The sequence below is a fragment of the Micromonospora eburnea genome, assembly GCF_900090225.1.
Taxonomy (GTDB): Bacteria; Actinomycetota; Actinomycetes; order Mycobacteriales; family Micromonosporaceae; genus Micromonospora; species Micromonospora eburnea.
On the sequence record NZ_FMHY01000002.1, the window covers coordinates 6,287,538 to 6,345,208 of the forward strand.

48 protein-coding genes and 1 pseudogene (2 of these 49 cut by a window edge) are annotated in these 57,671 nt (G+C 72.1%); 21 read left to right on the forward strand and 28 right to left on the reverse strand.

The window, feature by feature from the left end:
- Both GA0070604_RS27285 and valS read left to right on the forward strand, forming a co-directional pair.
- Positions 1-1,188: the 3' portion of an ABC transporter ATP-binding protein gene (locus GA0070604_RS27285; protein WP_244162095.1), read on the forward strand. The gene continues 843 nt to the left of window position 1, outside the view; only the last 1,188 of its 2,031 coding nucleotides appear in the window; the start codon falls outside the window, past its left edge; the stop codon is at positions 1,186-1,188.
- Positions 1,189-1,238: 50 nt separating this feature from the next.
- Positions 1,239-3,908 (forward strand): valine--tRNA ligase, encoded by a 2,670-nt coding sequence (valS, locus tag GA0070604_RS27290; RefSeq protein ID WP_091124786.1) that lies wholly within the window; start codon positions 1,239-1,241, stop codon positions 3,906-3,908.
- Between the two features lie 139 nt (positions 3,909-4,047).
- Here the strand turns inward: valS and GA0070604_RS27295 are convergent, their stop codons facing one another.
- Genes GA0070604_RS27295 through GA0070604_RS27310 form a run of 4 tightly spaced genes read right to left on the reverse strand, consistent with a single transcriptional unit; the run spans position 4,048 to position 7,504 of the window.
- The gene (locus tag GA0070604_RS27295; RefSeq protein WP_091124789.1) at positions 4,048-4,758 is read right to left on the reverse strand and encodes an ABC transporter permease; all 711 of its coding nucleotides are present in this window, start codon (positions 4,756-4,758) and stop codon (positions 4,048-4,050) included.
- Position 4,759: 1 nt separating this feature from the next.
- The gene (locus GA0070604_RS27300) at positions 4,760-5,719 is read right to left on the reverse strand and encodes an ABC transporter ATP-binding protein (protein ID WP_091124793.1); all 960 of its coding nucleotides are present in this window, start codon (positions 5,717-5,719) and stop codon (positions 4,760-4,762) included.
- The gene (locus GA0070604_RS27305; RefSeq protein ID WP_091124797.1) at positions 5,716-6,597 is read right to left on the reverse strand and encodes an ABC transporter permease; all 882 of its coding nucleotides are present in this window, start codon (positions 6,595-6,597) and stop codon (positions 5,716-5,718) included. The genes GA0070604_RS27300 and GA0070604_RS27305 overlap by 4 nt, the downstream gene beginning before the upstream one ends.
- The gene (locus tag GA0070604_RS27310; protein WP_091124801.1) at positions 6,590-7,504 is read right to left on the reverse strand and encodes an ABC transporter ATP-binding protein; all 915 of its coding nucleotides are present in this window, start codon (positions 7,502-7,504) and stop codon (positions 6,590-6,592) included. Before GA0070604_RS27310 ends, GA0070604_RS27305 begins: the two co-directional genes overlap by 8 nt.
- Before the next feature lie 463 nt (positions 7,505-7,967).
- Here GA0070604_RS27310 and cysC point away from each other — a divergent pair, with 463 nt between their 5' ends.
- The 3 genes from cysC to galT all read left to right on the forward strand — a co-directional run bounded on the left by cysC (position 7,968) and on the right by galT (position 11,499).
- Positions 7,968-9,497, forward strand: coding sequence for an adenylyl-sulfate kinase (cysC, locus tag GA0070604_RS27315; RefSeq protein WP_091124805.1), 1,530 nt, complete (start codon positions 7,968-7,970; stop codon positions 9,495-9,497).
- Positions 9,498-9,640: 143 nt separating this feature from the next.
- Entirely contained in the window at positions 9,641-10,429 is a 789-nt protein-coding gene (locus GA0070604_RS27320) for a DeoR/GlpR family DNA-binding transcription regulator (protein ID WP_091124809.1), read from the forward strand.
- The gene (galT, locus tag GA0070604_RS27325) at positions 10,426-11,499 is read left to right on the forward strand and encodes a galactose-1-phosphate uridylyltransferase (RefSeq protein ID WP_091124813.1); all 1,074 of its coding nucleotides are present in this window, start codon (positions 10,426-10,428) and stop codon (positions 11,497-11,499) included. Before GA0070604_RS27320 ends, galT begins: the two co-directional genes overlap by 4 nt.
- A gap of 449 nt (positions 11,500-11,948) precedes the next feature.
- Here galT and GA0070604_RS27330 read toward each other — a convergent pair whose 3' ends face one another.
- Positions 11,949-13,166, reverse strand: a complete 1,218-nt coding sequence (locus GA0070604_RS27330) for an NADP-dependent isocitrate dehydrogenase (RefSeq protein WP_091124818.1) — start codon at positions 13,164-13,166, stop codon at positions 11,949-11,951.
- A 135-nt stretch (positions 13,167-13,301) separates the two neighbouring features.
- Between GA0070604_RS27330 and GA0070604_RS27335 the strand changes: the two genes are divergently transcribed.
- Entirely contained in the window at positions 13,302-14,102 is an 801-nt protein-coding gene (locus GA0070604_RS27335; RefSeq protein WP_091124821.1) for an MBL fold metallo-hydrolase, read from the forward strand.
- Positions 14,103-14,201: 99 nt separating this feature from the next.
- Here GA0070604_RS27335 and mdh read toward each other — a convergent pair whose 3' ends face one another.
- Together mdh and GA0070604_RS27345 are read right to left on the reverse strand one after the other, a co-directional pair.
- Positions 14,202-15,152 carry a malate dehydrogenase gene (gene mdh, locus GA0070604_RS27340; RefSeq protein WP_091124824.1) on the reverse strand — a complete coding sequence of 317 codons (951 nt, stop codon included), beginning with the start codon at positions 15,150-15,152 and terminating at the stop codon, positions 14,202-14,204.
- Positions 15,153-15,252: 100 nt separating this feature from the next.
- Positions 15,253-16,116 (reverse strand): bifunctional methylenetetrahydrofolate dehydrogenase/methenyltetrahydrofolate cyclohydrolase, encoded by an 864-nt coding sequence (locus GA0070604_RS27345; protein ID WP_091124829.1) that lies wholly within the window; start codon positions 16,114-16,116, stop codon positions 15,253-15,255.
- Positions 16,117-16,532: 416 nt separating this feature from the next.
- Between GA0070604_RS27345 and GA0070604_RS27350 the strand changes: the two genes are divergently transcribed.
- The 5 genes from GA0070604_RS27350 (at position 16,533) to GA0070604_RS27370 (ending at position 22,182) form a co-directional block, all read left to right on the forward strand.
- Complete coding sequence (locus GA0070604_RS27350; RefSeq protein WP_091124832.1) at positions 16,533-18,134, forward strand: peptide ABC transporter substrate-binding protein; 1,602 nt, start codon at positions 16,533-16,535, stop codon at positions 18,132-18,134.
- Positions 18,135-18,222: 88 nt separating this feature from the next.
- The gene (locus GA0070604_RS27355; RefSeq protein ID WP_091124836.1) at positions 18,223-19,161 is read left to right on the forward strand and encodes an ABC transporter permease; all 939 of its coding nucleotides are present in this window, start codon (positions 18,223-18,225) and stop codon (positions 19,159-19,161) included.
- 66 nt (positions 19,162-19,227) lie between these two features.
- On the forward strand, positions 19,228-20,127 hold the full coding sequence (locus GA0070604_RS27360) for an ABC transporter permease (protein WP_091124839.1): 900 nt from the start codon (positions 19,228-19,230) through the stop codon (positions 20,125-20,127).
- 5 nt (positions 20,128-20,132) lie between these two features.
- The gene (locus GA0070604_RS27365; protein WP_091127452.1) at positions 20,133-21,170 is read left to right on the forward strand and encodes an ABC transporter ATP-binding protein; all 1,038 of its coding nucleotides are present in this window, start codon (positions 20,133-20,135) and stop codon (positions 21,168-21,170) included.
- Positions 21,154-22,182, forward strand: a complete 1,029-nt coding sequence (locus GA0070604_RS27370) for an ABC transporter ATP-binding protein (protein ID WP_091124846.1) — start codon at positions 21,154-21,156, stop codon at positions 22,180-22,182. Before GA0070604_RS27365 ends, GA0070604_RS27370 begins: the two co-directional genes overlap by 17 nt.
- A 544-nt stretch (positions 22,183-22,726) precedes the next feature.
- Here GA0070604_RS27370 and GA0070604_RS27375 read toward each other — a convergent pair.
- The 3 genes from GA0070604_RS27375 to purN all read right to left on the reverse strand — a co-directional run bounded on the left by GA0070604_RS27375 (position 22,727) and on the right by purN (position 25,702).
- On the reverse strand, positions 22,727-23,257 hold the full coding sequence (locus tag GA0070604_RS27375) for a hypothetical protein (protein WP_091124850.1): 531 nt from the start codon (positions 23,255-23,257) through the stop codon (positions 22,727-22,729).
- A gap of 256 nt (positions 23,258-23,513) precedes the next feature.
- Positions 23,514-25,085, reverse strand: coding sequence for a bifunctional phosphoribosylaminoimidazolecarboxamide formyltransferase/IMP cyclohydrolase (gene purH / locus GA0070604_RS27380; RefSeq protein WP_091124853.1), 1,572 nt, complete (start codon positions 25,083-25,085; stop codon positions 23,514-23,516).
- Positions 25,082-25,702, reverse strand: a complete 621-nt coding sequence (gene purN, locus GA0070604_RS27385; protein ID WP_091124857.1) for a phosphoribosylglycinamide formyltransferase — start codon at positions 25,700-25,702, stop codon at positions 25,082-25,084. The genes purH and purN overlap by 4 nt, the downstream gene beginning before the upstream one ends.
- 232 nt (positions 25,703-25,934) lie before the next feature.
- Between purN and GA0070604_RS27390 the strand changes: the two genes are divergently transcribed.
- Entirely contained in the window at positions 25,935-26,492 is a 558-nt protein-coding gene (locus tag GA0070604_RS27390) for a DUF4190 domain-containing protein (protein ID WP_091124861.1), read from the forward strand.
- Positions 26,493-26,504: 12 nt separating this feature from the next.
- Here the strand turns inward: GA0070604_RS27390 and GA0070604_RS27395 are convergent, their stop codons facing one another.
- Entirely contained in the window at positions 26,505-27,848 is a 1,344-nt protein-coding gene (locus tag GA0070604_RS27395; RefSeq protein WP_244162096.1) for a cell division protein PerM, read from the reverse strand.
- 158 nt (positions 27,849-28,006) lie between these two features.
- On the opposite strand from GA0070604_RS27395, the gene GA0070604_RS27400 reads away from it, so the two are divergent.
- Positions 28,007-28,273 carry a hypothetical protein gene (locus GA0070604_RS27400; protein WP_091124864.1) on the forward strand — a complete coding sequence of 89 codons (267 nt, stop codon included), beginning with the start codon at positions 28,007-28,009 and terminating at the stop codon, positions 28,271-28,273.
- A 57-nt stretch (positions 28,274-28,330) separates the two neighbouring features.
- On the opposite strand, the gene sucD is transcribed toward GA0070604_RS27400, so the two are convergent.
- From sucD to icmB, 4 genes are all read right to left on the reverse strand, one after another.
- The gene (gene sucD / locus GA0070604_RS27405; protein WP_091124868.1) at positions 28,331-29,218 is read right to left on the reverse strand and encodes a succinate--CoA ligase subunit alpha; all 888 of its coding nucleotides are present in this window, start codon (positions 29,216-29,218) and stop codon (positions 28,331-28,333) included.
- 2 nt (positions 29,219-29,220) lie between these two features.
- A complete protein-coding gene (gene sucC / locus GA0070604_RS27410; protein WP_091124872.1) occupies positions 29,221-30,399 on the reverse strand; it encodes an ADP-forming succinate--CoA ligase subunit beta in 1,179 nt (392 codons plus the stop codon).
- Positions 30,400-30,579: 180 nt separating this feature from the next.
- Positions 30,580-31,284 carry a hypothetical protein gene (locus GA0070604_RS34030; RefSeq protein ID WP_167363373.1) on the reverse strand — a complete coding sequence of 235 codons (705 nt, stop codon included), beginning with the start codon at positions 31,282-31,284 and terminating at the stop codon, positions 30,580-30,582.
- Between the two features lie 731 nt (positions 31,285-32,015).
- Positions 32,016-32,420, reverse strand: a complete 405-nt coding sequence (gene icmB / locus GA0070604_RS27420; RefSeq protein ID WP_091124880.1) for a coenzyme B12-dependent isobutyryl CoA mutase small subunit — start codon at positions 32,418-32,420, stop codon at positions 32,016-32,018.
- Positions 32,421-32,914: 494 nt separating this feature from the next.
- On the opposite strand from icmB, the gene GA0070604_RS27425 reads away from it, so the two are divergent.
- Positions 32,915-33,628 carry a M23 family metallopeptidase gene (locus tag GA0070604_RS27425; protein WP_091124883.1) on the forward strand — a complete coding sequence of 238 codons (714 nt, stop codon included), beginning with the start codon at positions 32,915-32,917 and terminating at the stop codon, positions 33,626-33,628.
- A gap of 250 nt (positions 33,629-33,878) precedes the next feature.
- Positions 33,879-34,700: a M23 family metallopeptidase gene (locus tag GA0070604_RS27430; protein ID WP_091124887.1), complete on the forward strand. Its 822-nt coding sequence runs from the start codon at positions 33,879-33,881 to the stop codon at positions 34,698-34,700.
- Between the two features lie 260 nt (positions 34,701-34,960).
- Here the strand turns inward: GA0070604_RS27430 and pcrA are convergent, their stop codons facing one another.
- Entirely contained in the window at positions 34,961-37,459 is a 2,499-nt protein-coding gene (gene pcrA, locus GA0070604_RS27440; protein WP_091124894.1) for a DNA helicase PcrA, read from the reverse strand.
- Between the two features lie 302 nt (positions 37,460-37,761).
- On the opposite strand from pcrA, the gene GA0070604_RS27445 reads away from it, so the two are divergent.
- Positions 37,762-38,115: a chorismate mutase gene (locus GA0070604_RS27445; protein ID WP_091124898.1), complete on the forward strand. Its 354-nt coding sequence runs from the start codon at positions 37,762-37,764 to the stop codon at positions 38,113-38,115.
- 107 nt (positions 38,116-38,222) lie between these two features.
- Here the strand turns inward: GA0070604_RS27445 and GA0070604_RS27450 are convergent, their stop codons facing one another.
- The 5 genes from GA0070604_RS27450 to GA0070604_RS27470 form a co-directional block, all read right to left on the reverse strand.
- Positions 38,223-39,236 (reverse strand): ABC transporter ATP-binding protein, encoded by a 1,014-nt coding sequence (locus GA0070604_RS27450; protein ID WP_091124902.1) that lies wholly within the window; start codon positions 39,234-39,236, stop codon positions 38,223-38,225.
- On the reverse strand, positions 39,229-40,257 hold the full coding sequence (locus GA0070604_RS27455; RefSeq protein WP_091124905.1) for an ABC transporter ATP-binding protein: 1,029 nt from the start codon (positions 40,255-40,257) through the stop codon (positions 39,229-39,231). The genes GA0070604_RS27450 and GA0070604_RS27455 overlap by 8 nt, the downstream gene beginning before the upstream one ends.
- 25 nt (positions 40,258-40,282) lie before the next feature.
- Positions 40,283-41,251, reverse strand: a complete 969-nt coding sequence (locus GA0070604_RS27460) for an ABC transporter permease (RefSeq protein WP_091124909.1) — start codon at positions 41,249-41,251, stop codon at positions 40,283-40,285.
- Positions 41,252-41,332: 81 nt separating this feature from the next.
- On the reverse strand, positions 41,333-42,259 hold the full coding sequence (locus GA0070604_RS27465; protein ID WP_091124912.1) for an ABC transporter permease: 927 nt from the start codon (positions 42,257-42,259) through the stop codon (positions 41,333-41,335).
- A 146-nt stretch (positions 42,260-42,405) separates the two neighbouring features.
- A complete protein-coding gene (locus GA0070604_RS27470; RefSeq protein WP_091124916.1) occupies positions 42,406-44,052 on the reverse strand; it encodes a peptide ABC transporter substrate-binding protein in 1,647 nt (548 codons plus the stop codon).
- A 430-nt stretch (positions 44,053-44,482) separates the two neighbouring features.
- Between GA0070604_RS27470 and GA0070604_RS27475 the strand changes: the two genes are divergently transcribed.
- Positions 44,483-45,217: a PIG-L deacetylase family protein gene (locus GA0070604_RS27475; protein ID WP_244162097.1), complete on the forward strand. Its 735-nt coding sequence runs from the start codon at positions 44,483-44,485 to the stop codon at positions 45,215-45,217.
- A gap of 36 nt (positions 45,218-45,253) precedes the next feature.
- On the opposite strand, the gene GA0070604_RS27480 is transcribed toward GA0070604_RS27475, so the two are convergent.
- Both GA0070604_RS27480 and GA0070604_RS27485 read right to left on the reverse strand, forming a co-directional pair.
- Positions 45,254-45,934: a response regulator gene (locus GA0070604_RS27480; RefSeq protein ID WP_091127454.1), complete on the reverse strand. Its 681-nt coding sequence runs from the start codon at positions 45,932-45,934 to the stop codon at positions 45,254-45,256.
- A 2-nt stretch (positions 45,935-45,936) separates the two neighbouring features.
- Positions 45,937-47,190: an ATP-binding protein gene (locus GA0070604_RS27485; RefSeq protein ID WP_091127455.1), complete on the reverse strand. Its 1,254-nt coding sequence runs from the start codon at positions 47,188-47,190 to the stop codon at positions 45,937-45,939.
- Between the two features lie 192 nt (positions 47,191-47,382).
- Here GA0070604_RS27485 and GA0070604_RS27490 point away from each other — a divergent pair, with 192 nt between their 5' ends.
- The 3 genes and pseudogenes from GA0070604_RS27490 to GA0070604_RS27500 all read left to right on the forward strand — a co-directional run bounded on the left by GA0070604_RS27490 (position 47,383) and on the right by GA0070604_RS27500 (position 51,349).
- A complete protein-coding gene (locus GA0070604_RS27490) occupies positions 47,383-49,251 on the forward strand; it encodes a PspC domain-containing protein (protein WP_091124920.1) in 1,869 nt (622 codons plus the stop codon).
- Positions 49,248-49,478: pseudogene (locus GA0070604_RS27495) on the forward strand (hypothetical protein); the annotation flags it as partial. The gene GA0070604_RS27490 and the pseudogene GA0070604_RS27495, both read left to right, overlap by 4 nt.
- A gap of 623 nt (positions 49,479-50,101) precedes the next feature.
- Positions 50,102-51,349 carry a phosphatidylserine decarboxylase gene (locus GA0070604_RS27500; protein WP_091124924.1) on the forward strand — a complete coding sequence of 416 codons (1,248 nt, stop codon included), beginning with the start codon at positions 50,102-50,104 and terminating at the stop codon, positions 51,347-51,349.
- Between the two features lie 59 nt (positions 51,350-51,408).
- On the opposite strand, the gene GA0070604_RS27505 is transcribed toward GA0070604_RS27500, so the two are convergent.
- The 3 genes from GA0070604_RS27505 to GA0070604_RS27515 all read right to left on the reverse strand — a co-directional run bounded on the left by GA0070604_RS27505 (position 51,409) and on the right by GA0070604_RS27515 (position 54,618).
- Complete coding sequence (locus GA0070604_RS27505; RefSeq protein WP_091124927.1) at positions 51,409-52,320, reverse strand: CDP-alcohol phosphatidyltransferase family protein; 912 nt, start codon at positions 52,318-52,320, stop codon at positions 51,409-51,411.
- A 345-nt stretch (positions 52,321-52,665) separates the two neighbouring features.
- Entirely contained in the window at positions 52,666-53,571 is a 906-nt protein-coding gene (locus GA0070604_RS27510; RefSeq protein WP_091127456.1) for an NUDIX hydrolase, read from the reverse strand.
- A gap of 99 nt (positions 53,572-53,670) precedes the next feature.
- On the reverse strand, positions 53,671-54,618 hold the full coding sequence (locus tag GA0070604_RS27515; RefSeq protein WP_091124930.1) for an NUDIX domain-containing protein: 948 nt from the start codon (positions 54,616-54,618) through the stop codon (positions 53,671-53,673).
- Positions 54,619-54,762: 144 nt separating this feature from the next.
- Here GA0070604_RS27515 and GA0070604_RS27520 point away from each other — a divergent pair, with 144 nt between their 5' ends.
- The gene (locus GA0070604_RS27520; RefSeq protein ID WP_091124933.1) at positions 54,763-55,152 is read left to right on the forward strand and encodes a PspC domain-containing protein; all 390 of its coding nucleotides are present in this window, start codon (positions 54,763-54,765) and stop codon (positions 55,150-55,152) included.
- Positions 55,153-55,159: 7 nt separating this feature from the next.
- On the opposite strand, the gene guaA is transcribed toward GA0070604_RS27520, so the two are convergent.
- The gene (gene guaA / locus GA0070604_RS27525) at positions 55,160-56,713 is read right to left on the reverse strand and encodes a glutamine-hydrolyzing GMP synthase (RefSeq protein WP_091124936.1); all 1,554 of its coding nucleotides are present in this window, start codon (positions 56,711-56,713) and stop codon (positions 55,160-55,162) included.
- Positions 56,714-56,794: 81 nt separating this feature from the next.
- Positions 56,795-57,671: the 3' portion of an FAD-dependent oxidoreductase gene (locus tag GA0070604_RS27530; RefSeq protein WP_091124940.1), read on the reverse strand. It continues 818 nt past the right edge of the window; the window shows 877 of its 1,695 coding nt (coding positions 819-1,695); its start codon lies beyond the right edge, outside the window; its stop codon occupies positions 56,795-56,797.

The following is a 57,671-nucleotide window of genomic DNA, read 5'->3' on the forward strand; positions in this document are numbered from 1 at the left end:
GCCTACCGGCGCACCCGGGAGGCGGTGGCACTGGTCATCGTCCACTTCGTCGAGTCGCTACGCGGCATCCGGGCGGTGCAGGCGTACCGGCGGGAGCCGCGCAACCAGCGCATCTTCGCCGCGGTGAACGACGACTACCGGCAGGCCAGCCTCGACGCGTTCCGGCTGATCGCGGTCTACTCGCCGGGCATCCGGCTGATCGGCAACCTGACCGCCGCCCTGGTGCTCGGCTACGGAGGCTGGCGGGTGCTGGGCGGCCGGACCGAGGTCGGGGTGCTCGCCGCCTTCCTGCTCTACCTGCGCCGGTTCTTCGAGCCGATGGAGGAGCTGAGCCAGTTCTACAACGCGTTGCAGTCGGCCACCGCCGCGCTGGAGAAGCTGGCCGGGGTGCTCGACGAACGGCCGGCGGTGGCCGAGCCGGAGCGTCCGGTGCCGCTGCCCGCCGGCCGGGGGCGGGGCCGGGTCGCCTTCCGGTCGGTACGCTTCGGCTACCGGCCGGAGGCGCCGATCCTGGTGGACCTGGAGCTGACCGTCCCGGCCGGGCAGACCGTGGCGCTGATCGGGCCGACCGGCGCGGGCAAGTCCACCATCGCCAAGCTGCTCGCCCGGTTCCACGACCCGTCCAGCGGCACGGTCAGCCTGGACGGGGTCGACCTGCGGGACCTCGCCGACGCCGAACTGCGCCGGGCGGTCGTCCTGGTGACCCAGGAGAACCACCTGTTCAGCGGCTCGGTGGCGGAGAACATCCGGTTCGGCCGCCCGGACGCCGACGACGCGGCCGTGCAGGCCGCCGCCCGGGCCATCGGCGCGCACGAGTTCATCGCCGCGCTCCCCGACGGGTACGCCACCGACGTGCACCGGCGCGGCGGCCGGCTCTCCGCCGGGCAGCGGCAGCTCGTCGCGTTCGCCCGGGCGTTCCTGGCCGACCCGCGGGTGCTGATCCTGGACGAGGCGACCTCGTCGCTGGACGTGCCCACCGAGCGCCTGGTGCAGCGGGCGCTCGGCAGCATCCTGCGGGACCGCACCGCGCTGGTGATCGCGCACCGGCTCTCCACCGTGGAGATCGCCGACCGGGTGCTGGTGCTCGACGGCGGGCGGATCGTCGAGGACGGCCCACCGGCCGAGCTGGCCGCCGCCGGGGGCCGGTACGCCGCCCTGCACCGCCAGTGGCGCGACTCGCTGATCTGACCACCGCATAACCCGTGGTCGGTGGGGCACCCGGTGCCTACGATCGCGTGATGACCGATACGGCGAGGACGGCCCGCGCCGGCGTCCCCGAGCGTCCGACCCTGGACGGCATCGAGGAGACCTGGGCGCGCCGCTGGCAGGAGGAGGGCACGTACACGTTCGACCGGGCGCAGCCGGCGGTACGGGGCCGCGGCGCGGCGTCAGACGCGCCGAGCCCGGATGGCCGCAGGACGGACGTGTACTCGATCGACACCCCGCCGCCGACCGTATCGGGCGAGCTGCACATGGGGCACGTCTTCTCGTACACCCACACCGACACGGTGGCCCGGTTCCAGCGGATGCGCGGCCGGACGGTGTTCTATCCGATGGGCTGGGACGACAACGGCCTGCCCACCGAACGGCGGGTGCAGAACGTGTACGGGGTGCGCCCGGACCCGGCCCTGCCGTACGACCCGGACTGGCAGCCACCGGCCACGCCGGTGAGCGAGGCGGCCCGGAAGGATCCGGTGCGGATCTCCCGGCTCAACTTCATCGAGCTGTGCGAGCGCCTGACGGCGGAGGACGAGCAGGTCTTCGAGGCGCTGTGGCGGCGGCTCGGGCTGTCGGTGGACTGGTCGCTGACGTACACCACGATCGGGCGGGTGGCCCGGGCGACCAGCCAGCGGGCGTTCCTGCGCAACCTGGCCCGGGGCGAGGCGTACCAGGCGGAGGCGCCGACGCTCTGGGACGTCGGGTTCGCCACCGCGGTGGCGCAGGCCGAGTTGGAGGACCGGGAGCGGCCCGGCGCGTACCACCGGCTGCGGTTCTCCGGGCCGGGCGGGCGCGAGGTGCTGATCGACACCACCCGACCGGAGCTGCTGCCGGCCTGCGTGGCGCTGGTCTGCCACCCCGACGACGAGCGGTACGCGGACCTGGTCGGCGCTTCGGCGCGTACCCCGGTCTTCGGGGTCGAGGTGCCGGTGCGCGCGCACCCGCTGGCGGACCCGGCCAAGGGCACGGGCATCGCGATGGTCTGCACGTTCGGTGACCTGACCGATGTGACCTGGTGGCGGGAGCTGCGACTCGACACCCGCGTGGTGATCGGCCGGGACGGTCGGCTGCTGCCCGAGCCGCCCGCCGGCGTGCCGGCGGAGCCCTACGCCGCGCTGGCCGGGCAGACCGTGAACGGTGCCCGGCGGACGATGGTCGAGCTGCTGGCCGACGCGGGTGACCTGGTCGGCGAGCCGCGGCCGATCACCCACCCGGTGAAGTTCTACGAGCGCGGCGACCGCCCGCTGGAGATCGTCTCGACCCGGCAGTGGTATCTGCGCAACGGCGGCCGGGACGCCGGGCTGCGCGAGGAGCTGCTGGCCCGGGGCCGCGAGCTGCGCTGGGTGCCGGAGCACATGCGGCACCGCTACGAGCACTGGGTGGGCGGCCTGACCGGGGACTGGCTGGTCAGCCGGCAGCGCTTCTTCGGCGTGCCGGTGCCGGTGTGGTACCGGCTCGACGACGCTGGCGAGCCGGACTGGGCCCACCCTCTCACACCGGACGAGTCGATGCTCCCGATCGACCCGTCCGCCGAGCCGCCACCCGGCTACCAGGAGGCGCAGCGCGGGTTGCCGGGCGGCTTCGTCGGCGACCCGGACGTGCTGGACACCTGGGCCACCTCGTCGCTGACCCCGCAGATCGTCGGCGGGTGGGAGACGGACCCGGAGCTGTTCCGCATGGTCTTCCCGATGGACCTGCGCCCGCAGGGGCAGGAGATCATCCGTACCTGGCTGTTCGCCACGGTGGTCCGCTCCCATCTGGAGCACGGGGTGCTGCCCTGGCGGGACACGGTGCTCTCCGGCTGGATCCTCGACCCGGACCGGAAGAAGATGTCCAAGTCCAAGGGGAACGTGGTCACCCCGATGGACCTGCTGGTGCAGCACGGCTCGGACGCGGTCCGCTACTGGGCGGCGAGCGGCAAGCCCGGCATGGACCTGGCATTCGACCCGGCGCAGATCAAGGTGGGGCGGCGGCTCGCCACCAAGCTGCTCAACGCCTCAAGGTTCGCGCTCGGGCTGGGCGCCGCCGACGCGTTGCGCGCCCCGTACGACAACTCCAGCTCGGCGCGTCTGACGCCGCGCCGCGACCTGGAGCTGTCGGCCACCGAGCCACTGGACACCGCGATGCTCGCCGAACTCTCCGGCGTGGTCGGGGTGGCGACGTCCGCGTTCGACGGGTACGACCACACCGCCGCCCTGATGGCGACGGAGGCGTTCTTCTGGCGGTTCTGCGACGACTACATCGAGCTGGTGAAGGAGCGGGCCTACGGCTCCGGGCCGGGCGCCGACTCGGCCCGGGCGGCACTGGCCACCGCGCTCTCGGTGCAGTTGCGGCTGTTCGCCCCGGTGCTGCCCTTCGTCACCGAGGAGGTCTGGTCCTGGTGGCGGTACGGCTCGGTGCACCGCGCGCCGTGGCCCACCACGTACGAGGTGGGCCGGGCGGTGCAGGCCCCCGGGGATCCGGAGCTGCTGCGGCTGGCCGCCGACGCGCTGGGCCAGGTGCGCCGGGCCAAGTCGGAGCGGAAACTGTCGATGAAGGCCGAGGTGCCGCTGGCCGAGGCGCTCGGCCCGGCGGCCGTGCTCGACCGGCTCACCCTGGTCGCCGACGACGTCCGGGCGGCCGGCCGGATCGCCAAGCTCGACCTGCTGCCGGATCGCACGCCGGAACTGGTCGTCGCCTGCGCCTTTTGAGATGTAAGGAGGGGCCCCCTGTTAACGCCTGGCGTATAGCAGGGTTCCCCTCTCACACCCGTACGTTCCGGGCCCGGTGCGTGTTAAGAGGGGGCCCCTGCTCTACCGCAGGCGTTAAGAAGGGGCCCCTCCTTTCAACTCAGCTCGTTTCGCCGGCCACGCTGAAGGAGCGGAGGCGGTCGATCGCGAGGACCGTGAAGCCCACGGCGACGAGCCCGGTGAGAACCGCGGCCACCGGGACCGAGACAGTGGTGCCGAGCAGTTCGGTGGGGGCCATCCGATCGGCGAGGGCGATCACCCACTGCTGGATGGAGAGCACCCGGCTGCCTTCCACGAACCGGCCGAGCAGCCCCTCCCAGATCAGCACGTAGACCAGGCCGAGCAGCACGGGCCGCCGGGTCACCAGGCTGAGCGCCAGAAACAGCGCCGAGTACGCCAGCGCGCCCAGCGCCGACGCGGCGGCGAGCGCCAGCCCGAGGCGTACCGAGTCGGCGAGCACGCCCGCGACATAGAGCGGGACGGCGACGGTGGCCGCGCTCACCCCGGTCGCCACGGCAAGCTTCGGCAGCACGATCTGCCAGCGCGGCAACGGCTTGGTGAGGATGTGCACCACGGTGCCGTCGTCGATCTCGGCGCCGAGCACGCCGGTGCCGACGATCAGCGCGACCACCGGCAGCACCACGGCCAGCCCGAGCCCGACCAGCACCGGCGTCCCCCACTGGCTCGGGTGGACGCCCACGCTCCGGGAGATGATCGCCAGCGCCAGCAGCAGCGCGGGCAGCGGGAGCAGCAGCAGGAACCGGCGTCGGCCGAAGAGCCCACGGGCGGTGATCCAGGTAACGGTCGACATGTCAGCTCCCCACCAGGTAGGAGAAGACGCTCTCCAGCGATTCGTCCTCGGGCGTCAGCGACCGGACCCGGACGCCCCGGGCCAGTGCGATCTTGGGCAGCGCCCGGGTGAAGGCGCCGTAGTCGCCGGCCCGGACGGTGAGCCCGCCCCGGCCCAGCTCCACCCCGGTCACCGACGGCTCGGCGATCAGCGCGACCGCCAGCGCCCGGTCGTCGGTGGAACGCACCGCGAAGACGTGCGGCCGGTTCGTCATCAGCCGGCGGATGGTCCGGTAGTCGCCGGAGGCGGCCAGCCGGCCGGCGACCATCACCTGCACGGTGCCGGAGACCTGCTCGACCTCCTCCAGGATGTGCGAGCTGAACAGGATGGTCCGGCCGGCGTCGCCGAGGCGGTGCAGCAGGGCCATCATGTGCAGCCGCTGCCGCGGGTCCATGCCGTTGAACGGCTCGTCGAGCAGCAGCACCTGCGGGTCGTGGACCAGCGCGGCGGCCACCCGGGTGCGCTGCCGCATGCCCTTGGAGTACGTGCCGATCCGCCGGTCCTGCGCGTCCGCCATCTCGACCAGGTCGATCGCCCGGCGGGCCGCCGCCTCCGGTTCGGGCAGCCGGTGCAGCTTCGCGCTGGCCAGCACGAACTCGTACGCGGAGAGGAAGGTGTGCACCGCCTCCCGCTCGCTGACCAGGCCTAGCCGCCGGTAGACGCCGGGATTGCGCCAGGTCGGCTCCCCGTCGAGGGTGACCGCGCCCCGGGAGGGGGCCAGGAACCCGGCCATCATGTGCAGCAGGGTGGTCTTCCCCGCGCCGTTCGGCCCGAGCAGGCCGGTCACCCCGGGCCCGAGCCGCATGGTGACATCGTTGACCGCCACCACGTTGCCGTACCAGCGGGAGACCCCGGCGAGGTCGAGGGTGGACGCGGGCGTGGTCGGCGCCGCCGCCTGTGGGCCGGCGCTGATCGTGGTCATCGGGCGGCCACCTTCCGGTATCGCAGCAGCAGCAGGGCGACGCAGCCGGCCACCAGCACCCCGGCGGCGACCAGGTAGACCGGGCCGAAGTCGCCGATCATCTGTTCCGCCGACGCGCCGGGCGCGAGCAGGTCGCCGAGGGTGTACAGGCCGACCCCCTGCACCAGGGTGGACGGCGAGGCGAGCATGGCCAGCTCGTTGACCGCCCGGGACGGCATGATCGACAGGGTGCCGACGATCGGGGTGGTCATCAGGAAGGCCGCCACGATGCCGCCGGCCGCGAAGGCGCGCTTGCCGGTGAGCGAGGCGATGAGCAGCGCGACCGAGGAGAAGACCACCGCCCACAGGGCCGCGTAGAGCAGGCCGGGCAGCAGGTCGAGCAGCTCGTCCCAGACCCCGTGCATGCCGGTCTTGGTGGTGAACGCGGCGCCGAGGAACATCACCAGCTGCGGCGCGCCGAGCAGCAGCCAGAGCGCGGAGGCCAGCGCGCCGAGCTTGGCCAGCGCGTAGTCGCCGCGGGGCAGCGGCCGGGAGAAGTAGAGCGGCAGCACCCCGCTACGCAGGTCGCGGGAGACCAGCTCCGGCCCGACCACCGCGACGAAGAAGATGACCAGCCAGCTCATCGCGTCGGCGAACTGGGCGTACGTCATGACGACCTGGCCGGTCTGGGTGCGTACCGCGGTCAGCCCGGCGGCGACCACCACCACGATGCCGACCACCAGCCATGGGAAGATCTTCGCCTTGGCGGACCGGCCGAGGCCGAACGCGGTCCGCAGCCCGTGCAGGTAGAGCGCGCCGAAGACGTGCCGACGGCCCAGCCGGAGGCCGGTGTAACGCTGGTACCCGATGTCGTGGATGACGCCGGTCGGCTCAGGCATGGCTGGGCTCCCTCGTGGCGAAGAGTTCGGCCACCCGGTGCCGCCGCTGGTCCAGCCGGTGCAGCGGCAGGTCCAGCTCGGCGACCGCGCCGAGGATCAGGTCGTAGGTGGCGTCGTCGGCGAGCGGGACGAGCAGTAGCCGCCCCTCCCGGGACACCGGCAGGTCGAGCGCGGCGAGCCGGGCGGCCAGGTCGTCCGTACCCTCGCTGACCTCGACGGCGAGCACGTCGGTGGCGGAGGTCATCGCGGCGACCCGGTCGGCGCGCAGCAGCCGGCCGCCATCGATGGCGACCAGGGTGTCGCAGATCCGCTCCACCTCGCCGAGCAGGTGTGAGCAGACCACCACGGAGATACCGAACTCGTTGCCGATCCGGTGGATCAGCGCGAGCATGGCGTCCCGGCCGGCCGGGTCGAGGCCGTTGGTGGGCTCGTCGAGCAGCAGCAGGTCGGGGTCGTGCACCAGGGCCTGGGCCAGCTTCACCCGCTGCTTCATGCCGGTGGAGTAGCCGCCGACGGCCCGGTGTCGCTCCTCGTGCAGGCCGACGTGGCGTAGCGCCTCCGAGGCCCGCTCCCGGGCGACCGCCCGCGGCAGGCCGCTGATCCGGCCGAGGTGGGTGACCAGCTCGGCGGCGGACAGGTCGGGCGGGAGGGCGTCGTGTTCGGGCATGTAGCCGACCCGGGCGCGGACCGCCGCCGGGTCGGTGGTGGGGTCGAGGCCGAGCACGGAGACCCGGCCGCTGGTCGGGGCGAGCAGGCCCAGCAGGATCTTGATCAGGGTCGACTTGCCGGCGCCGTTGGCGCCGACCAGTCCGATGATCCCCGGCTCGACCGACACCGTGAGGTCGGCCAACGCGGTGACCCGACCTCCGTACGTCTTGGTCAGCGACTCGGTCGCGAGCAGTGTCACGACGCCCAGCGTAGAAAGTGCGTGCCGCCCTGGGTATCAGGAAACGCTCGGGGATGCCCCTGATTCCGCCCCCCGACCGGTCGGCCCGCGCAGGTCGGCCGGGGGCGGACCGTGAATGGTCCAGATCTTCAGGTCCGGCTGACCGACCGGCCGTTTCGAGTCGGCCGTCCGGCTGGCCCGGCGACGACGCGCTCGCGTTCGGCGCGCTCGACGCGCGTCGCAGCGACCGGGGCGAGCCGGCGTACCAGGTCCCGTCCGGGTGTCGACCGAACGGGCTGACCAGCGCCTCCACCGATTGCTTACGCTGGACGGGGTCGTTCGGCACCGCTTCACCGGTCGCCGCCGGCCGGTCGCGATCGGCGACGGCCGCGTCAACGGGCGGTGGCCCTGAGGTGGAGTGGTGCTCTCGACCGGAGCCCGACCGGCTGCGAAACTGTGTGCTGGCCGGCGAGTTGGGGGATAGATGAGCAACGGGTGGGTGCTGCCCGAGGACGTGCTGCGGGACGCGCCGGCGTACGCGCCTCGCACCGGTGAGCTGGCCGATCTGGAGTTGCTGCTGACCGGGGCGTACGCCCCGCTGACCGGCTTCATGACGCGGGCCGACCTGGCCGCGCTGAGCCGGCGCGGCCGGCTGGCCGACGGCACGTCGTGGCCGGTGCCGGTGACCCTGCAGGTGCCGGCGACGCTCGCCGGCGGGCTGGAGCTGGACGAGCCGCTGCGCCGGGCGCTGGTGCTCACCGACGGCGAGGGCGCCCCGGTGGCGGCGATGGACGTGACCGACGTCTGGCCGGTCCGCGAGGGGATGGTGGGTGTCGGCGGCACGGTACGCCGGCTCGGCGACGGCGGCCGCGGGCCGTTCCAGCGGCTGCGGCGCAGCCCGGAGGAGGTCAAGGCGCTGCTGCCGCCGGGCCGGGTGCTCGGTGTCTTCGCCGACCGGCCGCTGCACCGGCCGCAGCTCGCGCAGATCGCGCACGCCGCTCGCACGTTGGGCGCGCACCTGCTCGTGATGATCCCGGTCGGTGACGAGGGGGTCGGCGGGCTGCCGTCCGAGGCGCTGGTCCGCACCGTGTTCGCCGCCCGTGACCGGATGCCCCCGGCGACCCTGGTGGCGGTGCCGCTGGCCAGGCGGCCTGACGAGATCAGCGACGCCCTGCTCCGGGCCCGGGTCGCCGCCGCGTACGGGGTGACCCACCTGCTCTCCACCGAGGGAATGCTCTCCGGGGCGGGCCTGCGGGTGCTGGTCCCCCGGGAGCTGGCATACGACAACCGGGACGGGCAGTGGCGCTGGCGGGAGGACATTCCGCCGCGCAACCGACGGCTGGCGCTGAGCCAGGAGGAGATCGGCGACCTGCTCGACCGGGGCTTCCCGCTGCCCGAGTGGCACACCCCGCCGGCGGTGGCCAAGGAGCTGGCCCGGGCCCGCCCGCCGCGCCGGCACCGGGGCCTGGTGATCTTCCTGACCGGGCTGTCCGGGTCCGGCAAATCGACGATCGCCCGGGGCCTGGCCGACCTGCTGCGCGAGGGCGGCGAACGCAGCATCACCCTGCTCGACGGCGACGTGGTGCGCCGGGAGCTCTCCGCCGGGCTGGGCTTCAGCAAGGCCGACCGGGACGCCAACGTGCGCCGGATCGGTTGGGTGGCCGCCGAGATCGCCCGGCACCGGGGGGTCGGCATCTGCTGCCCGATCGCCCCGTACGCGGCGGCCCGGGCCACCGCCCGGGAGATGGCGCAGGCCGCCGGGGCGGGCTTCCTGCTGATCCATGTCGCGACCCCGCTGGAGGTGTGCGAGCAGCGCGACCGCAAGGGCCTGTACGCGCGGGCCCGCGCGGGTCTGCTCACCGGGATGACCGGCATCGACGACCCGTACGAGGAGCCGACCGACGCCGACCTGGTGGTGGACACCACGGCGCTGACCGTCGACGAGGCGGTCCAGCAGGTGATGGAGCATCTGACCGAGAGCGGCTGGGTGGAGCCCCGCCTCCAGTCCGCCTGATCGTCCCCGCCGCCCGCCGGCCGTTCGTGGTCGGTGCGCCACCTGTCCTTTTGCCGTACCCCGCCTGGGCGCTAGTGTTCGCCTTTGTTGGATCGCGTTCGACCACGTTGGGACGTGGTCGCGAGAGCCGGAGGTGACGGCGGGTGCTCGCGCGACAGCGGCAGGCGGCCATTCTGGAGCGGGTACGCGCCTTCGGGGGCGTACGGGTCACCGAGTTGGCCGCCGAGTTCGGCGTCTCCGACATGACCATCCGGCGCGACCTGGAGACGCTGCACGAGCGGGGCGTACTGGCCAAGGTGCACGGTGGGGCGACCGTCACCGGCCCCGGCTCGACCGACGAGCCCGGGTTCCGCGCCAAGTCGGTCCGGCAGTCCGCCGAGAAGGCGGCGATCGCCGACCACGCCGCGCGGCTCGTCCACCCCGGCGCCGCGATCGCCCTCTCCGCCGGCACGACCACCGCCGAGCTGGCCCGCCGGCTGGTCGACGTGCCGGGGCTGACCGTGGTGACGAACTCGCTGCCGGTGGCCGAGATCCTGCACGTCGGCGGCCGGCCGGACCAGACCGTGGTGCTCACCGGCGGGGTGCGTACCCCGTCGGACGCGCTGGTCGGCCCGCTGGCCGTGGCGGCGCTCGGGACGCTCCATCTCGACCTGCTCTTCCTCGGCGTGCACGGGATCAGCGAACGCGCCGGGTTCACCACCCCGAACCTCATGGAGGCCGACACGAACCGGGCCCTGGTGGCCGCCGCCGACCGGCTGGTGGTGCTCGCCGACCACACCAAGTGGGGCACGGTCGGCATCTCCTCGATCGTCGGGCTGGACGCCGCGGACGTGCTGGTGACCGACGACCGGCTGGCACCGGACGCGCGCCGGACGCTGGCGGACCGGGTGGGCGAGCTGGTGGTCGTGCCGGGCACCGAGGGGACGCCGTGAGACGTACCCGGATAGAGCTGGCCGACGGCCGCGAGTTGATCTACTTCGACGAGCGGGACGACGCGGTCCGTGACCAGCCGGACCGCCGCGAGCTGCCCCCGCCGCCGGCGGCGTCCCAGCTCCGGTACGACCCGCTGACCGACGAGTGGGTGGCGGTGGCGGTGCACCGGCAGACCCGCACCTTCCTGCCCCCGGCCGACCAGTGCCCGCTCTGCCCCTCCCGGGGCGACCGGCTCAGCGAGATCCCCGCCCCCGACTACGACGTGGCCGTCTTCGAGAACCGGTTCCCCTCGCTGAGCCAGCACGTCGCCGAGGAGCCGGCCGAGATCACCCCGTTCACCCCGGTCCGCCCCGGGCGCGGCAAGTGCGAGGTGGTCTGCTTCACCGACGACCACAACGCCTCGTTCGCCAGCCTCTCCCCCGGCCGGGTGCGCACCGTGCTCGACGCCCTGGCCGACCGCACCACCGCGCTGGGCGAGCTGCCCGGGGTGGAGCAGATCTTCCCGTTCGAGAACCGGGGCGTGGAGATCGGGGTGACCCTGCACCATCCGCACGGCCAGATCTACGCGTACCCGTTCGTCACGCCGCGGACCCGGACCATGCTGGCCGCCGCCCGCCGGCACTTCGAGCGCACCGGGGGCAACCTCTACGCCGACGTGCTCACCACCGAACGCGCCGCCGGCGACCGCGTGGTGGCGAGCAACGAGCACTGGACGGCGTACGTGCCGGCGGCGGCCCGCTGGCCGTTCGAGGTGCACGTGGCACCGCACCGCCCGGTGCCGGACATCCCGGCGCTGGACGACGCCGAGCGGGACGCCTTCGGGCCGCTCTACCTCGACGTGCTGCGCCGTTTCGACGGGCTGTTCGACCTGCCGATGCCCTACATCGCCGCCTGGCACCAGGCCCCGGTGCACGTCGACCGGGAGCTGGGGCACCTGCACCTGCAGCTGTTCAGCATCCGGCGCGCCAAGGACAAGCTGAAGTACCTGGCCGGCTCCGAGTCGGGGATGGGCGTGTTCATCAGCGACGTCGCCCCGGAACGCGCCGCCGAACTGCTCCGCACCGCGTGAAAGGAGGGGCCCCTTCTTAACGCCTCCGGTAGAGCAGGGGCCCCCTGTTAACACCCGAGGGCCGATGGGCCGGACAACAGGGCGCGGGGGGCCCGGGACAGGGCCCCCCGCAAGGGAAGGGACGGCTGGCTGTGCGCGACAGCCGGGAAGGCTGGCTGATCGGCACTCATGCCGCGAGGCGACGCGGTCAACCTTCCTGGGCGGGACTCACGCCCCGTCCACCATGCTCAACGAGGCGTGCCACCTGCGGTGACGCGACCGGCGGAGACGAGGGCCCGCCCACCGAAGCGACCGGCCCGCCGGCGAAGACGACGGAGCCCGCCCACCGAAGCGACCGGCCCGCCGGCAGAGACGACGGAGCCCGCCCACCGAGACGACCGGCCCGCCGGCGAAGACGACGGAGCCCGCCGGCGCAGGCTGGCGGGCTCCGTCGTGACGTATGGGCGGAATCAGGCGGCGAGCTTACGGGCCAGGTTCTCGTCGAGCGCGTTCATGAACTCGTCGGTGGTCAGCCACGGAGCGTCGCGCGAGATGAGCAGCGCGAGGTCCTTGGTCATCTGGCCACCCTCGACCGTGGCGACGATGACCTGCTCCAGGGTGTTGGCGAACTCGGTGACCGCCGGGGTGCCGTCCAGCTTGCCCCGGTGGGCCAGGCCCCGGGTCCAGGCGTAGATCGACGCGATCGGGTTGGTCGAGGTCTTCTCGCCCTTCTGGTACTGCCGGTAGTGCCGGGTCACCGTGCCGTGCGCGGCCTCGGCCTCGACGGTGCGGCCGTCCGGGGTCATCAGCACCGAGGTCATCAGGCCGAGCGAGCCGAAGCCCTGGGCGACGGTGTCGGACTGCACGTCACCGTCGTAGTTCTTGCAGGCCCAGACGAAGCCACCCTCCCACTTGAGCGCGGCGGCGACCATGTCGTCGATCAGCCGGTGCTCGTAGGTGATGCCGGCGGCCTCGAACTCCGACTTGAACTCGTTCTCGAACACCTCGGCGAAGATGTCCTTGAATCGGCCGTCGTACGCCTTGAGGATGGTGTTCTTGGTCGACAGGTAGACCGGGTAGCCACGGTCCAGGCCGTAACGCATCGAGGCGCGGGCGAAGTCCCGGATCGACTCGTCGAAGTTGTACATGCCCATGGTGACGCCGCCGCCCGGGAAGTTGGCGACCTCCATCTCCATCGGGGCGCCGCCGTCGGCCGGGGTGTAGGTGATGGTCACCGTGCCCGGGCCGGGGACGACGAAGTCGGTGGCCTTGTACTGGTCGCCGTGCGCGTGCCGGCCGATGATGATCGGCTTGGTCCAGCCCGGGACGAGCCGCGGCACGTTCGACATGATGATCGGCTCACGGAACACGACGCCGCCGAGGATGTTGCGGATGGTGCCGTTCGGCGACCGCCACATCTTCTTCAGGCCGAACTCCTCCACCCGGGCCTCGTCCGGGGTGATGGTGGCGCACTTGACGCCGACGCCGTGCTCCTTGATGGCGTTGGCGGCGTCGATGGTGACCTGGTCGTCGGTGGCGTCGCGGTGCTGGATCGACAGGTCGTAGTAGTGCAGGTCGACGTCGAGGTAGGGCAGGATCAGCTGCTCCCGGATCTGCTTCCAGATGATCCGGGTCATCTCGTCGCCGTCGAGTTCCACGACCGGGTTGTTTACCTTGATCTTCGCCATCGGCCGGCGCTCCTCTCGGGGGACACGTGCTCAAGCAGTACGAGCGTACTGGAAACTGACCGGGGCATCCCAGCCGGCCTCACCCCGTGAGAAACGGGATGGCCCGGAACGGGCCGCGGTTGGCATCCTTCCCGAATGCCAGTCACTCACACGGTCGGGTCTATCACGGTCACCGCCCTCGTCGACGCGGCAGGCCCGTTCTTCCAGCCACGCGAGGAGGCATTCCCCGACGCCACCCCGGCGCAGTGGCGGGAGGCCGACCGGCGGGACCCGGACACGGTCACCCCGGACGGCCGCTGGTGGCTGCCGTTCCGCTGCTTCGCGCTGCGTACCGGGGACGGGCCGGTCACCCTGATCGATGCCGGCGTCGGCCCGGCCGGCTCCCTGGCCGCGAGCTGGGCGCCGGCCCCGGGGCGGCTGCCGGCCGAACTGGCCGCCGCCGGTGTCGACCCGGCGGACGTCCGGACCGTGGTACTCACCCATCTGCACACCGACCACGTCGGCTGGGCGGTGGTCGGCACGCCGTACTTCCGCAACGCGGACTACCTGCTGCAACGCGCCGAGCTGGCGGCACTGGACCGGTTCCACCCCGAGCTGCCGGCCCGGCTCCTCGGGCCGTTGCGCGCCGCCGGCCAGCTCCGGGTGGTCGACGGCGACACCGACCTGACCCCAGGGGTACGCGTGCTGAGCACGCCCGGGCACACCCCGGGCCACCAGTCGGTGCTGGTCGACTCCGCCGACGAGCGACTGCTGGTCACCGGCGACCTGCTGGTGCACCCCCTGCAGCTGGTCGACCCCACCCTGGCGTACGCCCACGAGGAGGACCCCGCGACCGCCCGCGCCTCCCGCCTGCGCCTCCTGTCGACCGCCGACACGCGAGGCCGCACCATCCTCGCCACCCCCCACCTGGGCCGCCCCTTCAGCCCTCTCCCCTGATCCAGCCCGCCTCCCCGCCCGCCGGGTGAGTGGGGGTGAGACGGCGAAGGGACGCGCCGGCGGGAGCCGACGCGCCCCTTCGGCGCGAATGGTGCGGGGTCACATGTTGGAGATGTCGGACTGCTTGGCGCGGACCGCCTCGGCGGCCTCCTTGAGGCTGGCCAGCTCGTCGGCGTCCAGGTCGGTCTCGACCACCCGCTTGACGCCCTCGGCACCGATCGCGGCCTCGACGCCCAGGTAGACGCCGGAGATGCCGTATTCTCCGTCGACCCAGGCGCAGACCGGCATGACCTCGCCGGAGTCCTCGGCCACGGCCTTGGCCATCCGGGCGGCGGCGGCCGACGGGGCGTAGTACGCGGAGCCGGTCTTCAGCAGCGCGACGACCTCGGCGCCGCCGTTGCGGGTCTTGACGACCAGTTCCTCGATCTGCTCGGCCGGCATGACCTCACGCAGCGGCTTGCCGTCGACGGTGCTCTTCGACGGGACGGGGACCATGGTGTCGCCGTGCGAGCCCAGGGTCAGCGTCTTCACCGACTTCACCGGCACGTTCAGCGCCTCGGCGACGAAGTTGGTGAACCGGGCGGTGTCCAGCATGCCGGCCTGGCCGAGCACCCGGTTCTTGGGGAACTGGGTGGCGATCTGGGCCAGCGCGGTCATCTCGTCCAGCGGGTTGGAGACCACGATGACGACGGCGTTCGGGGCGTACTTGGCGACGTTCTCGGCGACCTGGCGGACGATCTTGGCGTTGGTCTCCAGCAGGTCCATCCGGCTCATGCCCGGCTTGCGGGGCAGGCCGGCGGTGATGACGACGACGTCCGAGCCCTCGATGGCCTCGTAGCCCTCGCCGTTCGGGCCGGTGGTGACGCCGACGACCTTGGTCTCGAAGCCCTCGACCGGGCGCGACTGGTTGAGGTCCAGCGCCAGGCCCGCCGGCTTACCCTCGACGATGTCAGTGATCACGACGGTGTCGAAGACGTCGTACTCGGCCAGGCGCTGCGCGGTGGTGGAGCCGTAGAAGCCGGCCCCGACGACAGTGACCTTCTTACCCATGGTCGTCCCACTCCCTGCTACCAGTCGGTTTTCCGGACCGTATCAGCCATCCTGGCACCCATCGGGCCAGGGGCGGACGGTTATGACGCGGTTGGGTGGATCACATCTGCCGTTCGGCGCGTTCCACCACGTTGGTCAGGAGCATGGCCCGGGTCATCGGCCCGACACCGCCGGGCATCGGCACCAGCTTGCCGGCCACCTCGGCCACCTCGGGGTCGACGTCGCCGGTGTAGCGGCCCTTGCCGTCCGGGCCGATCACCCGGGTGATGCCGACATCGACGACCGTCGCGCCGGGCTTGATCATGTCGGCGGTGAGCAGGCCCGGCACGCCGGCCGCGACGATGACGATGTCGGCCGCGCGGGTCTGCTCGGCCAGGTCCAGCGTGCCGGTGTGGCACAGGGTCACGGTGGCGTTCTCGCTGCGCCGGGTGAGCAGCAGGCCGAGCGGGCGACCGACCGTGTTACCCCGCCCGACCAGCGCCACCTTGGCGCCGCGTAGCGCGACGTCGTGCCGGCGGAGCAGCTCGACGATGCCGCGCGGGGTGCAGGGCAGCGGGGCGTCGTAGCCGAGCACCAGCCGGCCCAGGTTGACCGGGTGCAGCCCGTCGGCATCCTTCCCGGGGTCGATCATCTCCAGCGCCCGCTGGGTGTCCAGGTGGGCCGGCAGCGGCAGCTGGACGATGTAGCCGTGGCAGGCCGGGTCGGCGTTCAGCTCGGCGAGAACGTCGTCCACCTGCTGCTGGGTGGCGTCGGCGGGCAGCTCGCGGCGGATCGAGGCGATGCCCACCTCGGCGCAGTCGCGGTGCTTGCCGTTGACGTACGCCTGGGAGCCCGGGTCGGCGCCGACCAGGACCGTGCCGAGCCCGGGGACGGTCCCGCGCTCCGCCAGCGCCTTGACCCGCGTCCGCAGCTCGTCCTTGATCTCCGCCGCCGTCGCCTTGCCGTCCAGGATCATCGCCGTCACGCCTGGATCGTCTCACGTCGCACGGCCGGCCGAACGATGACGGCGAACGGTGACCGTCAGTGACGTGTTATTCGTCACTCACTGTTACGAAAATGTGTATCGCGCCACATGGTGAGACGGATGCCAGTGGACGAACCAGGCACAGCGGACGGGCAGTCGGCAAGCACGCGGGGACATCGGGAGCGGACCCCGGGTCCGATCTGTCGGCTGCAAAATGCGGCACTGGCCAGCTCTTTCACCTTCACCCCCATAGCAGAGCACCGACTCCCGGCCAAGGCCGGGTGGCGCACTCCGTTACCACATCGCAACGCTCCCGTTGCCGAAACAGCCCGCGACGACCTACCGTTGCCGATCGTTGCGCAGCGTTACCCAGCGCCGGGCCTGACTGCGCAGCGTGAGGAGATGAGGAGACTCCAATGCGTGTTCGTAGGCTCGCCGCCTGGACCGCTCTCCCGCTCGCGGTGACCCTGGGCCTGGTGGCCTGTGGCTCGGGCGGGGGCAGCGGCGGCAAGAGCGACCCCAACGCGGCCGTGCGGATCGAAATCGCCGAGCCGCAGCACCTGGTGCCGACCAACACCAACGAGACGAGCGGCTCACAGGTGCTGTCCGCACTGTTCAGCCCGCTGATCGACTACGACGAGGCGAACAAGCCGTACGAGGTGGCGGCCGAATCGGTGACGTCGTCGGACAACAAGGTCTGGACGATCAAGCTGAAGCCCGGTTACACGTTCCACAACGGCGAGCAGGTGACGGCCGAGAACTACATCGACGCCTGGAACTACGGCGCGTACGCCCCCAACGGCCAGAACGCCAGCTACTTCTTCGAGAAGATCGCTGGGTACGAGGACCTCCAGGGCGAGACGCCGAAGGCCAAGACGCTGAGCGGGCTGAAGAAGGTCGACGACCTGACCTTCACCGTGACGCTCTCCCAGCCGTACGTCGACTTCAAGACCATGCTCGGCTACACGGCCTTCTACCCGCTGCCCAAGGCGGCCTTCTCCGCTCCCGGCGTGCTCGCCGAGGGCTACGAGCAGGCGCCGGTCGGTCAGGGCCCGTTCAAGATGAAGGGCAACTGGCAGCACGACGCCAAGGTCGAGGTCGAGCGGTACGACGCCTTCCCCGGCGAGAAGCCGAAGGTGGGCGGCGTCGAGTTCCGGATCTACCAGCAGCTGACCGCCGCGTACGCGGACGTGCTGTCGGACAACCTCGACGTGATCAAGACGATCCCGACCGAGAACCTGTCGACCGCCGCCGCCGACCTCGGCGACCGGTTCCAGCAGAGCCCGGCCTCCTCGCTCCAGGTGCTGGCCGTCCCGACCTTCCAGAAGGAATTCAGCAACCCCGACGTGCGCAAGGCCATCTCGATGGCGATCGACCGGGACGAGATCACCAAGTCGATCTTCAAGGGCTCGCAGCAGCCGGCCCGCTCGTTCGTCTCGCCGGTGGTCGCCGGCTACCGGGAGAACACCATCGGCGCGTCCGGTGAGTTCGACCCGGCCAAGGCCAAGGCCCTGTACGAGGCCGCGGGCGGCCCGAAGAAGATCGAGCTGTCCTACAACGGCGACGGTGGCCACAAGGACTGGATCGACGCCACCTGCAACCAGCTCAAGGCCAACCTGGGCGTGGAGTGCGTCGGCACCGCCGAGCCGAAGTTCGCGGACCTGCTGACCAAGCTCAAGCAGAAGCAGCCGGTCGGCCTGTTCCGGATGGGCTGGGTCATGGACTACCCGTCCATGGAGAACTACCTCGGCCCGCTGTACAGCACCAACGGCTCGTCGAACTACTACGGCTACAGCAACCCGGAGTTCGACAAGCTGCTCGCCGAGGGCGCCAGCGCCCCGACCGAGGACGAGGCGATCAAGAAGTACCAGGCGGCGGAGGACCTCCTGGCCGAGGACATGCCGGTGATCCCGCTCCGGTACGGCCAGAACAACTTCGGCCACTCGACCAAGGTCAAGAACGTCGAGGTGGACCTCTTCGACCGGGTCGACCTGCTGAAGATCGAGGCCGTCAAGTAACACCCGTACGCCGGGTCGGGCCACCCACAACGGGTGGCCCGACCCGCGCGAGCGGCGTACCTTCCGCCCCTTCCAGAGAGACTTCAGGATGTTCCGCTTCATTCTGCGGCGACTGCTCCAGATGGTTCTCGCGTTCTTCGGGACCACGCTGATCGTCTACGCGCTGATGTTCGCCGGCCAGGGCGACCCCATTCAGGCGCTCGCGGGGGAACGACCCGTCACCGCGGCCCAGCGGGCATATCTGACCGAGAAGTACCACCTCGACGCGACCGGCGTGGGTGGCTTCTTCTACCGCTACTTCGACTACCTCAAGAACCTGCTCCAGGGCGACCTCGGGCAGTCGCTGACCGGACGGCAGATCGGCGACATCCTCGCCACCGCCTGGCCGGTCACCATCAAACTGGCGCTGATCGCCATGGCCGTCACGATTGTCATCGGCGTCACCGCGGGCGTCATCGCCGGCATCCGGCGGGCCAGCATCTTCGACAACTCGACGCTGGTGCTCACCCTGCTGGTGCTCGGCATCCCGACCATCGTGCTCGCCCCGCTGGCCCAGTTCCTGCTCGGCGTGAAGTGGCAGCTCTTCCCGCCGACCGCCGGCGCCGAACCGAGCCTGTACGCCCTGCTGCTGCCCGGCATCGTGCTCGGCTCGCTCTCGCTGGCCACCGCGCTGCGGCTGACCCGGACGTCGGTGGCGGAGAACCTGCGCGCCGACTACGTGCGTACCGCCCGGTCGAAGGGCCTGGTCAAGCGCCGGATCGTCAGCGTGCACGTGCTGCGCAACTCGCTCATCCCGGTGGTCACCTTCCTCGGCGTCGAGCTGGGCAACCTGATGAGCGGCGCGATCATCACCGAGGGCGTGTTCAACATCCCCGGTGTCGGCTTCAACCTCTTCCGCGGCATCCGCACCGAGGACGGCCCCCTGGTGGTGGGCATCGTCAGCGTGCTGGTCGTGGTCTACCTCGTCTCCAACCTGGTGGTGGACGTCCTGTACGCCGTACTCGACCCGAGGATCCGCTATGAGTGAGCGAAGCGAACGAATCATCAACGCAGTGGCTCCTCAGGCCGGCGCCGAGCGCAGCGAGGTGGCGGCATGAGTGACACGGGCACCCTGCAGCAGGTCGAAGCGCCGCAGAAGGCGCGCAGCCTGGCCGGCGACGCCTGGCGCGACCTGCGCCGCAACCCGATCTTCTGGATCAGCCTGACCCTGGTCGTGCTGGTCGCCGCGATGGCCGCCTTCCCGTCGCTGTTCACCGCCAACGACCCGCGCGACTGCGTGCTCTCCCGGCAGCACGCCGGGCCGTCCGGCGGGGCCATCCTCGGGTACGACTTCCAGGGCTGCGACACGTACTCCCGGTCGGTCTACGGCGCCCGCGCCTCGCTGCTGGTCGGCGCGCTCTCCGCGCTGTTCACCGGCCTGATCGCGCTGACCGTCGGGATGTTCGCCGGCTACTTCGGCGGCTGGGTCGACGCGGTGCTCTCCCGCGTGATCGACATCGTGCTCGGCATCCCGCTGCTGCTCGCCGCGATCGTGCTGCTCAAGCGGGTGCACAGCGACAGCTCCACGGTCCGGATCGCCGCGGTGATCTTCGTGCTGGCGGCGCTGGGCTGGACCACCGCGGCCCGGGTGATCCGCTCCTCGGTGATCACGGCCAAGGAGCAGGACTACGTCGCCGCGGCCCGGATGCTCGGGGCCGGCAACGCCCGGATCATGTTCCGGCACATCCTGCCGAACGCGCTCGCGCCGGCGATCGTGGTGCTCACCATCGCGCTCGGCTCGTTCATCGCCGCCGAGGCGACGCTGAGCTTCCTCGGCATCGGCCTCAAGGCCCCGACCATCTCCTGGGGCATCGACATCGACGCCGGCCGGGTGCACATGCGCGAGTCGGCGACCCCGCTGGTCGTACCCTCCGCCTTCCTCGCGCTGACCGTCCTCGCCTTCATCATGCTCGGCGACGCGATCCGCGACGCCTTCGACCCGAAGCTGCGGTGACCCTCATGACCCAGTCCGCTGTCCGGCCGGTGCCGGCCACCCCCACCCCGCCCGGTGGCCACCTGCTCGAGGTACGGGACCTGCACATCGAGTTCCGCACCCACGAGGGCGTGGCCAAGGTGATCAACGGGGTGTCCTACCACCTCGACCCGGGCGAGACCCTGGCCGTGCTCGGCGAGTCCGGCTCCGGGAAGTCCGTGACCGCCCAGGCGATCATGGGCATCCTCGACATCCCGCCGGCGCACATCCGCTCCGGCCAGATCCTCTACCAGGGTCGCGACCTGCTGACCCAGTCGGAGGAGCAGCGCCGGCAGGTGCGTGGCAAGGAGATCGCGATGATCTTCCAGGACGCCCTCTCCGCGCTGAACCCGGTCTTCCCGGTCGGCTGGCAGATCGGCGAGACGCTGCGCCAGCGCGAGGGGATGTCCCGCGCCGACGCCCGTCGGCGAGCCGTCGAGCTGATGGACCTGGTCAAGATCCCGGCCGCGGCGAAGCGGCTCGGCGACTACCCGCACCAGTTCTCCGGCGGCATGCGGCAGCGCGTCATGATCGCCATGGCGCTCGCCCTGAACCCGAAGGTGCTCATCGCCGACGAGCCGACCACCGCGCTGGACGTCACCGTGCAGGCCCAGATCATGGACCTGCTGGCGGACCTGCGCCGTGACCTGAACATGGCGATGATCCTGATCACCCATGACCTCGGCGTGGTCGCCGGGGTCGCGGACCGGATCGCCGTCATGTACGCCGGCCGGATCGTCGAGCACGCCGACGTGCGCTCGCTGTACCGGTCGCCGGCCCACCCGTACACCAAGGGGCTGCTGGCGTCGATCCCGCGGCTGGACGTACGCGGCCAGGCGCTGTCGACGATCAAAGGGCTGCCGCCGAACCTGATGCGCATCCCCTCCGGCTGCCCGTTCCACCCCCGGTGCCCGTACGCGCAGCAGGTCTGCGTGGACGAGGTGCCGCACGACCTGGCCCTCGGCGAGGGCCGGACCAGCGCGTGCCACTTCGCCCAGGAGGTCCGTGATGACACCGACCGCTAGCCCGACCAAGGTCCGCGGCGAGACAATCCTCTCCGTCGACAACCTGGTCAAGCACTTCCCGATCACCCAGGGCGTGCTGTTCAAGAAGCAGGTCGGCGCGGTCAAGGCGGTCGACGGGGTCAGCTTCGAGCTGCGCCGCGGCGAGACGCTCGGCGTGGTCGGCGAGTCCGGCTGCGGCAAATCCACGCTGGCCCGGCTGCTGATGCGGCTGGAGAAGCCGACCGCCGGCCGGGCCACCCTGGAGGGGAAGGACCTGTTCCGGTCCTCCGGGGCGGAGCTGCGCCGGCTGCGCCGCAACATGCAGATGGTGATGCAGGACCCGTACACCTCGCTGAACCCGCGGATGACGGTCGGCGACATCATCGGCGAGCCGTTCGACATCCACCCGGAGGCGGCGCCGAAGGGCAGCAAGCGGCGGCGGGTGCAGGAGCTGCTGGACGTGGTCGGCCTCAACCCGGAGCACGTCAACCGCTATCCGCACCAGTTCTCCGGCGGCCAGCGGCAGCGCATCGGCATCGCCCGGGCGCTGGCCCTGCGGCCCGAGATCATCGTCTGCGACGAGCCGGTGTCGGCCCTGGACGTGTCCATCCAGGCGCAGGTGATCAACCTGCTGGAACAGCTCCAGGACGAGTTCGGCCTGTCGTACATCTTCATCGCGCACGACCTGTCGGTGGTCCGGCACATCTCCGACCGGGTCGCGGTGATGTACCTCGGCAAGATCGCGGAGATCGGCACCGAGCAGGAGATCTACGAACGGGCCACCCACCCGTACACGCAGGCGCTGCTCTCGGCGGTGCCGGTGCCGGACCCCGACGCCCGCGACGACCGGAAAATCATCCGGCTGACCGGCGACGTGCCGAGCCCGGCCGACCCGCCGTCGGGCTGCCGGTTCCGCACCCGCTGCTGGAAGGCGCAGGACATCTGCGCCACCAAGGAGCCGCACGCGGTGCTGCGCGCGGCCGACCCGCACCCCTCGGCCTGCCACTTCGCCGAGGTACGCCCCGCCGCCTGAGCCGGCAACCCGCGGCGGTCGTCCCATCCGGGACGGCCGCCGCGCCAGGCCCCGTCCGGGACCGACCGCCCCGCCCCGGCACACGGTTCGTGACCCGCGCTGCTCCCGTTGCCGAAAGGGGACGGATTCCTCGCCGCCTTCCGACCTGATGTCGCAGACGAATCACGAGCGAGCGATCCGTTCGTGATGCCACGTCGACAGCGGACGCTGAGGTACCCCGCTCCCGGCTGACGCAGATCCGACCACCGCCTCCCGGCCGAGGCCCCGGCCACCGCCGCCTCCCGGCCACCGCGTCCGGGCGGCGGCGGTGGACACGAGGCGGGCCCCGCCCCGGAGGAAGAGGGGCGGGGCCCGCGGCCAAGGGCCGGCCGGCCTTCGGCGGGTCAGAGCTGGGACAGGTCGGACGCCCGGACGCCGCAGCCATCGGTCGCGACGTAGGCCCGGTCGACCACGGGGTACGCGGCGGCCATGCCGACGGTCGGCGCTGTGTGGAGATGGCACCGGGCGCACGACAGCAGGTGGCAGCAGCAGGACGCGGACCGGGTCAGGTGGCGAGCGGCGGGCCCCGGGTGGGCAGGGTGCCGCGCGGCGGCAGCGGCACGGCCGGCGACCGGTAGCGGATCGAAGAAACGACCTGGTCGGCCGGGCCACCGAGGCGCACGGGCATGGCCGGCAGCAGATCGTCCGGTCCGTCGGTGAGTACGACGCCAGCGCGGTGGTCACCGCAGTTGCCGCCGGAGACTGCCGTCCGCGCGTCCGGCGGAGCGTCGAGGTGCGCGGGGCGCGCCACGACGACTCGGGGGTCGCCGGGGGGAGGGGCGGGACGGTCCGGCGTCACGGCCGGTACGTCGACGACGACTCCAGGTCGCGGCGCGGCGTCAGACGCGCCGGGCCGGAGCCGTCGCAGGGCCCATCCGTCCGGTGCATGAACGGACGGCCCGCCGTGGACGATCGACCGCTGCGCGGCGGTGACCACCGCGCCGGGCTCAGGGCTCTCCGCGCGGGTGGGCCCGCCGAGACCGACCAGGACGAGCGCCAGCGCGACGACGGCGGTCAACCGGTCGAGCACGCGCATGGGGCGGACCTGTCGGTAGGAGGGGAGCCGCTCCGGCGGGCGACGCGAGGGCCGCGGGCGGGAGCCGGCCGCGAGGAGAACGGGAAGTATCGATCGCTTGCTGTCAGGGCCACGCTAGCAACAACATTCACGGACGGGCAATGGCGAGCTGCCCGCCCCACGGCAGGTCAGCGCCCCCGACGTGACAGTGCCCGGGTCAGGGTGGACAGCGCACGACGGGGGCGCCGCCATCGGCCGCGCCCCCGTCGCCGCCGCGTCAGTGGAAGAAGTGCCGGGTACCGGTGAGGTACATCGTCACGCCGGCCTCCTTGCAGGCGGCGATGGTCTCGTCGTCGCGGATCGACCCGCCCGGCTGGACGATCGCCCGGACCCCGGCCTCGATGAGGATCCTCGGGCCGTCGGCGAACGGGAAGAAGGCGTCCGAGGCGCAGACCGACCCCCGGGCCCGGTCGGCACCGGCCCGGCTGACCGCCAGTCGCGCCGAGTCGACCCGGTTCACCTGGCCCATCCCGACGCCGACGGTGGCGCCCTCCTTCGCCAGCAGGATCGCGTTGCTCTTCACCGCACGGACCGCGCGCCAGGCGAAACCGAGGTCACGCAGGGTCGCCTCGTCGACGGCCTCGCCGGCGGCCAGCCGCCAGTTGGCCGGGTCGTCGCCCTCGGCGTCGACCCGGTCCCGCAGCTGCACCAGCACGCCGCCGGTGACCTGCCGCCACTCCGCCGGCAACGGGTCGAACTCCGGGGCGTGCAGCAGCCGGATGTTCTTCTTGGCCTGAAGGATCTCGACGGCGCCGGGCTCGAAGCCCGGGGCCACCAGCACCTCGGTGAAAATTTCCGCGACCTGCCGGGCCAGCTCGACCGAGACCGGCCGATTGACCGCGATCACCCCACCGTACGCGGAGACCGGGTCGCAGGCGTGGGCCCGGCGGTGCGCCTCGGCCACATCCGTGCCGACCGCGATGCCGCACGGGTTGGCGTGCTTGATGATCGCCACCGCCGGCTGCCCGGGGAAGTCGTTCGCGGCCCGCCACGCGGCATCCGCGTCGACGTAGTTGTTGTACGACATCTCCTTGCCGTGCAGCTGCCGCGCCTGGGCCAGGCCGGCCGGGCTGGCCGGGTCGGCGTAGAGCGCGGCCGCCTGGTGCGGGTTCTCGCCGTAGCGCAGCACCGCCTGCCGGCGCAGCGCCAGGCCGGCGAACTCCGGCCACCCGTCCGCCGCCGGCGCCAGACCGGCCGCGAACCAGTCGGCGACGGCCACGTCGTACTCGGCGATGTCGGCGAACGCCCGGGCGGCGAGCGCCCGACGCTGGGCCAGGGTGAAGCCGCCCTCGGCGAGCGCGGCCAGCAGCGCCGGGTACGCCGCCGCCTCGGTCACCACGGCGACCGAGGCGTGGTTCTTGGCCGCGGCCCGGACCATCGCCGGACCGCCGATGTCGATCTGCTCGACGCACTCGTCCTGGCTGGCGCCCGAGGCGACCGTGGCCTGGAACGGGTAGAGGTTGGAGACCAGCAGGTCGATGCCGGCGATGCCGTGCTCGGCGAGCTGGGCCGCGTGCGCGTCCTTGCGCAGGTCGGCGAGGAGGCCGCCGTGGATCTTCGGGTGCAGGGTCTTCACCCGCCCGTCGAGGATCTCCGGAAAACCGGTCACCTGCTCGACCGGCGTCACCGGCACGCCCGCGCCGGCGATCGTCGACGCCGTGCTGCCGGTCGAGACGATCTCCACCCCGGCCTCGTGCAGGGCCCGGGCCAGCTCGACCAGGCCGGTCTTGTCGTAGACGCTGACCAGCGCCCGCCGGATCGGGCGACGCACGTCCTGAGTGGAACTCACGGGATCCTGACCTTTCTGCCGGTGATCGTCCAACCTTCACGGACCAGCCGACCGACCTGCTCCACGAGCTGGCGTCGCTCGGCCTCCTTGATGCGCTCGGTGAGCGTCTCCTCGTCGTCGTCGTCCCGCACCGGAACGGCGACCTGGGCGACGATCGGGCCGGTGTCCATCCCGGCGTCGACGAAGAACAGGGTGGCGCCGGTGACCTTCACGCCGTAGGCGAGGGCGTCCCGGGGGCCGTGGATGCCGGGAAACGCCGGCAGCAGGGTGTTGTGGGTGTTCAGGTAGCGGTCACCGAACGCGGCCAGGAAGCGCGGGCCGACCAGCTTCAGGAAACCCGCGCTGATCACCAGGTCGGGCTGGTGCTCCGCGACGCGGGCGGTGAGCGCGGCGTCCCAGTCCTCGCGGGACACATGGTCCTTCAGGCGCTCGACGAAGGTCGGCACCCCGGCCGCGGCGGCCCGGTCCAGGCCGGCGATCCCGTCACGGTCGGCGCCCACCGCCACCACCCGCGCGCCGTATCCCGGGTCGGCGGTGGCGTCCAGCAGCGCCTGGAGGTTGCTGCCGGAGCCGGAGACGAGGACGACGAGGCGGGCGACGGACGCGGGCTCGGTCACCCGGCCACCCTATCGGGCAGGTCGGAGCGCCCAATTGCCGGGCGGCGGCATGCGCGGGTGATCTCCGGGTGGCGCCGGCACGATACGCTGCCGTCTCCCGGTGCCTGGCGTACGCCCGGCCCGGCGTCGGCATCGTGACTTGGTTCCGGGCCCGTGACGTCCCGGTGCTGGGCCGCATGATGATCGGCAACAACCGACCAGGCAGTCGAACCCAGTTTGGAGCACCCCGCAAATGCAGCCCGGTTACCCCGGTCAGGACCCGTACGGCCAGCAGCCGCCGCAGGACCCGACCGCCCCGCAGCAGCCCCACGACCCGTACGCCCAGCCGCCCGCGGCGCCGCAGTACGGGCAGCAGCCCACCTCCGGCCAGCCGTACGGGCAGCAGCCCACCTCGGGGCAGCCGTACGGCCAGCAGCCCACCTCCGGCCAGCCGTACGGCCAGCAGCCCTACCAGGACCCGTACGCGCAGCAGCAGCCGTACGGCGCCGCGCCGGCCTACCAGAACCCCGGCTACCCGCAGCCGCAGGGCCAGCAGAACACGCTGGGCCTGGTGTCGATGATCCTCGGTATCGCGTCAATCCCGCTGATCTGCTGCTTCTACCTCGGCATCCCGGTCGGCATCGCCGCCGCGATCACCGGTCACCTGGGTCGGCAGAAGGCCGCGCAGGGGCTGGCCAACAACGAGGGCCAGGCCAAGGCCGGCTTCATCTGCGGCATCGTCGGCGCCGGCCTGGGCATCCTGCTGCTCATCCTGGTCGTGGTGGCCAACGTCAGCCTGCCCGGACAGTAATTCACCCGGTCTTCAGGGGCGCCCCGGGGCATCCGGGGTGCCCCTCGCCGTTTCCGCCCCCGTCCGTCCCCGTCGAGGAGCGGCCTCGCGGGTCAGGATCCTGGTGGCGGCGGCGCCGAGCAGCGCACCGGCGGCGACGACCGCAGTGGTCACCCCGGCCACCTGCCACCACACCGGGCCGATCTCGGCCAGCCGGCCGCCGCCGAGCGGCCCACCGGAGATCGCGGCGGCCACGCCGAGCAGCACCCCGGCGACCGGGCCGGCGAGCGCCGCCGGCACCAGCAGCGCCGGCCATCCGATCGTCACCCGTTCCTCGGCCGCGACCCGCGCCAGCCGCCGGGCCAGCAGCCAGCCGGCGGCCATCCCGGCCAGCACCGGCACCGCGAGCAGTCCCGCGCCGAGCCCGTCCATCGGCCCCCGCGGCAATCCGGCCAACAGCGGTACGGCCGGCAGCGCGCCGACGGACACCTCGCTGGTGCGTACGGCCGTGCCGGTGCCGACAGCGAACCCGGGCCCGAGCAGGTAACTGGCCGACCAGACGGTGGCGTTCGGGGCGTAGGCGAGGCTGACCAGGGTGATCCCCGCCTGACCGGCCACCCCGGTCCGGTACGCCCCGATCATGTCGGCCGCGTCGCCACCCCCGGTTGCCACGGCGAGTCCGGCCGCTCCGGCGCCCGCGCCGAGCAGCAGCAGCCCGGCGACCAGGCCGGCACGCACCCCGTCCCGCAGTGCCGGTGCCGACCGCCGGGCCAGCAGCACCGAAACGCCCGTGGTGCGCACCGAGCCGACCAGGGCGGCGAGCGTGCCCAGGAGCACGAAGGTGAGCCCGGCCCGGACCGGGGACACCCGCGGGCCGCCAGCGCTGACCGCGATCGCGGCGAGGGCGCCGAGCAGCGCGTACCCGATGCCGACGGCGACCGCGACGGTGAGCGCCTGCCGGGGTGAGCGACCGCCGCGGGCGCCGATGGCCCGGCTGGCGTGCACGCCGGCCCGGGTGAGCCGCCAGACGGCAAGCGCGGTCAGGGCGAGCGGCGCCAGGCCGAGCGGCCCGGCGGAGGTCTCCAGCGGCACCCCGTGGCCGAGCAGCCAGCCGGCGAGGCCGGCGCGGAGCGCGCCGGGCAGCGAGCCGGCGTCCTCGCTGAGCTGGGCCAGGCCGAGCACCAGGGCCACCGGCAGCCACGACGTCACGGCGGCCCAGCCGGCCGCCACCCCGGCGGCGACGGCCAGGGGAGCCCGACCGCGTGGCGCCTCCCCGGACCGGGGGGCGGGCACCCGGGGCCGGGCACGGCCGGTCGGCCGGACGCCGTCGGCGACACCGGCGGTACGGCGAGGCTGATCAGGGGTGACGGATGACATTGGCTCTACTCTGGCATGCCGCGCGAGCGGTGGCAGTCCGATACCGCCCCGGTGCCGCGGCGAGTTCCGTGATCCACCCGGTTGGCGGCACCGATCCGGTTTAGCCTCGGGCCAGGACGCGAACTCTTCGAAGGAGCGCCGAGCACTCGGAGGAAGCCGTGAACGCTCCGTATCCGCCGCCCCGGCCCTCGGCCGCTGGCCGGGACCGGACCACCCTCTGGGGTGTGGTCGGGATCGTCCTCGGCCTGCTGTGCTGCGGCATCCTCGGCGTCCTCTTCGGCTACCTGTCGCTCCGGGACGCACGGCGCTTCGGGCGGTCCCAGCTGCTCGGCTGGCTGGCGATCGCGTTCGGCGTCATCAACATCATCGCCAGCGCGATCTTCCGGACCCGGGGCGGCTACTACCACCCGTACTGGTACCGCTGACGCGGCGAGGGGGCCGACCGGATCCCGGCCGACCCCCTCGACACGTCACACGACCGCTCAGCGGCCGGACATGATCTCCCGCATCAGCTTGGCGGTCTCGGTCGGGGTCTTGCCGACCTTGACGCCGACCGCCTCCAGCGCCGTCTTCTTCGCCTCGGCGGTGCCCGCCGAGCCGGAGATGATCGCGCCGGCGTGGCCCATGGTCTTGCCGGGCGGGGCGGTGAAGCCGGCGATGTAGCCGACCACCGGCTTGGTGACGTTGGCCTTGATGAACTCGGCCGCCCGCTCCTCGGCGTCGCCGCCGATCTCGCCGATCATCACGATGGCGTCGGTGTCCGGGTCCGCCTCGAACGCGGCCAGGGCGTCGATGTGGGTGGTGCCGATGATCGGGTCACCGCCGATGCCGACGCAGGTCGAGAAGCCGATGTCGCGCAGCTCGTACATCATCTGGTAGGTCAGCGTGCCGCTCTTGCTGACCAGGCCGATCCGACCGCTGCCGGTGATGTCGGCCGGGATGATGCCGGCGTTGGAGGCACCCGGGGAGGCGATGCCCGGGCAGTTCGGGCCGATGATCCGGGTCCGCTCGCCCTTGGCCACGTTGTACGCCCAGAACGCGGCGGTGTCGTGCACCGGCACGCCCTCGGTGATCACCACGGCCAGCTCGATGCCGGCGTCGATCGCCTCGATCACCGCGGCCTTGGTGAACTGCGGCGGCACGAAGATGACCGTGACGTCGGCCCCGGTCTCCTTCATGGCGTCCGCGACGGTCGCGAAGACCGGCAGCGCGGTGCCGTCGAAGTCGACGGTCTGGCCCGCCTTGCGCGGGTTGGTGCCGCCGACGACGTTGGTGCCGGCGGCCAGCATCCGCCGGGTGTGCTTGGAACCCTCGGAACCGGTCATCCCCTGCACGATGACCTTGGAGTCCTTGGTCAGCCAGATAGCCATGATCAGACCCCCGCAGCCGCCAGCTCGGCGGCCCGCTCGGCCGCGCCGTCCATGGTGTCGACCCGCTGGACCAGCGGGTTGTTCGCGCCGTCGAGGATCGCCCGACCGGCCTCGGCGTTGTTGCCGTCGAGGCGGACGACGAGCGGCTTGGTGACCTGCTCGCCCCGCTGCTCCAGCAACGCCAGCGCCTGCACGATACCGTTGGCGACCTCGTCGCAGGCGGTGATGCCGCCGAAGACGTTGACGAAGACGCTCTTGACCGACGGGTCGGAGAGCACGATCTCCAGGCCGTTCGCCATCACCGCGGCGCTCGCGCCACCACCGATGTCGAGGAAGTTGGCCGGCTTGACGCCACCGTGCCGCTCGCCCGCGTACGCCACCACGTCGAGGGTGGACATGACCAGGCCCGCGCCGTTGCCGATGATGCCGACCTCGCCGTCGAGCTTGACGTAGTTGAGGTCCTTCTCCTTGGCGGCCTGCTCCAGCGGGTCGACCGACGCCTGGTCGACCAGCGCCTCGTGGTCCGGGTGCCGGAACCCGGCGTTCTCGTCGAGGCTGACCTTCGCGTCCAGCAGCAGCAGCTTGCCGTCCTTGGTCTTGGCCAGCGGGTTCACCTCGACCAGCGTGGCGTCCTCGGCCACGAACGCCTGCCACAGCTTCACCGCGACGTCGACGACCTGGTCGGCCACCTCGGCCGGGAAGCCGGCGGCGGTCACGATCTCGCGCGCCTTCGCCTCGTCCACACCGACGTTGGCGTCGATCGGGGCCTTGACCACCTTCTCCGGGGTCTCGGCGGCGACCTGCTCGATGTCCATGCCGCCCGCCACGCTGGCGATGCAGAGGAAGGTGCGGTTCGCCCGGTCGAGCAGGTACGAGAAGTAGTACTCCTCGGCCACGTCCGCGGTCACGGTGATCATGACCTTGTGGACCGTGTGACCCTTGATGTCCATCCCGAGGATGTCGGTGGCGCGGGCCACCGTCTCCTCCGCGCCCTCGGCCAGCTTCACGCCGCCGGCCTTACCACGGCCGCCGACCTTCACCTGCGCCTTGACGACCACCCGGCCGCCGAGGCGTTCGGCGATCGCGCGGGCCTCCTCCGGGGTAGTGGCGACGCCGCCGGCGAGCACGGGCAACCCGTGCCGCTCGAACAGGTCCCGCCCCTGGTACTCGTACAGGTCCACGATTGCGCGTCCCGTCCCGTCTCCGCGGCGCGCCGTCGCGCCGCCACCAGCTGTGGAAAATCAGTTTGACGCCTGTCATCAGATGAGACAGGCCATTTGCCGCAGCCTAACGAGGTGGGAACCGGCGGCAATCGAGCGGGTGCGCGGTGTGTGGTAATGCACAGCCACCCGTACGCCCGGTCAGCCCACCCGGCACCGGCCGGCCGCGTACCCGACGACGGCCCGCATGATCTCTTCCTCAGATCGATCGGCGAAGTTGGCCGTGGCGGTGAAGCCGGTGCCGAAGAACGCCTGCTGCAACCCGGAGTCCAGCGCGGTGAAGGCGCCCAGCCCGGTGCCGGCGCGTGGATCGCGCGGCTTGACGCAGACCATCTTCTCCAGGGACCAGCGCCGCAGGTAGATCCGGTCGATCGCCGCCCAGGGCAGCCAGATCGCCTGCCCCCGGGTCGGCCGGGTCTTGATCCACAGCCCGTCCGGGCCGACCGCCAGCACCGGACCGCCGGAGGAGACCAGCCAGAGCTGCAGGCCCATCAGCAGCGCGAAGAACAGCATGATCACCGGGATGACGAGCAGCACCGCGGCGTCGCCGTCGGCCGACACGGCCAGGCCCAACGGGCAGGCGATGACCAGGCCGACGAGCAGGGTGACGGCGCCGAGGAGCAGCGCCCGCTTGCCCAGGTTCGGCCGGGCCACGAACGGCAGGTCCTCCGGTATCCGCTTCGCCGTCCGCGTCACCGGCGGCGGCTGCGCCGGCCAGCCCGCCCCCGGTCCGGTCGGGTACGCCTGCTGCCCCGGCGCGGGCCAGCCCGGACCCGGCTGCTGTGGCCCCGGCGCGGGCTGCGGGTGCGCCGGCCAGCCCGGACCCGGCTGCGGCTGCCCCGGCACCGGCCAACCCGCCCCCGGCTGCGGTTGCGGTTGCGGTTGCCCAGACCATCCCGGGGCCGGCTGCGGCGGCCCCGGCGCGGGCTGCGGATGCCCCGACCAGCCCGGACCCGGCTGCGGCGGTACGGGCCAGGCGGGCTGGCCCGTAGGCGGCGTCCATCCGCCGGCGGGGTTCGGCTGCGGGTGGGGCGGCTGGGTCACGGCGGCCTCCGGCGGGTCGTCGACTGGCGGGACGCGGTACTGGGCAGGCACACGATACGACCTGGCTTCCGGCCGCACGGCCCGCGAACCGCCCGCCCGGCGCCCCGTGGAACCCACCCGGCCCACGCCGGACCAGGGAAGGAACGGCGGCGGGCGACAGGCCCACGAGACACACGCACCCGCTCCGGCCGAGGCGTCCGGACGCCGCACGCAGGCCGCCCGGGGGATACGGGTCAGCCGTCCGGGGGATGTTGGAAGACGGGCGTAACTCCCTCGTGGGGGCGTCGTTGAGTCTGATGTCGGAGCGCTGGTCAGGCGCGATGACGGGAGACGGCCGATGCCCTGTCGGTCGAGGGGTGGCGGCGGGGCATCGTGCATAGAGGGGCCGGGCGTGTGAGGGGTGCGTCCGGCCCCTCCCCCTGTCCACATTCCGCTCCGCATACGACAAATGGCGGTGTCCCCACTGCGGGACACCGCCATTTGCGCTGACTGGCCTGGATCATGGCGCGCCGGTCACGGCGCGGGGGCGCCGGTCAGCCAACCGGCTGGGCGACGTTTCCCCGGACCCACTCGACGATGGACTGGGTGGTGGCACCCGGAGTGAAGATCTTCGCGACGCCGAGCTGCTCCAGCTCGGGGATGTCGGCGTCCGGGATGATGCCGCCGCCGAAGACCACGATGTCGGCCGCGTCGCGCTCGGCGAGCAGTTCGAGCACCCGCTTGAAAAGGGTCATGTGCGCGCCGGACAGCACGGAGAGGCCGACCGCGTCGGCGTCCTCCTGGATGGCGGTCTCCACGATCTGCTCCGGCGTCTGGTGCAGGCCCGTGTAGATGACCTCCATGCCAGCGTCGCGCAGCGCACGCGCGACGACCTTCGCGCCGCGGTCGTGGCCGTCCAGGCCAGGCTTCGCGACGACGACCCGGATACGAGAGCTCATCAGCGCACACCTTTCGCCGGCTCCGGCACTGTCACCTGAACGAACGGTAACCCGGCCGGCCGGGGGCCGGAAACCCGGGCAGCACCCCTAGGCCGGATACCGCCCCGACATCCGGACGAACCGCCGCCGGGGGCTCCGCACGAAACCGCCGCCAGAGGGCTCGTCTCGGCCCGACGAGATCCAGGAGACACGCCCTAGCGCGCACCCTCACGCGCCGGAAGTCGGACACCTCCGCCGAACGGTCACTGTGCGCTACGAACGGCCAGTCATCGGGCCATCCGACCGGCGGCACGAGCTATGACAAGAGCGGATGTAAATGGACATAACAAAACGCCAATTCGGCGCTTTGGCTTGTGACAGGTGTGGCGGTTGGCTACCGTGTCCACGGTTGTCATCAGGTCCACGGACGGGTGACGACGCGATCGCCGGACGTTCGACGGAGTTTCACCGAACGGTCGGCGCTCGCATCGGATTCCCGACAACGGAGGGTGTGCGTGCGCCAGCGCCTGTCGTCTGAGCCCGATAGATATCGCGGCCGTCGCCGCGTACCCACCCCTCCACGTAGCCGCTACGCCGCGGTCGTCACCACCGCCTTCGTGGGAGCCGGCATCGTCGCCCTCGGCGCGAACGCCCTCCCCGACGCCAAGAGCGTCAGCCCGTCGGTCCTGGACGAGCTCAAGCAGGCGTCGATCACCAGCCAGGACGCGGCGGCCCGGAGCGACAGCGCCGACCGCGCCTCCCGGTCCGACCGGACGGACGGCAAGGCCACCGCGGAGCAGGACGTCTGGCTGCTCCCCCTGCACAACTACGACTTCAAGACGTCGTATGGCATGCACTGGGGCAAGCTGCACACCGGCATCGACCTCGTTGCCCCGGAAGGCACCCCGTACGTCGCGATCCACGCTGGCACGGTCACCAAGGCCGGCTGGTTCGGCGGCTACGGCTACGCGGTGATCGTCCAGCACGCGGATGGCAGCGAGGCGATCTACGGCCACTCCTCGGCGCTCAACGTCAAGGAGGGCCAGCAGGTCCAGGCCGGCGACCAGCTCGGCCTGGTCGGGAACACCGGCCACTCCTACGGCTCGCACCTGCACCTGGAGGTCCATGTCAACGGGAAGCCGTTGGACCCGGTGCCGTGGCTCAAGAAGCGCGACGTGGACATTCAGCTCCAGATCGAGGCAATCTACGGCGAGGTAGCCGCGTCCTGACGCTGTGCACCGCCCACCGACCGCCCGGATCAGTCGATCCGGGCGGTTTTCGTTGCGGCAAAGTCTGCTGGATCACACCGGCAACTGTGAGCAGCACCACGGCCGAGCATGATCCTTTTTGCCGCCAAAGGGATCAGAACGAGGCGAACTCGGACAGCCCGTCACACCGCCGCAGCCGGTCACCCCGGAGCCGGTACCGGTCACGGCCCCGGCCGACACCAGTATTTCGAGGTCACGTGCCCCTCGACTGATGAAGGTCCCCGTGCAGGAAGACAGCTCCATCCAGAACGAGAACACCCCGGACACCCCCGGCCGGCACCGGCTGCGCACGCGCACGGGCCGGCGTGGCACCTACCTCGTCATCGGCGCGGTCGCGCTGGTCGGTCTCGGTCTCGGTGGCGTCGTTGTCACCACCGAAGCCGACCGCCGTACGCAGGAGCCGACCCCGGCCGCCGTCGACTTCGATGCCCGGGCCCGGGCCGAGGCCGCCGCCCGGGCTGACCGCTCCGCCCGGGAGTCGACCGCCCCGGTCACCCCGTCCGCCACCCCGGCCACTCCGTCGCCGAGCCCGACCAGCCCGTCGCCGAGCCCGACCACGGCGAGCCCGAAGCCGAAGCCGACGAAGACCGCCACCACCAAGCCGACGCCCAAGAAGACCGCCGCGCCGAAGCCCGCGTGGGTCATCCCGATGGCCGGTGCGGAGATCACCTCCTGCTACGGGCCGCGGTGGGGCACCCTGCACGCCGGCATCGACTTCGCGATGCCCAGCGGCACGCCGATCCACGCCGCCGCGGCGGGCACCGTGGTCAAGGCTGGTGATGCAGGCGACGGGTACGGCAACTCGGTCTTCATCGACCACCACAACGGCTACCTGACCCACTACGCGCACCAGAGCCGCCTGATCGTCGGCGTCGGCGACAAGGTGACCGCCGGTCAGGTCATCGGCTACGAGGGCTCCACCGGCGACTCCACCGGCCCGCACCTGCACTTCGAGGTGCACCAGGGCGCGATGTGGAACCAGATCGACCCCGCGCCGTTCCTGCGCGCCCGGGGCATCGGCGTGGCCTGCTGACCACCTTCTGGCCATCCGCCCGACGCACCCCTTACCTGCGTGGCTCCGGTCGATCGCACCGGGCCTGGGCGCAACCCCCGCAAGCACCCGCGACGGTCAAGACCCACGTCACCCGGGCGATCGCGAAGCTCGGTGTGCGCGACCGGGTCCAGTTGGTGATCACCGCCTACGAGACCGGGCTCATCCGGCCCGGCGGATGAGAGCGGGTAGCGAGCCCCGGCCCGGCGCACCGCCGGCCGAGGCTCGCCGCACGAGGCCGTTCAGAGCTTGTCGATCGGGGCGTGCCGGAGCACCAGCCACAGGGTCTGGTCACCGAAGTCGATCTGCGCCCGGGCGCCGGGGCCGTGCCCCTCCACCGCCAGCACCCGGCCGAGGCCGTAGCGCTGGTGGTTCACCCGGTCCCCCACCGACACCTTCGGCGCCTGCTTCAGCTCGCTGGCGGTGGACAGCCGGCTGGCGTCCACCCCGAGCCGCCTCGCCAGCTGGGTCGCCTTGGGCGTACCCCCGGTGAAGCCGCCGGGCGCGCGGTCCGCGCGGCCGCCGACGCCCCCGCCGCCGCCGGCCCACGAGGTGTACGAGCCCTCGGTGCGCTCCCAGCGGACCAGCGCCGGTGGCAGCTCCTCCAGGAATCGCGAGGGTGGGTTGTACGCCGGCTGCCCCCAGGCCGACCGGGTGACCGCCCGGGACAGGTAGAGGCGCTGCCGGGCCCGGGTGATCCCCACGTACGCCAGCCGCCGCTCCTCCTCCAGCTCGCGGTTGTCGCCCAGCGAGCGCAGGTGCGGGAAGACGCCGTCCTCCAGGCCGCTCAGGAAGACCACCGGGAACTCCAGGCCCTTGGCCGTGTGCAGCGTCATCAGGGTGACCACGCCCTGGTGGTCGGGGTCGTCGCTGGGGACCTGGTCGGCGTCGGCGACCAGCGCGACCTGCTCCAGGAAGCCGGCCACGGTGGCCCGCTCCCCCTCCTCGCCCAGCGCCTCGATCCGCTCGGTGTACTCGCGGGCGACGCTGACCAGCTCCTGGAGGTTGTCCACCCGGCCGGCGTCCTGCGGGTCCAGGCTCTCCTCCAGCTCGGTGAGGTAGCCCGAGCGGGTCAGCAGCGCCTCCAACACCTCCTCGGGAGTGCCGGTCACGGCCAGCTCGCGCGCGGAGTCGAGGAGGGCGACGAACTCGGCGATCCCGTTGGCCGCCCGGGTCGAGATCCCGGGCGCGTCCTTGGCCCGCCGCAGCGCCGCGCCGAAGGAGATCCGGTCGCGGCTGGCCAGCGCCTCCACGCACGCCTCGGCCCGCTCACCGATGCCCCGGCGGGGGGTGTTGAGGATCCGACGCAGGCTGACCGTGTCGTCGTCGTTGACCACCGCGCGCAGGTAGGCCAGCGCGTCGCGGACCTCCTTGCGCTCGTAGAAGCGCACCCCGCCGACCACCTTGTACGGCAGGCCGACCCGGATGAACACCTCCTCGAAGACCCGGGACATGGCGTTGGTGCGGTAGAAGACGGCCACGTCACCCGGGCGGGTGTCACCGGCGTCGACCAGCCGGTCGATCTCCCGGGCCACCCAGTCCGCCTCGGCGTGTTCGGTGTCGGCCACGTAGCCGACGATCTGCTCGCCGGCCCCGGCGTCGCTCCAGAGCCGCTTGGGCTTGCGGGAGGTGTTCCGGTCGATCACCGCGTTGGCGGCGTTGAGGATGGTCTGGGTGGAGCGGTAGTTCTGCTCCAGCAGGATCGTCCGGGCGTCGGTGAAGTCGCGCTCGAACTCCAGGATGTTGCGGATGGTCGCGCCCCGGAACGCGTAGATCGACTGGTCGGCGTCGCCGACCACGCACAGCTCCGCCGGCTCGACCCCCTCGGTGCCGGAGACCAGCTCCTTGATCAGCACGTACTGGGCGTGGTTGGTGTCCTGGTACTCGTCGACGAGGACGTGCCGGAACCGGCGTCGGTAGCTCTCCGCGACGTGCGGGTGCGACTGGAGCAGGTGCACCGTCGCCATGATCAGGTCGTCGAAGTCCAGGGCGTGCGCCTCGCGCAGCCGCCGTTGGTAGAGCGTGTAGGCCTCCGACAGGGCCCGCTCGTTGGGGCCCTTGGCCCGGGTCGCGAACTCCTCCGGATCGACCAGTTCGTTCTTCAGGTTGGAGACCTGGGCCGCCAGCCCGCGCGCCGGGTAGCGCTTTGGATCGAGGTCCAGCTCCCGGGCGACCAGTTGCATCAGCCGCCGGGAGTCGTCCGCGTCGTAGATCGAGAAGGTGGACTTCAGGCCGGCGTGCTCGTGCTCGGCGCGCAGGATCCGGACGCAGGCCGAGTGGAAGGTCGACACCCACATCAGCCGGGCACGCGGGCCGACCAGCGCGGCCACCCGGTCCTTCATCTCACCGGCGGCCTTGTTGGTGAACGTGATCGCGATGATCTCGCCCGGGTGCACCCCCCGCGCGCCGAGCAGGTACGCGATCCGGTTGGTCAGCACCCGGGTCTTGCCGGAGCCGGCGCCGGCCACGATCAGCAGGGGGGAACCGGCGTGGGTGACCGCGTCCCGCTGCGGGCCGTTCAGCCCGGCGAGGAGGTCCTGCGGGACCGACCGGGCCGACGGCTCCAGGTTGCCGCGCGACGACAGACGCGCCGAGCTGGAGCCGTCGCCGGCCGAGGGTGCGGTGGCCGGATCATGGCCGCCCGCCGGGCCGGAGTTGTCGCCTCCGGGCCGGTGCGGCGAGGTCGGCCGGGAGGAATCCGGCGCGGGCGGGGACGCGGGAATGTCGAAGAGAGGATGCATCGCACGGCGAGTCTATGCCGCCGGCCGGACACTTCCGGTCCGCGCCGGGCGGGACGAGACGAAGCCGTCATCGAGGTGTCACCGCCCACCCGTTGGCGGGATTCCTTGCGCGCCCCGCCCGCCGGTCGGCATACTCGACGGCGTGTTCGGTCAGCGCTTCTACTTTTACTACGGCACCGGGAGTCCGGCAGCCGTAGGTCGCGCCTGATCAACAGACCTGCGAAAGCCCCGGGCTCCTGGAGCCCGGGGCTTTTTCGTCCCGGGATCCGGGCAGCGGGGCCCGAGACCCGAAGGGTACGACGATGATGACTGACGTGGTGGAGTCCAGCGGTAGCCTGGCGCGGCACGACCAGCCGAACGAGACAGACCCGACCGGGGCCGCGACGGCCCGGACCGGCACCGACGACTCGGCCGCGGCCGAGCGGATCGTGGCCATCCGGGAGCGGATCGACGAGATCGACCGCACCATCGTCGCGCTCTGGCAGGAACGCGCCGCCCTGTCCCAGGAGGTCGGAGCCACCCGGATGGCCGCCGGCGGGACCCGGCTCGTGCTCTCCCGGGAGCGGGAGATCCTGGAGCGGTTCCGTCAGGCGCTCGGCGCGGACGGCACCCAGCTCGCGCTGCTGCTACTGCGTGCCGGCCGCGGACCCCTGTGAGGCGAGCCGCCGGGGCGACCGGGCTGCGGCCGGGCGGGCCGGCCGGGCCCGGATACGACGAACCGCCTGCCGGCGTCGGGCTGACTTCGGCAGGCGGTTCGGGGGGATCACGCCTCGTGGGTGGCCACGATCTCCCGCTGCTCGGCGAAGTGGCAGGCGCTCGGGTGGTCCGAGCCCCGGCGGATCTGGAGCAGCGGCACCTCCTGGGCGCACACGTCCTGCGCCTTCCAGCACCGGGTGCGGAACCGGCAGCCCGAGGGCGGGCTCACCGGGGAGGGGACGTCACCGGTAAGCCGGATGATCGCCTTGCTCTCCCGCACCGTCGGGTCCGGCACCGGCACCGCCGAGAGCAGCGCCTGCGTGTACGGGTGCGTCGGCCGCTCGTAGATCTCGTCCTCGGTGCCGATCTCCGCGATCTTGCCGAGGTACATCACCGCGACCCGGTCGGAGAGGTGCCGCACGACCGACAGGTCGTGCGCGATGAAGACGTACGACAGACCGAACTCGTTCTGGAGCTTCTCCAGCAGGTTCATCACCTGCGCCTGGATGGACACGTCCAGGGCCGACACCGGCTCGTCGCAGACGATGATCTCGGGCCGCAGGGCGAGCGCCCGGGCGATGCCGATGCGCTGCCGCTGGCCGCCGGAGAACTGGTGCGGGTACCGGTTGATGTGCTCCGGGTTCAGGCCGACCAGGTCGAGCAGCTCCTTGACCTTGCTCCGGCGGGATCCCTTCGGAGCCACCTCGGGGTGGATCTCGAACGGCTCACCGATCAGGTCACCGACCGTCATGCGCGGGTTGAGCGAGGTGTACGGGTCCTGCATCACCAGCTGGATCTGCCGGCGCAGGCGCCGCAGCGCCCCACCGGAGAGCTTGGAGATGTCCTGCCCCTTGTAGATCACCTGGCCGGCGGTCGGCCGCTCCAGGTTCATCAGAACCCGGGCCAGCGTCGACTTGCCGCAACCGGACTCGCCCACCACGCCCAGGGTCTCGCCGGCCTTCAGGTCGAAGGAGACGCCGTCGACCGCCTTGACGTGACCGATGGTCTTCTTGAACACGACGCCCCGGGTGACCGGGTAGTGCTTGACCAGGTCACGGACCTCGATGATGTTCTCAGTCACGGTTCACGAGCTCCTCGGCGAAGTGGCAGGCGCTGGCCCTGCCGCGGCCCAGCTGCAGCAGCGCGGGCAGCTTCTCCCGGCACACCGGCTGCGCCATCGGGCATCGGGGGTTGAACGCGCAGCCCGACGGGATGTTCATCAGGTTCGGCGGAAGGCCCTTGATGGTACGGAGCTCCTGCCCCTTCTCGTCCATCCGCGGGATCGAGTTGAGCAGGCCGAGGGTGTACGGGTGCGCCGGCTTGGCGTACAGGTCGTACACATCGGCTTCCTCGACGATCCGGCCGGCGTACATGACCGCGATCCGGTCCGCGACGTCGGCGACCACGCCGAGGTCGTGGGTGATCAGGATCATGCCCATCCGCCGCTCCCGCTGGAGTTCGCCGAGCAGGTCCATGATCTGGGCCTGCACGGTCACGTCCAGCGCGGTGGTCGGCTCGTCGGCGATCAGCACCTCGGGGTCCAGCGCCAGCGACATCGCGATCATGGCGCGCTGCCGCATACCACCCGAGAACTGGTGCGGGTAGTTGCTGTACCGGCCCTTGGCGTTCGGGATCTTCACCTGGTCGAGCATCTCGATCGCGCGCTTCTTGGCGTCCGAGCGGCTCATGCCGCGACGGATGCGGAACTGCTCGGCGATCTGGAAACCGACGGTGAAAACCGGGTTGAGGGCGGAGAGCGAGTCCTGGAAGATCATGGCGATGCCTTCGCCCCGGATCCGCCGCCGCTGCTCGGCGGACATCTTGAGCATGTCCTTGCCGTGGAAGCGGACCTGGCCGCCGGTGACGAAGCCGGGCGGGGTGTCGAGGATGCCCATGATCGTCTGCGCGGTGACGCTCTTGCCGGAGCCGGACTCGCCGAGCACGGCGAGGGTCTCCCCCGCGTCGACGTGGTACGTCACCCCGTTGATGACCTTGGCGACGCCGTCCCGGGTACGGAACTCCACCCGCAGGTCGTCGACCTCCAGCAGCCGGCCCGAGGGGCGGCCGGATCCGTCAGCGCCCGGCGCGGACTGCTCGGACACGAGAATGTCGGACAACTCAGTTCCCCTATCGGAGCTTCGGGTCGAGGGCCTCGCGGACCGTCTCGCCGAGCATGACGAAGCTCAGCACGGCGGTGACGAGGAACGCGGAGGGGAAGAACAGCAGGTACGGCGCGACCCGGATCAGGTTCTGCGCCTCGCTGATCATGATGCCCCAGGACACCACCGGGCTCTTCAGGCCGATGCCCAGGAAGGAGAGCGTGGCCTCGGTGCCGATGAAGGAGCCGACCATGATCGTCCCGTACACCAGGATCGGCGCGAGGCAGTTGGGCAGCAGGTGCTTGAAGATGATCCGGCCCGTGCCGGCGCCCAGCGCCCGAGCCGCGACGATGTAGTCGGCCTCCTTGGTGGCCAGCACCGCGGAGCGCATCAGTCGCATCACGACCGGCCAGCTCAGCACGGTCAGCGACATGATCACCAGGCCCATGATCGTCCACTCGTTGTTGTCAGTGCCCGAACCGTTGAAGGTGGTCAGGATGACGATCGAGCCGAGCACGAAGGGCAGGCCGAAGAAGATGTCCGCGATGCGGGAGAGCACCGCGTCCACCCAGCCGCCGCGGTAACCGGCGATCATGCCCATGGCGCCGCCGATCAGCAGGGTGCCGATCACGGAGAGCAGCGCCACCACGATCGAGGCGCGGGCACCGTAGATCGTCCGGGCGAACACGTCCCGGCCCTGCACGTCATAGCCGAACCAGGCGTCCGACGACGGCTTCACCAGGCTGCGGGACAGGTCGCCGTTCACCGCGTCGCCGGAGGTGAAGAGCGACGGGAACGCGGCCATCGCCACGAAGAACACGATGAACGCGGCGGAGATCCAGAACAGCGGCTTCCGGCGCAGGTCGAGCCAGGCGTCGCCAAGGAGGCCGCGCGGCCGCTGCTGCTTCCCGGGGGCGACGTTGGTCGGCGCGCCACCCTCGGCAGGCGCCTCGACGCGGGGGGTGCTGACCAGCGATGCGGCACTCGGGTCGCTCATGCCCACACCTCGCTTCGCTCGGCGCGGGCCTGAGTGCCCACGCGCATTGCCTTGATGATCGGTTCGCTGTGTTCGCGGCGCTCACTCATAGCGAATCCTCGGGTCCAGGGCGGCGTAGAGCAGGTCTACCAGCAGGTTCATCACGAGATAGACGACCACCAGGACCACCACGATGCCGACAACGGTAGCGCTTTCCTTGGTGACGATCGAGCGGAGGACCTGGCGGCCGATGCCGTTGATGCCGAAGATGCCCTCGGTGATGATCGCGCCACTCATCAGGGCGCCGAGGTCGGTGCCGAGCAGGGTGATGACCGGGATGAGCGAGTTGCGCAGCAGGTGCACGCCCACCACCCGACGCATGGGCAGGCCCTTGGCGATGGCGGTGCGGACGTAGTCGGCGCGCCGGTTCTCCGCGATGCTGGTGCGCGCCAGCCGGGCGATGTACGCCATCGAGGCGCTACCGAGCACGAAGCCGGGCAGGATCAGCTCGCTGATCCGCATCTCGGAGGAGACGGTGGGCGTGACGATGCCCCACTTGACGCCGAAGAACCACTGGAGCACGAAACCGATGACGAAGACCGGCAGCGCGATCAGGAAGAGGGTGGAGACCAGGACCAGGTTGTCCAGGAAGCCGTTGCGCCGGAGACCGGTCAGCACGCCCGCGCCGAGACCGATGATGGCCTCGATGGCGAGCGCGACCACCGCCAACTTCAGGGTGTTGGGGTACGACGTCATGATGATGTCGCTGATCGGCCGACCACCGAAGGTGATGCCGAAGTCACCCTGGAACAGGTTCTTCATGTAGCTGGCATACTGCACCAAGATCGAGTCGTCGAGGTGGTACTTGGCGGTCATGACCGCGCGGAAGTTGTCCGGGCAGGCCCGATCGCCGCACTTGCCGGCGAAGGGATCGCCGGGAACCGACCAGACGAGCCAGTAGATCAGGAATGTCGTGCCGATGAACACCGGCACGAGTTGCAGCAGCCGTCTCAAGAGATAACGGCCCATGGGGTGGTCCTCCAGACAGGGGGCGCGTCGGTTCGGCCGACACGGTGGCGACAACGTGCGAGGGGTTTGTTGTACACCCCCTCGCGGAACGGCCCCGGGTCGGGCTCACCGGTAGGCGAGCCCGACCCGGGGTCAGACCGTTCGGATCAGAGCTCGACCGAGGTGATGTCGATCTCGCCGACGTTGGTCAGTTCCATCTTCTTGATCTTCTCCGAGTGGCCGGACTGCTGGCCCTGGAAGTAGACCGGAATGGACGGAACGTCCTGGTCGATCTTCTTGACCGCCTCGGCGAACTTCTTGTGCGACTCGTCGAGGCTGGGGGCCGCGAGGGCCTCCTTGGCCAGGGCGTCGACCTCCGGGTTGCTGTACAGACCGTCGTTCGAGGAGCCACCGGTCACGTAGAGCGGCATGATCCAGTTCTCCACGTCCGGGTAGTCCTGCTGCCAACCCGCACGGTAGGGACCGGTCATCTTGTGGGCGTTGATGTTCTGCCGGAAGACCGCGAAGGTCGGCATGGGGGTGGCGACAGCGTCGATGTTCAGGGTGGTCTTGATCTGCTGGGCCACGGCCTCCATCCACTCCTTGTGGCTGGCGTCACCGTTGTAGAACAGCTGCATCTTGCCGGTGAAGCCGCTGGACTCCGCGAAGAGCTTCTTGGCCTCGTCCGGGTTGTACTGGCAGGCGGTGCAGTTGCCCGGCTCGGCGCCCGGGGTCAGCGGGTTGGCCCAGCTGTCGGCCGGCGTGCGGTTACCGAAGAAGATCTTGTCGGTGATCGCCTTCCGGTCGATCGACAGCGAGACCGCCCGACGCAGCTTCGGGTCCTGGAAGCGCTTGTCGTAGATCGGGAAGGCGATGATGCCCGTCGACGGGGTGATGGAGGCGATGGCCCGGTCGCCCAGGTCGGCCTTCCACTTGTCGCCGGCCAGGGACGAGACCGGGACCTGCTGCATGAAGTCGATGGTGCCGGAGACCAGCTCGGCGTACGCGGCCGTGTCCTCCTGGAAGATCTTGACGGTGACGTCCTTGATCTTCATCCGGTCGCGCAGGCTGTAGTCGTCGAAGCGGGTCAGCTTGATCTCGATGTCGTCCTGCCACGAGACAAACTTGACCGGGCCGTTACCGATCGGCTTCTTGCCGAACTCCTCCGGCTTCTGCGTGAAGAAGGCGTCCGGCAGCGGCACGAAGGCGCTGTAGCCCAGCTTGGTCGGCCACACCGCGGTCGGCGCGGCGAGGGTGGCCTCGAAGGTCCAATCGTCGATGACCTTGAGGCCGGACATCTCCTTGGCCTTGGGCTCCGGGGCCTTCTTCGGGCCGTCCGGGCCGTCCGGGTCCTCGGTGTAGACCTCGTCGAAGCCCTGGATGTCGGCGAAGAAGCTGGCGTTCTGCGCGCCGTTCGGGCCGTACGCCGCCCAGTTCCAGGCCTTGACGAAGTTCTCGGCCTTGACGGGGGTGCCGTCGTGGAACTTGGTGTTCTGCTTGAGCTTGATCGTGAAGACCTTGGAGTCCTTGGTCTCGATCGACTCGGCAACCGCGTTCTGGGGGGCACCACCGTTGTTGGGGTACTCGACCAGACCGGTCCACAGGTAGTCGATGATCGCGCCGCCACCGGTCTCGGTGGTGTCCGCCGGAACCAGGGGGCGCTCCGGCTGGGTGCCCTCAATGGTGATCGCGCCGTCCTTGCTGGCGCTGGCGTCGTCGCTGCCACCACTGTTGTCGTTCGAGCAGCCGGACGCGACGAGCGCGAACGCCGCACCCACCGCGAGCGCGCCGCTCGCCCGCTTCGAGACTCTCATTCCGAGGGGCCTCCTCTTTCTAACCTGGTTCCGTCGTGAACTTCACGCACGTCTTTGGGGGGTGACACCAACCGCCGACCCGAACCACAGGTCGCCGGCTTACCGCAGAGGAAATCGGGACACCCCAGGGGTACCGATCCGCCGGGCACCACACCCAGGCGAGAGCACCACACAGGGCCGACAACCACCCAACGTCACAAGAAAACGACATCGCGTGATCGGCGGACCCGACGAGGTGCCCACACCGAGGGTGAGGTGCTGCCACTGTGACACCCACCGGCCCGTTCCGTGAAGGTGCCGTTATCAAGCCGTTAGTTGGCCGCCACGTTGCCGATACTTGAGAAAAGATCATGAAACGTGCCGGTCATACCGCTCTGAACAGGTAAGACATGGTCACGTCGAGCCGGACCCCCGCGTAGGCTCGGTGGCTGTGAGCTTCCCCGCCTCCGCTCCGGCGCTCCCCGACATCCGCCGGACGCTGGCCGTATTTGCCCATCCGGACGATGTCGACTTCGGCTGTGCGGGCACCATTGCCCGCTGGCTGGACGAGGGTATCGAGGTGGCGTACCTGATCGTGACCCGGGGGGAGTCCGGCGGGCTCGACGACACTCCGCGTGAGGAGATACCCGCCCTGCGCGAGGCGGAGCAGCGGGCGGCGGCCGCCGCGGTCGGCGTACACCGGGTCGACTTCCTCGACGGGTACCCCGACGGCCTGCTCACCCCCGGCCCGGAGCTGCGCCGCGACATCACCGCCGCGATCCGCCGGTTCCGGCCGGACCGGGTGCTCACCAGTTCCCCGCTACGCCGCTGGGAACTCATCACCGGCCCGAGCCACCCCGACCACCTGGCCGTCGGCGAGGCCACCACCTGCGCGGTCTACCCCGACTCGCGCAACCGGTTCGCCTTCCCCGAGCTGCTCGCCGAAGGGCTCGAGCCCTGGGTGGTCCGGGAGATCTGGTACGCGGGCGGCCCCGCGCCGGACCACGCCGTCGACGTGACCGACCGGGTCGACCGGAAGATCGCCGCGATGCGGGCGCACCACTCACAGACCGCGCAGCTGGACGTGGCGACGTGGGTACACGACCTGCTCAGCCGGATCGCCGGCGACGCCGGGCTCCCCGCCGGCCGGCTGGCCGAGGCGTTCACCGTGCTGCGTACCGAGTGATCGGAGCGGTCCACCCGGCGGGCGGGCCGGTGCCCGTCAGACCAGCCGGCGGTCGGCCGCCCAGCGGGACAGCTCGTACCGGTTGGACATCTGGAGCTTGCGCAGCACGTTGGAGACGTGCGTCTCGACCGTCTTGATCGAGATGTACAGCTCCTTGGCGATCTCCTTGTACGCGTACCCCCTGGCCAGCAGCCGGAGCACCTCGCGCTCCCGGTTGGTGAGCTGGTCCAGCTCCGGATCGGCGACCGGCGCGTCCGGCCGGGCCGCGAACGCGTCGAGCACGAACCCGGCCAGCCGGGGACTGAACACCGCGTCCCCCTCGGCCACCCGGCGGATGGCGTCGGTCAGCTCGTCCGGCGAGATGGTCTTGGTGACGTAGCCCCGGGCTCCGGCCCGGATCAACCCGATCACGTCCTCGGCCGCGTCGGAGACGCTCAACGCCAGGAACCGCACCTGCGGGTGGGTACGCCGCATCGCCTCCAGCACCGCCCGGCCACCGCCGTCCGGCATGTGCACGTCGAGCAGCACCACGTCGGGCTGGGTCGCCGTGATCCGGCTGACCGCCTCGGCCACCGTGCTGGCCTCGCCCACCACCTCGACGTGCCCGCCGAGCTCGGCGCGTACGCCGGCCCGGAACATGGCGTGGTCGTCGACGAGAAACACCCGCAGCCGCCCGTCCCGGGGCGCCGCCGCCTCGACCGGTCCCTGCTCGACCATGGTCACCTGTCCCTTTCCGCCGTGGAGCCGGAGCCGCTGATCGGCAGGATCAGTCGGACCTCGGTCCCCTCCCCCGGCCCGGACCGGATCTCCGCCCGGCCGCCGTGCCGCTTCATCCGCCCGATGATCGAGCCCCGGACGCCGTGCCGGTGATCCTCCACCGTATCCGGATCGAAGCCCTTACCCCGGTCCCGTACGAAGGCGCTGACCTGATCCGGCTCCACCTCGGCGTAGAGCGACACCGTGCTGACCCCGGCGTGCCGGGCCGCGTTGACCAACGCCTCCCGGGCCGCGGCGACGAGCGCGCCCACCCGCTCGTCGGTCTCGCGGTCGCCCACCACCACCGCTTCCACGGTGATGGCGAAGGTGTCCTCCACCTCGGCGGCGGCCTGCTCCAGAGCGGCGGCGAAACGCTCCGTCGGCGAGGCGGTCGGCTTGTAGAGCCAGTTCCGCAGCGACCGTTCCTGGCCGCGGGCCAGCCGCTGCACGGTCTTGACGTCGCTGGCGTTGCGCTGGATCAGGGCGAGGGTGTGCAGCACCTGGTCGTGCACCATCGCGGCCAGCTCGGCGCGTTCCTGCTCGCGGATCCGCCCCTCGCGCTCCGAACGCAGTTGGTTCCAGGTACGCCAGAGCACCGGCCCCGTCACGACGCCGACCCCGGCCAGCCCGACCACCGCGAAGATCACACCGTTGAGCACCGCGTCGAAGTTCTGCGCCGGCGAGTAGACCGCGGCCACGCCGATGATGCCGACCGCGACGAGCACCCCGCCACCGACGAAGCGGAGCACGAAGGCGCGCCGGTCGCTCTCCTCCACCACCGCGCCGAGCCAGGGCACCGCCATCGACCCACTCCACTGCTGGCGACGCTCGGGCGCGGACTGGTGCCAGATCACGCCGGCGCCGACCGCGATGATCGCGACCAGCCAGCCGGCGGTGCCGGCGGCGCCGACCGAGTGGAAGGCCATCATCTGGACCAGCAGCACGCCCAGCCCGATCGCCACGAAGGGCAGGAGCTGGGCGAGGTCGCGGCGGGGCGGGACGGCGGTGTCTCCCGGGCGGGGCGGGACGACCGCCCAGAAGGCGGCGTACAACAGCAGCCCGAGACCGTTCAGCCCGAGCAGCACCATGAAGGCGATCCGGACACGGAGCACCGAGATGCCGAGGTGCTCGGCGATGCCGGCGGCCACCCCGGCGGCCAGCCGGTGCTCGGTGGCCCGGTAGAGCCGCGGGGAATGTGGGGTCGCGGTGCTGCTGATCGGAGACTCCCGGGGTCGGGCGGGCGGTCGTGACGATGGGCCGGCCTGCGCCGGCGCCGATTCGATCGTCACACGGCCGGGCCGCCGGCGACCATCGGGACGCCCCCGACATTCGGGGCCCCGAGATCTCAGGGTGGCGTCAGGGTCGGGTCCGGAGGACGTTCAGGCGGAGCGCGCAGCAGGATCAGAGGTATGACCGAGGAAGCTGCCCGTCCGCCCCAGCCCGGGGCGCTGCCACCGGACGGGCCACCGCCACCCCCACCGGCCGGCTCCGCCGGGCCGCCACCGGGCGGGCCGGCCGCCGGCTCCGCGCCGTTCGGGCCACCGCCCCCCGGGTACGCCCCACCGCCCGGCGGCTTCACCTCCCGGTACGGGCTGGTCCGCCCGCGCGACGGCCGCTACCTGGCCGGCGTCTGCGCCGCCATCGGCCGGGCCACCAACACCGACCCGGTCCTGTGGCGGGTGATCCTCGCCGTGCTGGGCTTCTTCGGGGGCGTCGGCATCCTGGTCTACGTCACCGCCTGGCTGCTCATCCCCAGCGAGGGGGACACCGCCTCCCCGGTGGAGTCGATGCTCGGCCGGGGCCGGTCGAGCATGTCCCCGGTCACTGTGATCGTGCTCAGCATCGTGGTCGCGGTCGGCTTCGGCTACATCGTCACCAACGCCCTCCGGGCGGTGCTGCTCGGCGCGCTGATCCTCATCGGCGGCGCGCTGCTGCTCAACCGCCAACCGCGCGACCCGTCGGAGCAGGCCGCGTCCGGCCCGGTGCCGCCGACGGCGGGCTGGCCGGCGTCCGGTCCCACCGCGCCCGGCGCCGGAGCGTCGGCGGGCACGGCCGGACCGACGGGCTGGGCCGGCCCGTACGCCGGCGGCCCCGCCCAACCGGCCCGGACCCAGCCCTCGGGGCCACCGGCCTGGCCGACGACCGGCGGCAGCGCCCAACCGGCCTGGTCGACGCCGGGCAGCACCCCCCAACCGGCCTGGCCCGGCGCGGTGCCCGCCGTGCCACCGGCCGGGGACTGGGCCGGCACGGCTCCGGGCGGCCCCGGCTCGGCGACCGGCGACCGCACCGCCGGGTCGGATCCCGAACACGTGGCCGCCGGTTACGGCCCCGGAGCGGGTGCGGAGCAGACCGCCCGGATGCCCGCCGAACCGACTGCCGTCGAACAGCCGGGGCCGGCGACCGGGTACGCCGCGGGATCGACCGCGGTCCTGGGTGACCGGACCACCGGGACCTGGGGAACCGAGACGCCGACCGGGCCGGGCACGCCGACGACCGGGGGCACCCCGCTCGGGCCGACCGGGCCCGTGCCGCCTCAGTCGCCGGTGGGCGCCCCACTGCCGCCCGGCGGATACCGTCCGCCGTTCGCGCCGCACGGCCCGTACGCCGGGGCGTACCCGCCGGCGCCACCGGCCCCCACCCGGCCGGCGCGGCCACCGAAGCGGCCGAAGGAGCGTTCGGCGCTCGGCGCGATCACCTTCTCACTGATCTTCCTGGCGCTGGGCGTGGTGGCCGTGCTCGACCTGCTCGACGTCTTCGCGGTCGGCGCGGCCGGGTACTTCGCCGCGGCGCTGGCCACCATCGGGCTCGGCCTGCTGGTGGGCACCTGGTTCGGCCGGGCCCGCTGGCTGATCTCGCTCGGCCTGGTCGCCGCGACCGCGCTCGGCATCGCCACCGTCGCCGAGTCCTACGACCGGGTACGCGGGATCGACGGCAACGTCACCTGGGCACCGGTCGACTACCAGGCCCTGGCCGTCCGCTACCGGAGCAACTTCGGGGACGCGGTGCTCGACCTGCGCTCGGTGGACTTCGCCGGGAAGGACACGGAGATCACTGTGGAGGTCAACTTCGGCACGCTGAGCGTGGTCGTACCGCCGAAGGTCGACGTCACCACGGTGACCGACGTGAACGCCGGGGACGCCACCGTCTTCGGCAAGCGCGCCAGCGGGCTCAACGGCCCCAAGTGGGAGACCACCGACCTCGGGCCGGACGGCCGGGGCGGAGGCATCCTGCGGCTGTTCATCCACATGAACGCCGGAGATCTGGAGGTGACCCGGTGAAGGCCCACCGCACCGACATCGTGTCGTTCGCATTCGGGCTGGTCTTCCTGGCCCTCTCCGTCTGGTGGCTGCTCGCCCGGATCCTCGGGCTCACCCTGCCCCCGGTCGGCTGGTTCCTGGCCGGCGCGCTCATCCTCGTCGGGCTGCTGAGCCTGCTCGGCGCGCTCCGGTCGGGGCGGCACACCGACGCCGAGGCCGCCCGCCGGGCGCCGGAGTCCACCGTCGCCACGCCCTACCTGGGCGGCACCCCGACCAGCGGGGCGACCGCCGCCGGGGCCGACGAGTGGGCCACCGACGTGGTGACCGCCGGCCCCGTCGAGGCGCGCCAGGATGGCCCCGCCGAGGTGGCGTACGGGTCATCGGTCGAGGCGCCGTCGACCGCCGGCCCGACCCCGACCGGCGATCCGGGGGGCGCGACGCGCGACCCGATGGCGGGGCCGGGCGAGCCGGCCGGCAGCCCGCCGACGCCTTCGCCGGCCCCGCTCGGGGACGGACAGGATGTCGACCCCGAACCGGTGACCCGCGAGCTGCCCGCCGCCGGCCCTCCGCAGTGGCCGGCCGAGAGCCCGCGTACCGACGGGGACGTGCCCGGCCACGACGAGCGCTCGACGGGCTGACGGCGACGGTGCGGGACGCCAGCGGCGACGCATATGCTGGCTGGCGGAGATCCCGCCTCCGCCGGCCGGCCCACCCGTGGCGCCCGACTGTCCGCCGGTCGCGGCGCGACGCCAGACGCGCCGCGACCGGACGGCCGTAGCCACCGGCGCTCCCGGTCGCAGGGGCCCGCCCGCGGCCCGGCCGGCCAGGTCCCACCACGTCCCGCCTCTACCTCGTCAGGAGCCCGCCCGACATGACCGAGTCCCCCGCCGTGCGTACCCCCGGGCTGCCCGGCCCGGTCCGCGTCGGCGAGCGCGCCGCCCGTACCCTCGTCGCCGAATTCGCCCGCCGCAACGACCCGAAGGCCGGCCTGCTGGTCGGCGCGGCCCCGGAGTCCGCGGTACTGGCCGCGGCGATCGACGCGCTGCTCCCCGGCGACCGGCTCACCGTCGTGCCGGCCGAGGGCTGCGCCGCCGCCGCGCTCCGCGCGCATGTGGCGGCCCAGGGCCCCTGGGTCGCCGACCGGGTACGGGTCGCCGACACCCTCGCCGAGGCGGACGCCGCCGAGTTGGTCATCGCCGCCGAGGCGTTCACCGGCACCGCCGCCGAGACCCGGACGGCCGTCGACGGGCTGTCGAAGTACCTCACCGAGGGTGGTGTGCTGAGCGTGGCCGCGCCGCTCTTCCGCACCGAGGGCGCCGGTGCCGAGTTGGACCGGCAGGGCCTGCTGCACGGTGTGCGCACCGACCTGGTGCTGCGCAACTCCCCGCCGGTCCGGGTGCACCATCTCCGCTTCACTCCGGCGGCCGTCGCGCTCGCCGCCCAGCTCTCGCCCGCGTACCGGCCGTCGAGCGTGCCGCTCACCAGGAGCATGCACATCGACTCCAACGGCGTGGCGGCCGCCGGGATCAGCCTCGGCCTGGCCGCGCTCGCCCGGGTGGCCCGGCCGAAGTCGAAGCTCTGGCTACTGCCGGCGCTGGCCGCCGCCCCGGTGGCCGCGTTCTTCCGGGACCCGGAGCGGGACGTGCCGGAGGACCCGGCGGCCGTGGTGGCCGCGGCGGACGGCAAGGTCCTCTCGGTGCAGCGGCTGCACGACGAGCGCTTCGGCGACGGCGAGTGGCTGCGGATCGCGGTCTTCCTCTCCGTGCTGGACGTGCACGTCAACCGCTCCCCGGTGGCCGGCAAGGTGGTTGACTACTTCGTCGCGGACGGCGGGTTCGTCAACGCGATGAAGCCGGACGCCGAGCACAACGTCGCGGCGTACACGGTGCTCGACACCGAGCACGGCACGGTGGTGGTCGCGCAGCGCACCGGCCTGATCGCCCGGCGGATCGTGCAGCGGGCGCCGGTCGGCGCGCTGCTGGCCCGGGGCGAGCGCTTCGGCCTGATCCGGTTCGGCTCGCGCACCGACGTCTACCTGCCGGCGGACGCGGCCGAGCCGCTGGTGGGGCCCGGCGACAAGGTGGTCGGCGGCTCGACCGTGATCGCCCGCTGGAGCTGATCCCCGGACGCGAAGAAGGGGCGCCGCTCGTCGCGGCGCCCCTTCTTCGTCGGCAGGAGTCAGGCGGTGCGGCGCTGGTGCAGCCACAGCAACGGGCCGCTGGCCAGGTAGCCCAGCACCACGAGGGCGAAGGTGAGCCGGATGTCGACCAGCGCGCCGACCACCGGGGCGAGCCAGAGCCACGGCGGCAGCTTCACCAGCCGGGCGAGCTTCGCGTACGGGAAGCTGGAGACCATGGCGAAGGCGAGCAGCGCCACCCCGCCGACCAGCACCCGGCCGGAGACCGGCACCCCGATCGCCACGGTCAGGGCCAGCACGGCCGCCGCCATGGTGGTCGGTACGCCGGAGAAGAACCGGCCGTCCTTCGGTGAGACGTTGAACCGGGCGAGCCGGATCGCGGCGCAGGCCGCGACCAGGGCGCAGGCGACCGCGGCCGCCGCCGGCCGGACCGAACCGGCGAGTGAGGCGTAGACCACCACCGGGGCGGCGATGCCGAACGAGCACATGTCGGCCAGCGAGTCCATCTGGGCACCGAACGGGCTGGCCACCCCGAGCTTGCGGGCGAGCGCGCCGTCCAGCCCGTCGAACGCGACGCAAGCGATCAGGCAGAGCGCCGCCGTGCGGACCTGGCCCCCCATGGCCAGGAAGATCGCCAACATGCCGAGCATCACGCTGCTCAGGGTGCAGGCGTTGACCAGGGCGAACTTTGCTCGACGAGCGGCGCTGCGCTCGCCGGGCAGCAGGGGGATCGACATCGCCGGCGCCTCGTCGGCCACCGCCGCGGGGGCCAGGGCCGGGCTGACCGGCATCACCGCCTCGACCTCCGAATCGAGTCGACCGTAGCGAAGACGCTGGCGATCGGTCCGGCGGTGGTCGGGGGCGACCAGGTCGGTCGCGGGTGCCGTACCGGCATCCCGCCGGCCCACCCGGACCAGCAGCACCTGGCGGGCGAATGTACTGCTGCGGCGCAACCCGCCCGCCCATCGACGCCCTGCGGGGCGCGGGCTGTCAGTCGTACGACGCCGGCGCCATGGGGCTCTCGGCACGTTTCCTCCATCACCGGATCGGCTGGCCGCCAGCGGGGCGGGTGTCCGGCTGTCTCGTGCCGGGCCTTTCTGGCCCGGCAGCCCGTTTGCGGAGTACACCATTGCACAGGGGAAGGGGGCTTGGCGATAGCTGCCGGCGCTACTTATAACTCCCTTAACCGCGCGAACCGCTCAGGTCTTCCCATCGCGGGCGTCATCGCCCGTTTTCCATCGGCCAACCCCGACTTCCGACTCTACCGGAGCCACCCCACCCGACCGGACGAGCGCCCGTCACCTGCCCCGGCACCCGGTTGCCAGGGCCGCCACCCCGGTCATCGGCAGGTCGCTGACCTGCTCCGATGCGAACCAGGCGGCCCGGGCGGTGGAGCCGCCCGCGAGTTCGGTCACCACCGCCTCGGTCGGGGCGTCGACGCGTACCCGGTAGATCACCCGGACGCCGTGCCAGTCCAGCGGTCGCCCCTCCGGGCCGAGCGCGGCGGGATTGTGCAGGTTGTCCACGGCCAGCAGGTCGACCACCCGGCCGAGCTGGCCGGCCTCCTCCACCAGCTCGCGCAGCAGCCCGGCCGCCGGCTGCTCGCCGTGATCGGTGCCACCGCCAGGCAGGTGCCAGAGCCCGGCCCCCGGATACCCGTCGGCGATCATGGTGAGCAGCACCCGCCCGACCGGATCGGTGACCATCCCGTACGCGGCGAAGCGCTGCCGGCGGTCGACGGCGGCCGGGGCGGGCGGCAGGGCCCGGGGCAGGTCGGCCGGCAGGGGGAGGACGGGAATGCCGAGCAGCTCGGCGGTGAACGGCATCAGCCGCAGGCCGGCCGCCTCGTCCGGCGTGAACCAGCCCAGTTCGTCGCTGCCCCCGGCCGGCTCGGGGCGGAGCGCGCCGCCACGCGCCTCGACGTCGAAGACCAGCCGGTCGGTGTGCACCGCGACGCCCGCGTCCCGGAAGACGGCCACGTCCGCGACGGCGGCCCGGATCGCGGCCACCGCGACGGCGAGCCCGGTCTCCTCGGCGAACTCGCGTACCACGGCATGCTCCGGGTGCTCCGCGTGCTCGATGCCGCCACCGGGCAGCTGCCACACCCCCGGGTACGGGCACCCGGCCGACCCGCGGGCCAGCAGCACCCGCCCGCGCTCGTCCCGCAGCACTCCGTACGCCCCGATCCGCCGCCGCTCCTCCACCAGCCCGCCTCCGCTCACTCACCCCGTCGATCATGAGGTTAGCGGCACCGGGACGGTCATACCGCCGACCTCATGATCAACGGACGGGCGGGCGAGGGGTCAGATGAGTTGGGCGGCCTGGACGGCTTCGGCCGTCACCTCGGTCAGGCGGTCGGTGGGGAGGGCGCCGAGCTCCTCCCGGCGGAACCAGCGGGCCTCGCAGGTGGAGCCGCCGACGTCCGCCACCGTGGGCGGGGCCGGCTGGTCGACGACCACCCGGTAGAAGGCGCGTACGCCGTGCCAGTCGATCGGATAGCCCTCCGGACCGAGCGAGGCGGCGTCCCGGTGGCTGGCCACGCCGAGCAGCTCGACCAGGCGGCCGGTCTGCCCGGTCTCCTCGACCAGCTCACGGATCAACGCGGCGCCCGGCTGCTCGCCGTAGTCGGTGCCGCCACCGGGCAGGTGCCAGCACCCGGCGCCCGGATAGCCGTCGGAGACCCGGGTGAGCAGCACCCGCTCCTCCGGGTCGGTCACCACCGCGTACGCGGCGAAGCGCTGCGCCCGGTGCAGCCCGTCCGGGCCGGGGACCGCGTAGAACGAGGGGAACTCCGGGACCTCTTCCGGCACCACGTCGGCGGTGGCGGAGGGCAGGCCCAGGGCGCGCGCGGTGAACGACCGCAGCGGCAGTTCCCGGGCCTCGTCCAGGCTGACCCAGCGTGCCAGGTCGGTCGGGCGGTCCACCCGGTCGGTGAGCGTCCCGCCGCGCACCGAGACCGTGTAGAGCAGGCGATCGGTGTGGATGGTGATGCCGCGCTCGGGCAGCGCCCGCATGTCGGCGATCACGTCCTGAAGGCCGGAGACCGCCACCGAGAGGCCGGTCTCCGCCGCGGTCTCCCGGACGACGGTGTGGTTCGGGTCCTCACCGTGGTCGACCGCCCCGCCCGGCAGGGACCAGGTGCCGGGTGTGCCGGAGCGCCCCGATGCGCGAACCAGCAACACTCGGTCGTCTGAATCGGCACAAACTGCGTATGCCGCGATCCTGCGCAGCGGCTCCAGCGAGGTGGTCACGGGAGGAAATTCTCCCCCGGTGCGGTTACCGCCATCGAAAAGAGTCGGATTCCTGACTCTTGGCTGGCGTCTCAGGGATCGGTCAGGGTATGACTCCGGGCGGTCACCGAGGCCCCGGCCGGCCCGACGCGGGACTGTTGAGGCATGACCTACCCCAGCACCCCTCAGGCCCCGTACAAGCAACTCCGCCGGCCCGTCACCGACCGTATGGTCGCCGGTGTGTCCAGCGGCCTCGGCCGCTACTTCGCGGTCGATCCCACCCTGGTCCGGGTCGGCTTCGCCATCGCCACCATCTTCACCGGTGGGCTCGCCGCGCTGGCGTACCTGGTCATGTGGTTCCTGATGCCCGAGGAGCCGAGCGGCGCACCCGCGTGGCCGCACCCGCCCGGCACCACCCCCGGCTGGCCCCCGGTCCCGCCGACCGCGCCGATGCCGCAGCCGGCGGCCACCCAGCCGGGACCGACCCCGCCGGCCACGCCCACGGCGGAGGCCGGGCCGGCGGCTCAGCCGCCGACCCCGCCCGCGGCGGCCTGAGCCGGGATCACTCCCACTCGATGGTGCCCGGCGGCTTGCTGGTCACGTCCAGGACCACCCGGTTGACCTCGGCCACCTCGTTGGTGATCCGGGTGGAGATCCGGGCGATCACGTCGTAGGGCAGCCGGGACCAGTCGGCGGTCATCGCGTCCTCGCTGGAGACCGGGCGCAGCACCACGGGATGCCCGTAGCTGCGCCCGTCGCCCTGCACGCCGACGCTGCGCACGTCGGCCAGGAGCACCACCGGGAACTGCCAGACATCCCGGTCCAGGCCGGCGGCGGACAACTCCTGCCGGGCGATCAGGTCGGCCTTACGGAGCACGGCGAGCCGCTCCTCGTCGACCGCGCCGACGATCCGGATGGCCAGCCCCGGCCCGGGGAACGGGTGCCGCCAGACCATCGCCTCGGGCAGCCCGAGCTGGAGGCCGAGCGCACGGACCTCGTCCTTGAAGAGCGTACGCAGCGGCTCGACCAGGGCGAACCTCAGGTCCTCCGGCAGGCCGCCGACGTTGTGGTGGCTCTTGATGTTGGCGGTGCCGGTGCCGCCACCGGACTCGACCACGTCCGGGTAGAGGGTGCCCTGCACCAGGAACTCGACGTCGCCGTGCGAGACGATCTCCCGGGCGGCGGCCTCGAAGACCCGGATGAACTCCCGCCCAATGATCTTGCGCTTCTGCTCGGGGTCGGTCACCCCGGCCAGGGCGGCGAGGAAGCGCTCCCGGGCGTCGACCACCTTGAGCCTGATGCCGGTGGCCGCGACGTAGTCCTTCTCCACCTGCTCGGCCTCACCGGCGCGGAGCAGGCCGTGGTCGACGAAGACGCAGGTGAGCTGGTCGCCGACCGCCTTGTGCACCAGCGCCGCGGCGACCGAGGAGTCGACGCCGCCGCTCAGCGCGCAGATGACCTCCTTGTCGCCGACCTGCTCCCGGATCCGGGCCACCTGCTCGTCGATGATGTTCTCGGGCGTCCAGGTCGGCTCGATGCCGGCGATGTCGTAGAGGAAACGGGTGAGCATCTCCTGCCCGTGGGCGGTGTGCCCGACCTCCGGGTGGAACTGCACGCCGGCCCGCCGGCCGGTCAGGTCCTCGAACGCGGCGACCGGCGCGCCGGCCGACTCGGCGGTGACCGTGAAACCGGCCGGCGCCTCGGTGACGCAGTCGCCGTGGCTCATCCACACCGGCAGGTCGTCCGGAAGGTCGCGGAGCAGCACGCCGGCCTCCGGGCGGGCGTGCAGCGGGGTGCCGCCGTACTCCCGGTTACCGGTCCGGGCCACCGTGCCGCCCAGCGCCTGGGCCATCGCCTGGAAGCCGTAGCAGATGCCGAAAACCGGGACACCGGCGTCGAACATGCCGGCGTCGAACTGCGGGGCGTCCGGCGCGTAGACGCTGGCCGGGCCGCCGGAGAGGATGATCGCGGCCGGATTCTTCGCCAGCATCTCGGACACCGGCATGGAATGCGGGACGATTTCCGAGTAGACCCTCGCCTCACGTACGCGGCGCGCGATGAGCTGGGCGTACTGGGCTCCGAAGTCCACTACGAGGACGGGGCGAGGGGTGCTCATGCGCAGCAAGCCTACCGACAGTCACCGGAGGTCCGGGCGCGCCCCGGCCGGGTTGTGCCGTGAGGTGGATGACAGGCCCTCCTAACGCAGCGCGGCGGGGGCGTGCCCGGGGACGGCGGGATGGCGCGGGGCGACCGGGGCCAGGCGCCGGTACGCCGACCCGAGCGGCGGGCGTGGGTCCTTCTCGCCCCGATTGGGCCAGTACGACATGGCCCGCTCGGCCTGGGCGGTGATGGTCAGCGACGGGTTGACCCCGAGGTTGGCCGACACCGCCGCGCCGTCCACCACGTGCAGCCCCGGGTGCCCGTAGACCCGGTGGTACGGGTCGATCACCCCGCGCTCCGGGGTGGCCCCGATCACCGCGCCGCCGAGGATGTGCGCGGTCATCGGGATGTTGAACGGCTCGGTGAGCGCGCCGCCCGGCGTACCGCCGATCTCCTCGGCGAGCAGCCGGGCGGCCTGGTTGCCGGCCGGAATCCAGGTCGGGCTGGGCACGCCGTGCCCGGGGCCGGAGACCAGCCGCCGACCGAACACGCCCCGCCGGAGCCGGGTGGTGAGCGAGTTGTCCACCGACTGCATGACCAGGGCGATCACGGTCCGCTCGGACCAGCCGCGGACGGAGAGCATCCGGGCCGCGAGCCCGGGCTGCCGGAGGATGCTGCCCAGCCAGCGCCAGGCCCGGTGCGGGCCGCCGTCGACCAGCAGCGACTGGAGCAGGCCCATCGCGTTCGAGCCCCGGCCGTAACGGACCGGCTCGATGTGGGTCTGCGGATCCGGGTGGAAGGAGCTGGTGATCGCCACCCCCTCGGTGAGGTCGAGCCCGCGCCGCCGGGCCTGACGGGGGGCGACCGAGGCGCCGAGGATCGCCTCCGAGTTGGTCCGGGTCAGCTCGCCGAGCCGGGGCGACAGCCCGGGCAGCGCACCGGTGGCCCGCATCTCGTGCAGCAGCCGTTGGGTG

Coding starts and splice junctions, on each gene's coding strand:
- icmB (WP_091124880.1), bottom strand. CDS start 32,420: ATGAGCTCTCGTATCCGGGTCGTCGTCGCGAAGCCTGGCCTGGACGGC.
- GA0070604_RS27360 (WP_091124839.1), top strand. CDS start 19,228: ATGAGTGACACGGGCACCCTGCAGCAGGTCGAAGCGCCGCAGAAGGCG.
- GA0070604_RS27395 (WP_244162096.1), bottom strand. CDS start 27,848: ATGTCATCCGTCACCCCTGATCAGCCTCGCCGTACCGCCGGTGTCGCC.
- GA0070604_RS27375 (WP_091124850.1), bottom strand. CDS start 23,257: ATGCGCGTGCTCGACCGGTTGACCGCCGTCGTCGCGCTGGCGCTCGTC.
- GA0070604_RS27365 (WP_091127452.1), top strand. CDS start 20,133: ATGACCCAGTCCGCTGTCCGGCCGGTGCCGGCCACCCCCACCCCGCCC.
- GA0070604_RS27490 (WP_091124920.1), top strand. CDS start 47,383: ATGACCGAGGAAGCTGCCCGTCCGCCCCAGCCCGGGGCGCTGCCACCG.
- GA0070604_RS27350 (WP_091124832.1), top strand. CDS start 16,533: ATGCGTGTTCGTAGGCTCGCCGCCTGGACCGCTCTCCCGCTCGCGGTG.
- GA0070604_RS27355 (WP_091124836.1), top strand. CDS start 18,223: ATGTTCCGCTTCATTCTGCGGCGACTGCTCCAGATGGTTCTCGCGTTC.
- GA0070604_RS27430 (WP_091124887.1), top strand. CDS start 33,879: ATGAAGGTCCCCGTGCAGGAAGACAGCTCCATCCAGAACGAGAACACC.
- valS (WP_091124786.1), top strand. CDS start 1,239: ATGACCGATACGGCGAGGACGGCCCGCGCCGGCGTCCCCGAGCGTCCG.
- GA0070604_RS27295 (WP_091124789.1), bottom strand. CDS start 4,758: ATGTCGACCGTTACCTGGATCACCGCCCGTGGGCTCTTCGGCCGACGC.
- GA0070604_RS27300 (WP_091124793.1), bottom strand. CDS start 5,719: ATGACCACGATCAGCGCCGGCCCACAGGCGGCGGCGCCGACCACGCCC.
- GA0070604_RS27330 (WP_091124818.1), bottom strand. CDS start 13,166: ATGGCGAAGATCAAGGTAAACAACCCGGTCGTGGAACTCGACGGCGAC.
- GA0070604_RS27470 (WP_091124916.1), bottom strand. CDS start 44,052: ATGAGAGTCTCGAAGCGGGCGAGCGGCGCGCTCGCGGTGGGTGCGGCG.
- guaA (WP_091124936.1), bottom strand. CDS start 56,713: ATGAGCACCCCTCGCCCCGTCCTCGTAGTGGACTTCGGAGCCCAGTAC.
- mdh (WP_091124824.1), bottom strand. CDS start 15,152: ATGGGTAAGAAGGTCACTGTCGTCGGGGCCGGCTTCTACGGCTCCACC.
- sucD (WP_091124868.1), bottom strand. CDS start 29,218: ATGGCTATCTGGCTGACCAAGGACTCCAAGGTCATCGTGCAGGGGATG.
- GA0070604_RS27390 (WP_091124861.1), top strand. CDS start 25,935: ATGCAGCCCGGTTACCCCGGTCAGGACCCGTACGGCCAGCAGCCGCCG.
- GA0070604_RS27335 (WP_091124821.1), top strand. CDS start 13,302: ATGCCAGTCACTCACACGGTCGGGTCTATCACGGTCACCGCCCTCGTC.
- GA0070604_RS27370 (WP_091124846.1), top strand. CDS start 21,154: ATGACACCGACCGCTAGCCCGACCAAGGTCCGCGGCGAGACAATCCTC.
- GA0070604_RS27520 (WP_091124933.1), top strand. CDS start 54,763: ATGACCTACCCCAGCACCCCTCAGGCCCCGTACAAGCAACTCCGCCGG.
- GA0070604_RS27305 (WP_091124797.1), bottom strand. CDS start 6,597: ATGCCTGAGCCGACCGGCGTCATCCACGACATCGGGTACCAGCGTTAC.
- GA0070604_RS27460 (WP_091124909.1), bottom strand. CDS start 41,251: ATGAGCGACCCGAGTGCCGCATCGCTGGTCAGCACCCCCCGCGTCGAG.
- GA0070604_RS27500 (WP_091124924.1), top strand. CDS start 50,102: ATGACCGAGTCCCCCGCCGTGCGTACCCCCGGGCTGCCCGGCCCGGTC.
- GA0070604_RS27480 (WP_091127454.1), bottom strand. CDS start 45,934: ATGGTCGAGCAGGGACCGGTCGAGGCGGCGGCGCCCCGGGACGGGCGG.
- GA0070604_RS27445 (WP_091124898.1), top strand. CDS start 37,762: ATGATGACTGACGTGGTGGAGTCCAGCGGTAGCCTGGCGCGGCACGAC.
- cysC (WP_091124805.1), top strand. CDS start 7,968: ATGAGCAACGGGTGGGTGCTGCCCGAGGACGTGCTGCGGGACGCGCCG.
- pcrA (WP_091124894.1), bottom strand. CDS start 37,459: ATGCATCCTCTCTTCGACATTCCCGCGTCCCCGCCCGCGCCGGATTCC.
- GA0070604_RS27465 (WP_091124912.1), bottom strand. CDS start 42,259: ATGGGCCGTTATCTCTTGAGACGGCTGCTGCAACTCGTGCCGGTGTTC.